The organism is Butyrivibrio proteoclasticus B316 (assembly GCF_000145035.1).
Taxonomy (GTDB): domain Bacteria; phylum Bacillota; class Clostridia; order Lachnospirales; family Lachnospiraceae; genus Butyrivibrio; species Butyrivibrio proteoclasticus.
The window spans coordinates 276,780-331,440 of sequence record NC_014389.1; the positions used below are offsets into that span (position 1 = coordinate 276,780).

Annotated in this window: 74 protein-coding genes and 1 pseudogene (2 of these 75 only partly in view); 5 read left to right on the top strand and 70 right to left on the bottom strand. The window is 38.8% G+C overall.

The window, feature by feature from the left end; genetic code table 11:
* From BPR_RS17895 to BPR_RS18050, 31 genes are all read right to left on the bottom strand, one after another.
* Positions 1–349, bottom strand: the 5' portion of a protein-coding gene (locus BPR_RS17895; protein ID WP_013282917.1) for a zeta toxin family protein. It extends 206 nt beyond the left edge of the window; the window shows 349 of its 555 coding nt (coding positions 1–349); its start codon is at positions 347–349; its stop codon lies beyond the left edge, outside the window.
* A complete protein-coding gene (locus BPR_RS17900) occupies positions 339–572 on the bottom strand; it encodes a hypothetical protein (protein ID WP_013282918.1) in 234 nt (77 codons plus the stop codon). Before BPR_RS17900 ends, BPR_RS17895 begins: the two co-directional genes overlap by 11 nt.
* 128 nt (positions 573–700) lie before the next feature.
* Positions 701–979 (bottom strand): DUF4160 domain-containing protein, encoded by a 279-nt coding sequence (locus BPR_RS17905; protein WP_042258579.1) that lies wholly within the window; start codon positions 977–979, stop codon positions 701–703.
* Positions 966–1,262, bottom strand: a complete 297-nt coding sequence (locus BPR_RS17910; RefSeq protein ID WP_013282919.1) for a hypothetical protein — start codon at positions 1,260–1,262, stop codon at positions 966–968. The genes BPR_RS17905 and BPR_RS17910 overlap by 14 nt, the downstream gene beginning before the upstream one ends.
* Positions 1,263–1,539: 277 nt before the next feature.
* Positions 1,540–2,328, bottom strand: a complete 789-nt coding sequence (locus tag BPR_RS17915; RefSeq protein WP_013282920.1) for a hypothetical protein — start codon at positions 2,326–2,328, stop codon at positions 1,540–1,542.
* Between the two features lie 308 nt (positions 2,329–2,636).
* Positions 2,637–3,194: a hypothetical protein gene (locus BPR_RS17920; protein WP_013282921.1), complete on the bottom strand. Its 558-nt coding sequence runs from the start codon at positions 3,192–3,194 to the stop codon at positions 2,637–2,639.
* A gap of 82 nt (positions 3,195–3,276) precedes the next feature.
* Positions 3,277–3,612, bottom strand: coding sequence for a hypothetical protein (locus BPR_RS17925; protein WP_013282922.1), 336 nt, complete (start codon positions 3,610–3,612; stop codon positions 3,277–3,279).
* Positions 3,613–3,617: 5 nt separating this feature from the next.
* Positions 3,618–4,010 (bottom strand): hypothetical protein, encoded by a 393-nt coding sequence (locus BPR_RS17930; protein WP_013282923.1) that lies wholly within the window; start codon positions 4,008–4,010, stop codon positions 3,618–3,620.
* Positions 4,007–5,191 (bottom strand): hypothetical protein, encoded by a 1,185-nt coding sequence (locus BPR_RS17935; RefSeq protein WP_013282924.1) that lies wholly within the window; start codon positions 5,189–5,191, stop codon positions 4,007–4,009. Before BPR_RS17935 ends, BPR_RS17930 begins: the two co-directional genes overlap by 4 nt.
* Positions 5,192–5,212: 21 nt before the next feature.
* Positions 5,213–5,404, bottom strand: coding sequence for a hypothetical protein (locus BPR_RS17940; protein ID WP_013282925.1), 192 nt, complete (start codon positions 5,402–5,404; stop codon positions 5,213–5,215).
* Positions 5,405–5,475: 71 nt separating this feature from the next.
* On the bottom strand, positions 5,476–6,606 hold the full coding sequence (locus BPR_RS17945) for a hypothetical protein (protein WP_013282926.1): 1,131 nt from the start codon (positions 6,604–6,606) through the stop codon (positions 5,476–5,478).
* A gap of 115 nt (positions 6,607–6,721) precedes the next feature.
* Positions 6,722–8,449, bottom strand: a complete 1,728-nt coding sequence (locus tag BPR_RS17950; RefSeq protein ID WP_013282927.1) for a hypothetical protein — start codon at positions 8,447–8,449, stop codon at positions 6,722–6,724.
* Positions 8,450–8,557: 108 nt separating this feature from the next.
* Positions 8,558–9,610 carry a DUF1351 domain-containing protein gene (locus BPR_RS17955; protein ID WP_013282928.1) on the bottom strand — a complete coding sequence of 351 codons (1,053 nt, stop codon included), beginning with the start codon at positions 9,608–9,610 and terminating at the stop codon, positions 8,558–8,560.
* A gap of 102 nt (positions 9,611–9,712) precedes the next feature.
* The gene (locus BPR_RS20170; protein WP_013282929.1) at positions 9,713–10,765 is read right to left on the bottom strand and encodes a GGDEF domain-containing protein; all 1,053 of its coding nucleotides are present in this window, start codon (positions 10,763–10,765) and stop codon (positions 9,713–9,715) included.
* Position 10,766: 1 nt separating this feature from the next.
* Positions 10,767–11,156 carry a hypothetical protein gene (locus BPR_RS17965; protein ID WP_013282930.1) on the bottom strand — a complete coding sequence of 130 codons (390 nt, stop codon included), beginning with the start codon at positions 11,154–11,156 and terminating at the stop codon, positions 10,767–10,769.
* A 20-nt stretch (positions 11,157–11,176) separates the two neighbouring features.
* On the bottom strand, positions 11,177–11,395 hold the full coding sequence (locus BPR_RS17970; protein ID WP_013282931.1) for a hypothetical protein: 219 nt from the start codon (positions 11,393–11,395) through the stop codon (positions 11,177–11,179).
* Positions 11,396–11,408: 13 nt separating this feature from the next.
* Positions 11,409–13,340: an ATP-dependent helicase gene (locus tag BPR_RS17975; protein ID WP_013282932.1), complete on the bottom strand. Its 1,932-nt coding sequence runs from the start codon at positions 13,338–13,340 to the stop codon at positions 11,409–11,411.
* Positions 13,324–13,515 carry a hypothetical protein gene (locus BPR_RS17980; protein WP_013282933.1) on the bottom strand — a complete coding sequence of 64 codons (192 nt, stop codon included), beginning with the start codon at positions 13,513–13,515 and terminating at the stop codon, positions 13,324–13,326. The genes BPR_RS17975 and BPR_RS17980 overlap by 17 nt, the downstream gene beginning before the upstream one ends.
* A gap of 192 nt (positions 13,516–13,707) precedes the next feature.
* Positions 13,708–13,959, bottom strand: coding sequence for a hypothetical protein (locus BPR_RS17985; RefSeq protein WP_013282934.1), 252 nt, complete (start codon positions 13,957–13,959; stop codon positions 13,708–13,710).
* A gap of 2 nt (positions 13,960–13,961) precedes the next feature.
* Entirely contained in the window at positions 13,962–14,132 is a 171-nt protein-coding gene (locus tag BPR_RS17990) for a ribbon-helix-helix domain-containing protein (protein ID WP_143754400.1), read from the bottom strand.
* Between the two features lie 436 nt (positions 14,133–14,568).
* Positions 14,569–14,730 carry a hypothetical protein gene (locus BPR_RS21395; RefSeq protein WP_013282937.1) on the bottom strand — a complete coding sequence of 54 codons (162 nt, stop codon included), beginning with the start codon at positions 14,728–14,730 and terminating at the stop codon, positions 14,569–14,571.
* A 50-nt stretch (positions 14,731–14,780) separates the two neighbouring features.
* A complete protein-coding gene (locus tag BPR_RS18005; RefSeq protein WP_013282938.1) occupies positions 14,781–15,641 on the bottom strand; it encodes an immunity protein YezG family protein in 861 nt (286 codons plus the stop codon).
* Between the two features lie 149 nt (positions 15,642–15,790).
* Complete coding sequence (locus BPR_RS18010) at positions 15,791–16,444, bottom strand: hypothetical protein (RefSeq protein WP_013282939.1); 654 nt, start codon at positions 16,442–16,444, stop codon at positions 15,791–15,793.
* The gene (locus BPR_RS18015) at positions 16,445–16,888 is read right to left on the bottom strand and encodes a hypothetical protein (protein ID WP_013282940.1); all 444 of its coding nucleotides are present in this window, start codon (positions 16,886–16,888) and stop codon (positions 16,445–16,447) included.
* Between the two features lie 23 nt (positions 16,889–16,911).
* Positions 16,912–17,157 (bottom strand): Imm74 family immunity protein, encoded by a 246-nt coding sequence (locus tag BPR_RS18020; protein ID WP_013282941.1) that lies wholly within the window; start codon positions 17,155–17,157, stop codon positions 16,912–16,914.
* A 21-nt stretch (positions 17,158–17,178) separates the two neighbouring features.
* The gene (locus BPR_RS18025) at positions 17,179–17,388 is read right to left on the bottom strand and encodes a hypothetical protein (protein ID WP_013282942.1); all 210 of its coding nucleotides are present in this window, start codon (positions 17,386–17,388) and stop codon (positions 17,179–17,181) included.
* Positions 17,369–17,719, bottom strand: a complete 351-nt coding sequence (locus tag BPR_RS20665) for a hypothetical protein (protein WP_042258586.1) — start codon at positions 17,717–17,719, stop codon at positions 17,369–17,371. The genes BPR_RS18025 and BPR_RS20665 overlap by 20 nt, the downstream gene beginning before the upstream one ends.
* 1 nt (position 17,720) lies before the next feature.
* On the bottom strand, positions 17,721–17,981 hold the full coding sequence (locus BPR_RS20670) for a hypothetical protein (RefSeq protein WP_042258588.1): 261 nt from the start codon (positions 17,979–17,981) through the stop codon (positions 17,721–17,723).
* A gap of 5 nt (positions 17,982–17,986) precedes the next feature.
* Positions 17,987–18,325 carry a hypothetical protein gene (locus BPR_RS18040; protein ID WP_013282944.1) on the bottom strand — a complete coding sequence of 113 codons (339 nt, stop codon included), beginning with the start codon at positions 18,323–18,325 and terminating at the stop codon, positions 17,987–17,989.
* A 19-nt stretch (positions 18,326–18,344) separates the two neighbouring features.
* Positions 18,345–19,016, bottom strand: a complete 672-nt coding sequence (locus BPR_RS18045) for a hypothetical protein (protein WP_013282945.1) — start codon at positions 19,014–19,016, stop codon at positions 18,345–18,347.
* A gap of 1 nt (position 19,017) precedes the next feature.
* Positions 19,018–19,599 carry a hypothetical protein gene (locus tag BPR_RS18050; RefSeq protein ID WP_013282946.1) on the bottom strand — a complete coding sequence of 194 codons (582 nt, stop codon included), beginning with the start codon at positions 19,597–19,599 and terminating at the stop codon, positions 19,018–19,020.
* A 483-nt stretch (positions 19,600–20,082) separates the two neighbouring features.
* On the opposite strand from BPR_RS18050, the gene BPR_RS18055 reads away from it, so the two are divergent.
* Complete coding sequence (locus tag BPR_RS18055; protein ID WP_013282947.1) at positions 20,083–21,435, top strand: IS4 family transposase; 1,353 nt, start codon at positions 20,083–20,085, stop codon at positions 21,433–21,435.
* A 200-nt stretch (positions 21,436–21,635) separates the two neighbouring features.
* Here the strand turns inward: BPR_RS18055 and BPR_RS18060 are convergent, their stop codons facing one another.
* The 6 genes from BPR_RS18060 to BPR_RS18080 all read right to left on the bottom strand — a co-directional run bounded on the left by BPR_RS18060 (position 21,636) and on the right by BPR_RS18080 (position 25,602).
* Entirely contained in the window at positions 21,636–22,403 is a 768-nt protein-coding gene (locus BPR_RS18060) for a CHC2 zinc finger domain-containing protein (RefSeq protein WP_013282948.1), read from the bottom strand.
* Positions 22,404–22,406: 3 nt separating this feature from the next.
* Positions 22,407–22,580 (bottom strand): hypothetical protein, encoded by a 174-nt coding sequence (locus BPR_RS20895; RefSeq protein ID WP_013282949.1) that lies wholly within the window; start codon positions 22,578–22,580, stop codon positions 22,407–22,409.
* A gap of 177 nt (positions 22,581–22,757) precedes the next feature.
* The gene (locus BPR_RS20175) at positions 22,758–23,468 is read right to left on the bottom strand and encodes a CAP domain-containing protein (protein ID WP_013282950.1); all 711 of its coding nucleotides are present in this window, start codon (positions 23,466–23,468) and stop codon (positions 22,758–22,760) included.
* Between the two features lie 238 nt (positions 23,469–23,706).
* Complete coding sequence (locus tag BPR_RS18070) at positions 23,707–24,957, bottom strand: RNA-guided endonuclease InsQ/TnpB family protein (protein ID WP_013282951.1); 1,251 nt, start codon at positions 24,955–24,957, stop codon at positions 23,707–23,709.
* A 121-nt stretch (positions 24,958–25,078) separates the two neighbouring features.
* On the bottom strand, positions 25,079–25,300 hold the full coding sequence (locus BPR_RS18075; RefSeq protein WP_013282952.1) for a hypothetical protein: 222 nt from the start codon (positions 25,298–25,300) through the stop codon (positions 25,079–25,081).
* Between the two features lie 20 nt (positions 25,301–25,320).
* The gene (locus tag BPR_RS18080) at positions 25,321–25,602 is read right to left on the bottom strand and encodes a hypothetical protein (RefSeq protein ID WP_013282953.1); all 282 of its coding nucleotides are present in this window, start codon (positions 25,600–25,602) and stop codon (positions 25,321–25,323) included.
* A 136-nt stretch (positions 25,603–25,738) separates the two neighbouring features.
* On the opposite strand from BPR_RS18080, the gene BPR_RS18085 reads away from it, so the two are divergent.
* On the top strand, positions 25,739–26,245 hold the full coding sequence (locus BPR_RS18085; RefSeq protein ID WP_013282954.1) for a hypothetical protein: 507 nt from the start codon (positions 25,739–25,741) through the stop codon (positions 26,243–26,245).
* Positions 26,246–26,248: 3 nt separating this feature from the next.
* Here BPR_RS18085 and BPR_RS18090 read toward each other — a convergent pair whose 3' ends face one another.
* Both BPR_RS18090 and BPR_RS20180 read right to left on the bottom strand, forming a co-directional pair.
* Entirely contained in the window at positions 26,249–26,506 is a 258-nt protein-coding gene (locus BPR_RS18090; protein ID WP_042258596.1) for a hypothetical protein, read from the bottom strand.
* A gap of 19 nt (positions 26,507–26,525) precedes the next feature.
* A complete protein-coding gene (locus tag BPR_RS20180) occupies positions 26,526–27,290 on the bottom strand; it encodes a class B sortase (protein ID WP_013282955.1) in 765 nt (254 codons plus the stop codon).
* A gap of 130 nt (positions 27,291–27,420) precedes the next feature.
* Here BPR_RS20180 and BPR_RS18100 point away from each other — a divergent pair, with 130 nt between their 5' ends.
* Positions 27,421–27,612 (top strand): hypothetical protein, encoded by a 192-nt coding sequence (locus BPR_RS18100; RefSeq protein WP_042258598.1) that lies wholly within the window; start codon positions 27,421–27,423, stop codon positions 27,610–27,612.
* A 200-nt stretch (positions 27,613–27,812) separates the two neighbouring features.
* Positions 27,813–28,112: pseudogene (locus BPR_RS20530) on the top strand (KilA-N domain-containing protein); the annotation flags it as partial.
* A 19-nt stretch (positions 28,113–28,131) separates the two neighbouring features.
* On the opposite strand, the gene BPR_RS20900 reads toward BPR_RS20530, so the two are convergent.
* From BPR_RS20900 to BPR_RS18205, 22 genes are all read right to left on the bottom strand, one after another.
* Positions 28,132–28,299, bottom strand: a complete 168-nt coding sequence (locus BPR_RS20900) for a hypothetical protein (RefSeq protein ID WP_154649898.1) — start codon at positions 28,297–28,299, stop codon at positions 28,132–28,134.
* 123 nt (positions 28,300–28,422) lie between these two features.
* Positions 28,423–28,635, bottom strand: coding sequence for a site-specific integrase (locus BPR_RS18105; protein WP_013282957.1), 213 nt, complete (start codon positions 28,633–28,635; stop codon positions 28,423–28,425).
* 86 nt (positions 28,636–28,721) lie between these two features.
* A complete protein-coding gene (locus BPR_RS18110; protein WP_013282958.1) occupies positions 28,722–28,931 on the bottom strand; it encodes a hypothetical protein in 210 nt (69 codons plus the stop codon).
* Between the two features lie 17 nt (positions 28,932–28,948).
* On the bottom strand, positions 28,949–30,181 hold the full coding sequence (locus BPR_RS18115) for a trigger factor (protein WP_081441833.1): 1,233 nt from the start codon (positions 30,179–30,181) through the stop codon (positions 28,949–28,951).
* A gap of 8 nt (positions 30,182–30,189) precedes the next feature.
* Positions 30,190–31,026 carry a class B sortase gene (locus BPR_RS18120; RefSeq protein WP_013282960.1) on the bottom strand — a complete coding sequence of 279 codons (837 nt, stop codon included), beginning with the start codon at positions 31,024–31,026 and terminating at the stop codon, positions 30,190–30,192.
* Positions 31,027–31,141: 115 nt separating this feature from the next.
* Complete coding sequence (locus tag BPR_RS18125; RefSeq protein ID WP_013282961.1) at positions 31,142–34,741, bottom strand: SpaA isopeptide-forming pilin-related protein; 3,600 nt, start codon at positions 34,739–34,741, stop codon at positions 31,142–31,144.
* Between the two features lie 161 nt (positions 34,742–34,902).
* Positions 34,903–35,403 carry a hypothetical protein gene (locus tag BPR_RS20675; protein ID WP_143754404.1) on the bottom strand — a complete coding sequence of 167 codons (501 nt, stop codon included), beginning with the start codon at positions 35,401–35,403 and terminating at the stop codon, positions 34,903–34,905.
* A gap of 72 nt (positions 35,404–35,475) precedes the next feature.
* Positions 35,476–36,090, bottom strand: coding sequence for a CAP domain-containing protein (locus BPR_RS20185; RefSeq protein ID WP_013282963.1), 615 nt, complete (start codon positions 36,088–36,090; stop codon positions 35,476–35,478).
* Between the two features lie 456 nt (positions 36,091–36,546).
* Positions 36,547–37,797 carry an RNA-guided endonuclease InsQ/TnpB family protein gene (locus tag BPR_RS18140; RefSeq protein ID WP_013282964.1) on the bottom strand — a complete coding sequence of 417 codons (1,251 nt, stop codon included), beginning with the start codon at positions 37,795–37,797 and terminating at the stop codon, positions 36,547–36,549.
* Positions 37,798–38,080: 283 nt separating this feature from the next.
* Positions 38,081–38,668: a hypothetical protein gene (locus BPR_RS18145; protein ID WP_013282965.1), complete on the bottom strand. Its 588-nt coding sequence runs from the start codon at positions 38,666–38,668 to the stop codon at positions 38,081–38,083.
* Positions 38,669–38,746: 78 nt separating this feature from the next.
* Complete coding sequence (locus BPR_RS18150; RefSeq protein ID WP_013282966.1) at positions 38,747–39,292, bottom strand: hypothetical protein; 546 nt, start codon at positions 39,290–39,292, stop codon at positions 38,747–38,749.
* A gap of 9 nt (positions 39,293–39,301) precedes the next feature.
* Positions 39,302–39,934: a guanylate kinase gene (locus BPR_RS20190; protein ID WP_013282967.1), complete on the bottom strand. Its 633-nt coding sequence runs from the start codon at positions 39,932–39,934 to the stop codon at positions 39,302–39,304.
* A 127-nt stretch (positions 39,935–40,061) separates the two neighbouring features.
* Positions 40,062–40,535, bottom strand: a complete 474-nt coding sequence (locus BPR_RS18160) for a hypothetical protein (protein ID WP_013282968.1) — start codon at positions 40,533–40,535, stop codon at positions 40,062–40,064.
* A gap of 15 nt (positions 40,536–40,550) precedes the next feature.
* The gene (locus tag BPR_RS18165; protein WP_013282969.1) at positions 40,551–41,693 is read right to left on the bottom strand and encodes a DUF4317 domain-containing protein; all 1,143 of its coding nucleotides are present in this window, start codon (positions 41,691–41,693) and stop codon (positions 40,551–40,553) included.
* Positions 41,694–42,004: 311 nt separating this feature from the next.
* Entirely contained in the window at positions 42,005–42,418 is a 414-nt protein-coding gene (locus BPR_RS18170; protein ID WP_013282971.1) for a DUF1064 domain-containing protein, read from the bottom strand.
* A 124-nt stretch (positions 42,419–42,542) separates the two neighbouring features.
* Positions 42,543–42,884, bottom strand: a complete 342-nt coding sequence (locus tag BPR_RS18175; protein WP_013282972.1) for a hypothetical protein — start codon at positions 42,882–42,884, stop codon at positions 42,543–42,545.
* A gap of 130 nt (positions 42,885–43,014) precedes the next feature.
* Positions 43,015–43,320 (bottom strand): PH domain-containing protein, encoded by a 306-nt coding sequence (locus BPR_RS18180; protein ID WP_013282973.1) that lies wholly within the window; start codon positions 43,318–43,320, stop codon positions 43,015–43,017.
* On the bottom strand, positions 43,274–43,795 hold the full coding sequence (locus tag BPR_RS18185; RefSeq protein WP_042258603.1) for a metal-dependent hydrolase: 522 nt from the start codon (positions 43,793–43,795) through the stop codon (positions 43,274–43,276). The genes BPR_RS18180 and BPR_RS18185 overlap by 47 nt, the downstream gene beginning before the upstream one ends.
* Complete coding sequence (locus BPR_RS18190; protein ID WP_013282975.1) at positions 43,796–43,981, bottom strand: hypothetical protein; 186 nt, start codon at positions 43,979–43,981, stop codon at positions 43,796–43,798.
* Positions 43,982–44,117: 136 nt separating this feature from the next.
* Positions 44,118–45,026 carry a hypothetical protein gene (locus tag BPR_RS18195; RefSeq protein WP_013282976.1) on the bottom strand — a complete coding sequence of 303 codons (909 nt, stop codon included), beginning with the start codon at positions 45,024–45,026 and terminating at the stop codon, positions 44,118–44,120.
* A gap of 15 nt (positions 45,027–45,041) precedes the next feature.
* Positions 45,042–45,446 (bottom strand): hypothetical protein, encoded by a 405-nt coding sequence (locus BPR_RS18200; RefSeq protein ID WP_013282977.1) that lies wholly within the window; start codon positions 45,444–45,446, stop codon positions 45,042–45,044.
* Between the two features lie 12 nt (positions 45,447–45,458).
* The gene (locus BPR_RS18205; protein ID WP_013282978.1) at positions 45,459–45,701 is read right to left on the bottom strand and encodes a hypothetical protein; all 243 of its coding nucleotides are present in this window, start codon (positions 45,699–45,701) and stop codon (positions 45,459–45,461) included.
* 671 nt (positions 45,702–46,372) lie between these two features.
* Between BPR_RS18205 and BPR_RS18210 the strand changes: the two genes are divergently transcribed.
* Entirely contained in the window at positions 46,373–46,651 is a 279-nt protein-coding gene (locus tag BPR_RS18210) for a hypothetical protein (RefSeq protein ID WP_013282979.1), read from the top strand.
* A gap of 53 nt (positions 46,652–46,704) precedes the next feature.
* Here the strand turns inward: BPR_RS18210 and BPR_RS18215 are convergent, their stop codons facing one another.
* From BPR_RS18215 to BPR_RS18255, 9 genes are all read right to left on the bottom strand, one after another.
* Positions 46,705–47,025 carry a hypothetical protein gene (locus BPR_RS18215; protein ID WP_013282980.1) on the bottom strand — a complete coding sequence of 107 codons (321 nt, stop codon included), beginning with the start codon at positions 47,023–47,025 and terminating at the stop codon, positions 46,705–46,707.
* Between the two features lie 17 nt (positions 47,026–47,042).
* Positions 47,043–47,963: a DUF5688 family protein gene (locus BPR_RS18220; RefSeq protein ID WP_013282981.1), complete on the bottom strand. Its 921-nt coding sequence runs from the start codon at positions 47,961–47,963 to the stop codon at positions 47,043–47,045.
* 641 nt (positions 47,964–48,604) lie between these two features.
* Positions 48,605–50,284, bottom strand: coding sequence for a DEAD/DEAH box helicase (locus BPR_RS18225; RefSeq protein WP_013282982.1), 1,680 nt, complete (start codon positions 50,282–50,284; stop codon positions 48,605–48,607).
* A complete protein-coding gene (locus BPR_RS18230) occupies positions 50,274–51,425 on the bottom strand; it encodes a hypothetical protein (protein ID WP_013282983.1) in 1,152 nt (383 codons plus the stop codon). Before BPR_RS18230 ends, BPR_RS18225 begins: the two co-directional genes overlap by 11 nt.
* Before the next feature lie 117 nt (positions 51,426–51,542).
* On the bottom strand, positions 51,543–52,865 hold the full coding sequence (locus BPR_RS18235) for a transposase (RefSeq protein WP_013282984.1): 1,323 nt from the start codon (positions 52,863–52,865) through the stop codon (positions 51,543–51,545).
* A 3-nt stretch (positions 52,866–52,868) separates the two neighbouring features.
* Positions 52,869–53,297, bottom strand: a complete 429-nt coding sequence (tnpA, locus tag BPR_RS18240; RefSeq protein ID WP_013282985.1) for an IS200/IS605 family transposase — start codon at positions 53,295–53,297, stop codon at positions 52,869–52,871.
* 62 nt (positions 53,298–53,359) lie between these two features.
* The gene (locus BPR_RS18245) at positions 53,360–54,313 is read right to left on the bottom strand and encodes a hypothetical protein (RefSeq protein ID WP_013282986.1); all 954 of its coding nucleotides are present in this window, start codon (positions 54,311–54,313) and stop codon (positions 53,360–53,362) included.
* Positions 54,314–54,364: 51 nt separating this feature from the next.
* A complete protein-coding gene (locus tag BPR_RS18250; RefSeq protein ID WP_042258606.1) occupies positions 54,365–54,577 on the bottom strand; it encodes a hypothetical protein in 213 nt (70 codons plus the stop codon).
* Positions 54,574–54,661, bottom strand: the 3' end of a protein-coding gene (locus BPR_RS18255) for a hypothetical protein (RefSeq protein WP_013282987.1). It continues 815 nt past the right edge of the window; only the last 88 of its 903 coding nucleotides appear in the window; the start codon falls outside the window, past its right edge; its stop codon occupies positions 54,574–54,576. The genes BPR_RS18250 and BPR_RS18255 overlap by 4 nt, the downstream gene beginning before the upstream one ends.

The following is a 54,661-nucleotide window of genomic DNA, read 5'->3' on the forward strand; positions in this document are numbered from 1 at the left end:
CGCCCTGCAATACTCTTGATTTTACCCTGGCTACATTTATATCCGGATCAATGGTCAAAACAAAAATGCACTTAATAAAATAGCCTTCTTCTTTTGCTTTCTTAAGTATGTCCAACTTATAGCTTGAAGATAAAACTGTTTCAAACGTAAAGTCCTTTTTGTTTTTGATTGCCTCGTATCTCTTCCCGTCAACAAACCTGACAGCTTCGACGTTTGTCATCCCCGTAGAAGCAACGACATCATCGGCATTGGTATATTCACCAATGATATCGAAATAGTGGGTGATTGTGCTTTTACCAGAACCATTGGGACCGGCAAGTACAAGTATCATCGGTTTTTTATCGCACATATTCCCTGTCTCCATTTGGATACTCGATATACGCCTGCCTTTTTTCGAGATCATATTTAGCAATCGGCTTCTGGCATACTTCTGCCTTTTCTAGCGCACTTTTTACAGCAGCCCTAGCTCTTTTATCCATTTCCTTATCGCGTTCTGTAATGGAGTTTCCAACATTGTCAGGAGATATTATTTTTACTTTTATATCTCCAAATTTCATCTCTGTTCTATCCATAAATTATTCTCCTTGCCTTGATTATAACACATCAAGCATCTAATTTTTTATTTGAATAGCAGTAATCACTTAGGGCAAAAAGACTCCGGATTGCTCCGAAGTCTTATACTTTTTATTTGCGGATGTTATTATTTGTAATACGTTGCTTTTTCTCCAAAGAAGTACTCCCATTCTTGAGTATACTCATCGATATACTGAGCCATAATCTTTAGGATTCTGTTCAGTCTCTGTTCAGAAATATCAGAAGTACGATAAGCAACTTGCATCGTCCCATCTGATAAAATCCATACCTTAGTCTTATCAGGCCCGGGACTTAATGCTACATGAAAATGCAATGGCTCCAATGGTTTTCCTTCATCACTCCAATAGTAAATCAGCTGTTGAAGGATCCTCCTAAACCTCGGCAACAGAATCCTCTTTTGAGAATTCCAATGCAAGGGGAGCTGTCTTGGCAGCATGCTTCATTAACTCTTCCATTTCTGATTCATTAAAACCATTTACTTCCGAAAACGTATTGCCAGGGTATTTAAGCTTGGCAGAATTAAAGCCGCTCTCTTTACCGTTCGGTTTCTCAAAATAAAGAATAATGTAGTCTTCTCCGTTGTTATGTTTCAAATCCGAATATGTTATTTCAAGGCCGTCATTAAATGACATCAGTGGATTGTGCTCCATAACTATTCCTCCATCCATAGCGAACTCTCCTTTCCTTGTAAATTTACAAATAGAGAAGGAGCATCCGCTTCTCCAACCTCTGTTTGATAGCCTAGTGACCAAATAGGGCTTGGAGAATATTTAATTTCTCCTATTATTATCTGGCATTAGCTAATGAGATAATAATGGGCCATATAAATCAAGATAAAACTCTTTAGACATCTTCATTATATCAGACACCTTTAAATAAGCAATTGAACACAAAAAGACTCCGGAGTGAACCGGAGTCTTCTGTAATTGTCTTATTATATTGTCTTTACTTGAGCTTGTTAGCTATGCGTCCTTCACTCTTACCATACTGATTGTAATGCTGCTTAAGAAGGTCTCCGTTAGTGCCGAAGGCACTCTGTAGATCAGCATAGTTTACGTAGTAATAATAAGCATTGAACTCTGCTGTATTGCCCTTATAGGACTTAAGGCTCTCTGCTGCTGAGTTGTTTGCTGTGGCAGCAGGTGCTGCAGCTGCAGATGCATATGGGTTTGCATCGCCTTTATTATATACTTTGTCAACATAGGTTCTGTATGGAAGTGTAGCTAGAGCTTTATGAGTTGGTTTCTTCAGGATATTCGTGATAGAATTCGCTCTCTTCATATAATAATTATAATCCGTAGTTGTGGCGTTATAATAATTTGATGCATTTGGATCTATTGAATATCCGTTAGCAACAACGGTATCGATGAAATCCTGAACTGTTCCATACTTTCCTGTATACACATAAACGTTGTCTTCCCATACGAGAGCCGGCTGAGACATTACACCTTCGGACTTTCCCATGATTTTATCGTCATCACAGATTGGCCCCCAGCATCCTACGTGCTTTCTGTAGTAATAATAATCGCCAGTAAGTACCGCTTTCTTATAAAGGTCAACAGCCTCTGATCCGTATACCTCGTTGATTCTTGCGTAGAGATCCTGCATTCCCTTGTCGTATCCGCTGTTTCTCCACTCCTCTGCATGTGCGTCCATGAAGAATACGCCGCTGATGCCTGCAAGCAAACAGATCACTGCAAGCATAGACAAAATCTGTTTTGTTATGTGTTTCATTTTTTCTTTCCTTTCTGTATAACAAACATTAAAATTTACAAGTTTATTGTGTGATTTTCTAATCAAAATAAAAATCGGCCATCGGCCGAGGAAAATGGTAATATTTTGTGGCATGAATAGCAATATGATTTGGATAAAAATATGTGAATTCCAGCACTTTATTTCACGAAAAGATAATTCAAATTGAAATAATTATTATGTTAAAACCTGACATAAATAAGTTTCTTAGACACCTTCATTATATCAAATAACGTCAAGTAGGCAACCAAAAAGCCCTGGACTTTAAATCCAGAGCTTTTGCGTTGTGATCATAATACATTCATCAGACTTCTTACTAAAACTTCCAGGGTATCGCGGTCTGCATTTCTAAGAGCTTCAACAAGCTTCTTGTCATCAGTAAGAGTAGAATTGTTTGCAAATCCAAGGTTCTGGACCAGCTTTTGTGCGCCATCCTGCCAGAACTCTCTTAAAGCGTACAGAATCCCTCTAAGATTATCATCAGCTTTGATATCCTCAGAACAGAGAGCTTCTTCACATACTTCCTTTGCAACATCCCTTGCTATTTCCGGACCATCTCCAAGCATGCATTTCGCAAGAAATGTCATTTTTTCAGCTGGTTTTTCCGGCAAACGCGCCATGAAGCTTTCAATAGTCTCTGTATTTGCATCAACGTTCTTAAACTGGGCATTACTTAAATCCGGCTGAGTTGACTCAACACCTGTGACTGTTTCAACGGTCTGAAGATCATTTAATAAAAGCTCAGCAAGTTTTTTCTTGGTCTGCTCTGACATATTCCAGATGATGATAGTTGTTTTGTTTTCTTTGGCATCCTGGAAGAGTCTTATCTCTTCTTTGATATTTCTCATTTTAACCTCCTGATTTAACTGACATATATTCTAATGTTCTTATCATGTATCATTCAAAATAAAATAAAGCGCCGACAGCGCCTTATTCTTTTATGCTATATATAAATGTTTTGCCATAGGTTTCGTTATAAGATACTTTCCATACGCCCGGCTCTGCATCTTTTATAATATATGTAGCAAACTTTCCGCTTTCATGGCACGTAGCCTCAGCTTCTTCTCCAGAAGGAGAGATAAAAGCCAAGGGGAAAGTCTGGTCTTCAAACTCACAGCTGATCACAAGATCTCCGCCAGCATGTTCGGGGCTTAACTTATACGCCTTTTCAGAGGGATGAATGCTTTTAATTCCTGTCAGGCATGCAAAAATTATAAATGCCACAGCGAATATATACCTGATTTTGTTATTTTGATGTTCTGTCATGCTGTTCACTCCTGTCCATCTATAGGCGTGAAGCATATCACCATTTCTGTATCGTCTCCACTATTTATTGCGCAGTGCCATTTACTGCTTGGGGCAATATATTTTATGCTATTCCGACCAATAAATTCCTGATAATCAACATCGTTTTTCACATAATAACTGCTGCCAATGGAAACTGCAGAAACGTCCATCTCCGGAATATAGTAAAGAATTTCAACAACATCACTTCCTTTGAGCATCACGTTGTCATAATCATAAATCTGAATCTTTTCGGATACTGGAAGCTTTTCTCTGTACTGTCCCTCTGCTATGATCAACATTCCAAGAAGAGTAAAATATCCTATCCCGAAAGCGATCACTGTCCTTTTTCGGCCCTTAAACCATTCCCTGACGTTCATACCGATGCCTCTTTTTCTGATTCAGCTTTTGGCATTTCTTCATCAAGCCCCACAGCTGTAGCAATCTTAAGTCTCATTTCAGGATTCTTTATCTGCATGATGTTGCCAAGAGTAAGTCTTACTCCGTCAGCGATAAGTTTTGTAAGAGTCTGATACTCTTCTGGAAGCCTGAATACCGCATTAGGTTCCTTATTAAGGTACACTCTTGCCTCTTCGCTCTTTAAACAAAGTGATGGAGCATGCCTTAAGACTCTCCAGTCCACATTAAGATCTGCAAGCATTTCTTTATTTTCGAGTTCTTCAGGAAAACTCAAAAATATCTCCGTCATAAGAATCTTTGATATTCCATCCTCTTTGCAATATTCCCAGTAACTTTCTATTGCTTCTTTTGTAAGGTATGAAGGTGTCTTGATGGAGCCTTCAGGATGCATTTCGGCAATCTTCTTGCAGATATCTCCATTAAGCCAGGATACCTGTTCGCCCTTCCAGTAGTCAGCTGTCTTGTTATCGCCCATCTTTCTGTAATACTGCTCATTTCTAAAAGGAATCTGCAGTCTGTAGATGAAATCCGGTGGGAAATCTCTGTCGAGCTCAAGAAGTGCTTCAAGGTCTTTGAGCGTACGCTTTTCTACAGGACGAGCAAGGAATGACTCTGGTTCAAGCTCATCTTCATGCCCAAGATCAGCTGATGCAAAATCATACTCCCATGATGTAGGATTGATCACAAGATTCTGATTTGGGGTATTTTTTCTTTTTGGTTTTCCTGCGACCTTCGCCTTGGCAGTCTGTTCTGCGCGTCCCTTTGACTGTTTCTTTCTTTCTGCAGTTACAAATCTTATAAGCCCTGGGTCTTTTCTAAGAACATCTCTTATAAATACATCATCCTGACCATTCAAAAGAGACATGAAGTCATTTAGATCTTCTTTCCTGATCTTATGTCCCCATGTCGCAAATGAAAGCGCACATGCATTTATGATTTCAGAGGGCACATCTTTGAGGGCTCTGAAATCTTTGTCGACAGCCATTTTGGCAAATCTTCTGTTCTTTACATTTTCAGGAAGCTCGCTCCATGCATTTCTGCTGTCCATGGCAGCAAGTGCCATCAGTGGAGTTACTTCCTCAAATTCATTAAGGGATTTCCCCTTTCTTATCTCTTTTAAGACATCAAGCTCTGTCTGCATAAATCCTTATTCTCCTTTTAATCATATAAATACGATGAGTATTCTGTATAAAAGCCATGTTACGCCTACAGCAACAAGACATACGATATGCTTTTTCTTACTGTCCTCATCTGATAACAATCCCTTTTTATGCTTTGTTGTTGTGACCTGACTGTATGATACAGCCACAATCAAAACTATCATGAACATAAAATTTACTAACGTTCTTGCCATTTTTAATTCCTCCACATGATATTATGGAGAGATTTATCCAGACATTTTTCGCCTATATTTTTCTGCACAGTTTATTTGTGTTTCTTAGGTTTCCATTTTATGGTAAAGGCTAAAACAAACAATACCATTCCAACTGTACACATCAAAATAACAAAGACAAGGACTGGGATATTTGAACCGATATTGTTTTTTGTTGAGGTGTTTGTTACTTCTTTTTTATTTTCTTCATCCTCAGTGCTCGTTTTGTCTCCACTTATCGTTATTTTTCTATAAGATATCTGATAATCTCCGTCTTTATCAACTTCCATGGATACAAAACCGTCTTCATCTACCGGAAGTGACAGCTTTGTTTCGCCGGTCTTATCCATCAGGTCAAGAGCCATTCCTTCTTCCCTTCCTGTATACAGGGTAAGTGTGGCAGGTGCTGGAAGTGTATCGGTAAGATCAAACTTTAGGGTCTCATCATTAAATTCTACTTTCAGGTCAAGCGCTTGCTCCGGATAGTACACAACACTTTTGAAATACCATGAGTAGTCAGCTCTGTCTTCTTTATCATTCATGAATATGATAAGAAGCGGCTCTCCCATAAGGGCAGAAAACTTTATCATCTCCCCATCTATAGTCTGGTCTTTGGTAGATGAGGGCAGATATATAAATGCATTATCCATTACATTATCATTATAAAAACCGATGATTGTTTTCTCAGCCTCATCGCTCCTTAGCTCGCTGAGCTGATGTTTTTCTATCGTATCATCATCGCTTGTCGTGACTTTTAGCTCTGTCTGCTCGTCTCTTTTGATCTTAAATCCGCTATCTTTAACGTCTTCTGGAAGTTTATAATCCTTATCAAGTATTCCGCGCGTTTTCCACGCGTCAATATACTCAAGAAAATACCCGTCTTCAAGGACCTGGTGCAGCTGGTCATACGACAGCTGTTTGCTGATGATAAGAACGTAGAGGCCGTATAAGCCTCTTTCCAATCCTCTTTCATAATCAGAAAGCGCCTGGGCATAAAACTCGTTCCAGTCTTTATCATTAAAATACGCTATAGGCTCCGAGCTTTCTATTTCCGCCAAAACAGCTTCACTAGTTTCTTCTGTTGAAGCTTCTGGCTTAGTAATAAGCTCTGTAGCATGTGCGTATAAAGGCGTGGTTATTATCAGACACAAAGCTGCGCTCATGGCGCCTAACATTTTCCTCATGATGTTCTCCTTTATGAAATGGGGATAATTTCCTGCCTATATTTTATTACATATGTATATCTGCTATTTTTCTGCACAAAAAACGGCCGCTTTTATAAGCGACCGTTTAAATATATCAGTGAGCCATGTCTTCGTATTCCCTGTCTCTATTATCCAGATCTATGTCCTGCATAAAGAGCTGTTCTGCTACATGATTGATGACTCCAATGACCTTGTCTGATTCCTCATTTCGATGTTCGGCGTTCTCTGCATTTCTTGCAATTAGCTGAAGATATGACGCATCCTGTGTTGCAGCATATGTTTCTACTGCCTGGCAAATAGCCTCTATTGATAAGTTTTCAGGAGCCTCAAGGATAAGATATGGGTCATGCGTTACCGCGATTGCAGTAGCGCTTAAATTCTTTTCCTTATCAGGGAGCTTTGCATATAAAGCTGGATGCCTTTCTATGATATTCTCTTTAGCGGCTTCGTGCACCTGTTCAATCGGAGCTATTCCTACAAGTTTTGAATCTGCTTTAAACTCCTGAACAAACTGTGCGAATTCCGGCATCTGCGACCAGTGAAGTTCTTTTGGTTCTTCTGCCTTTTCTACATCTTCCTGTCCCTTCATCTGGTTTGCCATATCAAGGAAAGGATTGTCGTTTACAACTGGTGTAGTTGGGGCTACTGGTGCTTCTGGCTGAACCTCATCAGCCTTTTCTACATCTTCCTGCTCTGTCTTTGTAACTTCAGGCTCTTTTCTCTGAACTCCAGCAATCTCCATAAACTTGTTTGAAGCCTTGGAACCATATTCTGAGATCTTATCAAAGAACTCTTCTACTTTCTTTTCAGCGTCATCACCGCTGTGCTGCCTGATGTCGTTTAATGTAAACTCAACAAGCTTCTGGCTGATCTGTCCAGCTGAGATGAATCTTAAAGTCTCTGGATTTGACTCGATTGCTGTTGGAAGGTACTTAAATAGTCCCTCAAGTGCAGGATTCTTTGTATCTGCCTTTATAATAGCAGGAACGCTCTTTGCAAGGGAAAGCATTTCAATACCTGGCTGTTTTTCCTGCTTTTCGCTCATAACAATAAGAGCTTTTGTAGCAACATCTTTTGTAAAATCATTCTGATCGATGTTGTATACATTAAGGGGATTCTTATCAAGAAGCTGAATAATTGCTTCACTCTTTTTAAGGCTTCCTTCTTCCATGAGCTTTGAAAGCTCCTCATAGAATTTATCATGGTAGACCTTAGCTTTCTCTTCCTTTGTAAGTTCTGACTTTTCTTCCGGATTTTCCCTGGTTTCTTCCTTAGGCTCAGCTTCTTTTGAAGGAGCCTCTTTGGACGTCTCTTTTTCTCTTGTTTCTGTAGTTTTTTCTTTGTCTTTTTCTTCCTTAAAAGGATTACCTGCTTTATCCTTTTCCGGCTCACCACCTGCTGCCTTTTGTTCTTCTGGCTTAAAGGCCGAAGCATCATACAAAGCTTCTGCAGCATAAATATCCTGCATTGCATTTGCGTACATCTTCGTTGCCTGATATCTTCTTATGAGATAAAAAGGATTAAGGCTCTTTATAGCTCTTACTACAGCTGCCACAGCTTTCATAAAGATGTTCTTCTGGTGTCTGTCTGCATACTCATATCCTTCAAGAGTATCTGCTTCGTACCAGAGTCTGTTCTTAAGCTGCTTTGCCTGAGCTTTATTAAGAGTCTTTTCTGTCACCTGGCCTGTTTTTGGATTCGGAACAGGGCCTGTGTATCTTCCGGTTTCATATAACTGACGGTCAATATCAATCATCTGTGCATGATATTCATCTATAAGCTGTTGAGATGTTCCGCCGGCGGCATTGTATTTCTCTGCCATCGTTTTGCCTTTCTGCGCTTTGCGCTGCCTTAACATGTTACTTATCTATAATGTAAAATTATGGGCAAAATAAAAACAGCCCTGCAAAATGCAGAGCTGTAATTAACTTTACGCTACCTGAGATGTGCTTGTTACCTCGTAGTTAACATTATGTTCCTTACATAATGCCTTGAGAGTACTAAGAACAAATTTAAGCTCAGAACCTGCACCAGAAAGTGAAATCACTCCTTCATATCTGGGCTCATTCTGAGAAGCAAACGGGTTTGTCTGGAAAGGATTGGATACAGTAGGATTAGAAATAGGCATCTGCGCCACATTGTCCTGATTTCTGGCTTCCACTGTATTATTCTCAGTCTCATTTATGGCACTTGCCATTTCTGAAGCCTCTTTAGCGGCTGCTGCTTCCATAGCCTGTGCCTGACGCTTTTTCTCTTCATCGATAGCTTCCTGTCTGATCTTTTCCTCAGCTTCCGCTATCTCTGCTGCGCGCTCATGGATACGGGTTCCAAGCTTTCCAGCCATATCTTTTGGATCCATACCTGAAGATAAAAGCTCGTCCACATACTTTGCAAAATCCTCACACTTAAGCTGCTGCTTGATCTTGAGATTCTCGGCATCAACAGTAGACTTAAGAATAGCATCAAGCATATCCGTGTTGTCCTGTAAAAGCTTAAGCGCTGCGATCTGGGCATCGTAGTCTGCATTGATGACCTTTTGAGTGGTAGTAAGATTCTTCATTGTCGAAGGCTCAACTATTCTCTCTGCAAACTCAGGTCTAAGTCCTGCTTTTTTGATCTCTTTTTCAGCGTGAGATCTGCATTTCTTATCCCTTTCTTCCTTCTTTTTGTCATCATACTTCACGGTAACGCCCTCAATCTCGAGCTTTGCATCTGTAAGGATCTGCTCAATGGCCTTACATCTCTGATCGAACTCTTTGATAGGGGCCTCAGCCTGTGATTTGAGTGCCCTTCTTTTCTTCTCAATGTCGTTTACAAATCCTGCAAGCATCTTCGCATCTGCCTTAGCAGTCTTGTATGATTCCTCAGTGATAGCAATTGATGTGTAAGTCTTTGCAATCTCCTTCGCCTGTGCCTCAAGCTCATCAAAATTGATGCTGATAACAGGGGCTATCACCTGCTCTTTGATCATAAGTTCATTCATTTTATTATCCTCCTATTAACTGACATTAAATTTTATAAAAGGATAATGGCAAATATTGAATAAAATAAAAGAGGCTTTTACAGCCTCTTTACTTAATTAATATTAACAGCTTTCCGTTATCTGGTTTCTTCCGTGTTCTTTTGAATAATAAAGGTTTTCATCAGCTTTTTTCAGAGCTTCATCAAGTGTCATGGGGCTGTTTACTATATAAAGGCCTCCACTGAATGTAAAATGTTCATCCGTAAAATCAAAGCTCTGTTTTCTAAACTCGGAAAGGAGCCCTTCCAATATTTCCTTCTCATTTTCCTGATTATCAAATATCAGCGTAAATTCCTCGCCGCCATATCTCCCGACTATTGTATTTGCAGACTGCACCGTTTTAAGTATCTTTCCAAGACGTTTTAATACTTCATCACCACCGTCATGACCATAAGTATCATTAACGCTCTTAAAATGATCGATATCTATCATGGCAACAGCAAGTCGCCTCACACCAGCAATGTGTTTCATTTTTTCACTTCCGTTTGACATAAGCCATCCTCTGCTGTAAACGCCGGTCAGGTTGTCAAAATGAAGCTCCTGCTTATAAAAATTACTCCTTTCCTTCGCTTCCTTACCGCTTAGCTTTAATTTATTCTGATATCTTGCAATATTTCTTAAAAGTCCATAAGAGAAAATCATTACCATCACTGCTATGATATCTGTAGCAAATGGAATAAGAGAAGCTGTCAGAAATGCTAATACTCCATTTGCACAAAGGGCGCCTGTTAAGAGGAAGAACAAAAGACTTCTCTTATCATCAAGAAGAACTGCTATAAAGAGGCCTGCAACTGCAAGAAGTTGAATGCCCGGAAAGTTCCACAAAAACATGATTGGGAGAGCCCATACAAATATAAACGCATTAAAGAGTTTTTCAAATTCCTTCGCACCCGCTCCCGGTTCTTTTGTTGTTGTACGTATCATGCATAAAATGAGCAGGATAACACATATCCCCGGAAGCAGCAGGTTTGAATATCTGAATATCTCCGGAACACATAACAGTTTTGTGATAAGGGCATCGCAAAAAGCAAGGATACTGAATCCTATTCCTAAAGCGCAGTACCATCTGACGATATGCAAATAAGCTTTACTAAGTTTTGTATAGTTTATTTCCATCTTAACCAAGCTCCTTGATATTACCTGTGATCCATTTTGCCTTAACCTTATCAAGCGTAATGCATAGCCCGACATGGACAGGGCCTTCCTCGTTTATAAACTCAGACTCTTCCCACGAATCAGCTTTTTCTGCAACACACTCATAATATGTCTTTGCAATAAATTCGATTGCAACAGGGTCTTCGATATCTTCCATCCTGGCAAGTTTTCTTGCCTTGTCGTATTCGCCAAGATGAACGGCACATACTGCCTTTTCATCGTCAGTACCAGGAAGTTCAAAGGCACTAAGTGAAGGTTTTATTCCCTTCTTCATGATCTTGTCTGCATTTTCTCTTTCTGTTATATACCAGAGGATATCTGGCCTTGCATGATATACGGTCTTATACTGCATTTTCTACCTCGCTTCTAAAATCAAATAGCTTTTGTCTGTTTTACATGCGTCTTTCTAAAACAGATATTATTATCATCTGTAGTTCCATCAATATAGTAATAATTTGGCTTTTTGTAACCGTATTTTTCGCTAAATTCCTCAGAAAAACCAAGGATACCTTCGTAGCTGCTGTCATCAAATAAAACAACCCTGACCTTCTTTCCTATAAGGGAATCCAGTTTTAGATCTCTTCTATTCATAAACAAATCCTTTTTAAACTTCTTTCTTATATTCATCTGGGATCTCATCAAGATATCTTGAAGGATCATTTATCTTTATCTGGCCATAGAGGTATCTTTGCTTTGAGTATGTCATAAACAGCACTTTCTTCGCTCTTGTCATTCCAACATAGCAAAGGCGTCTGTCTTCCTGTACATCAAGAGTATTGCCCATATATGGTGGATCATCAGGGAAGCACCCTTCCTCACATCCAATGATAAATACATACTCAAACTCAAGACCTTTGGACCTGTGCATGGTCATGAGAGACACCACGTTATCATCCTTTGCCATATCCTGGTCAGTTAAAAGCGCTATATCTGCAAGAAATGTAGACAATAATTCTTCTTTTGACATATCCTCATGCTCTTTTATATATTCGTTAGCTTTATTTGCAAGTTCGCTTATATTTAGCATGCGCTTTTTAACTTCATCTTCATCATCAGATTTACTCTTTCCCTGCATAAGATAGGTTGGATAATCTGTTACTTCGCTGATCTTTAAGATGAGCTCATCTAAAGGGAGTTCTTTAGCGCTTTCCTGGAGCGTTTTTATAGCCTCCCTAAAAGAGATAAAACCTTTTACTTTATCAAACTCAGGCGCAGTCATCGCCACATTAAAGCTGTTGTCATCGGCTTTTTCTGCAATCTCATCAAGCATTTTTATCTTAGCCTGGCCAATACCTCTTTTGGGTACATTTATGACTCTTTCAAGAGCAATCCTGTCGCCAGAGCCTTCTACATCAAGGAGCTTTAAATATGCGACCATATCCTTTATCTCAGATCTCTGATAAAAGGAAAGTCCGCCAAATATCCTATACGGGATATGCAGATGCATAAGGGCATCTTCTATCGAGCGCGAAAAAGCATTCTTTCTATATAGAACTGCGAACTCTTTTGGCTGTCTTCCTTTATCGAGTGCCTTCATTATTTTGTTTGCTACAAAATTTGCTTCGTCTCTGTCATCATCTGCAGCATGTACAGGAATTGGAATACCATTATCCTGCATGGAACAGAGTTTCTTTTTAAGCTGATCCGGATTATTTTCTATAACAGCTGCTGCCGCGTTAACAATAACGTGGGTTGATCTGTAGTTCTGGCCAATTGTTACTGTATAAGCTGATGGATAATGATTTTTAAAGTTTAAGATATTTGATATATCCGCTCCTCTGAAACCATAAATAGACTGATAATCATCTCCTACAACACAGATATTCTTATACTTATCCGCAAGGAGTCGCACCAGTTCAAACTGGGAATGACTGGTATCCTGATACTCGTCAACCATCAGGTATCTGTAATGATCCTGATACCAGTTAAGGGCTGCAGGATTACTTCTAAACAGCTGTACCGGTTTCATGATAAGGTCATCAAAATCTACCATGTTGTCATTCTTAAGCCCCGCCTGATAAGCATAGTACACCTGCTTAAACTGGTCGTACACAGAGCCCTGCTCGTATACTTCTATATCTGAAGGTTCAAGAAGTTTATCCTTAGCTCTGCTTATCATATCTGCAAACTGCGATACCAGCTCTTTCTCAAAGCCCTTATTTTTCACTATCTTCTTTATTCTCTTTACAGAATCCTCTGCATCGCATACCTGGATGTTTTTACGGTATCCGAGCAGTATCCCGCTTTTTCGCATTATTGTCAGTCCAAACGAATGGAATGTTGTAAGCGTAGGCGGAAGGACTTTATCATCAAGAAGGGCCAGTGCTCTTTCCTTCATCTCTTTGGCTGCTTTATTAGTGAAAGTGATAGCGAGGATATTTCTCGTGTCAATACCGGCGTCTATCATATATGCAATTCTGTATGTGATTGTTCTTGTCTTGCCAGACCCCGCTCCCGCCAGAATGATGACAGGGCCTTCAATGCATGTTGCTGCCTTTTTCTGGTCTTCGTTAAGCTCATTAAGATTTACTGACATCTAACTGCCTTCCTATATTTATCTTGTTAAAGAAGATATGGACGTCTGAATAATTAGGCTCAAGGTTGCCCATAAGTATGAGGTCTTTGGTATCTTCAAAGAACCTCTGCGTATAAACTTCAGTTCTTTTATAATTCCTTCTGCCAAAAGCCTTGTTAATAAGTGCTCCTTCCATTTCTCCATAAATTAAACTACATTTACTTAACTATAATATGTCCCCTTTAGATAATATTTAATATCACTTTCCTTTTCCTTTTCTGCACAATAAAAGACGCCCGGGTTTGCTCCCAATGCTATTAAGTTAAAAACAAAATGACATCAAAATACCCCTAACCGATGATTTTTAAAATCAGGTAGGGGTATTTTTTTATTTTTTCATATATCGTTTTTCAATCTTTAGTATTCTTCTGTACAAAGCATCTGCCATATCAGCTTCAGATCCGCTATCTAAAATAACGATTCCGCCTCTGTCATTTGTATCATAAACATACCAGACACCGTTTTCTTCATATATACCAAGGATATCCGGAGAAGGAATCTTTACTCCAAATACAATTTGAAGACTTCCGGTAAAATGCTTTTCTGATGTCAATTTATCTTTTAGTTCATTAACTGTCATGATTACACCTTGCCTGTCTGTATAAATTGCGCATAGTACATAGCAATTGCACGTTCCACGGCTTTGGTTTTTGTAAGCCCACTTTTATTACTAAGTTCGTTTAGTTGGTCCATAATAGCTTTATCTAACCTGCAGGATAAATTCTCTGATTCTTTAATTTTTCTTTTACTCATAAGATTACCTTCTTTCAAATATTTCGTTTCTGACATTAGATACCCATTCGATATTTTTGTGTTAGGGACACAAAATCGTCTCTCTTGTTCAAAACGCTTGATTCTAATGTTTGATAAAACACATCCTGTGAACATTCATATTCATCAGGACACGGGACATAATCAAACATTTTTCGGAATTCTTTGTTTAAAGGTTGGCATTTTTTACTGAATGTTATAGAATCCATTTTTATAACTCCTTTTTTTAATAATCTGTCTCATTCCAATACAAATGTCCTTCGTTTTTATTTACCCATTTTTGAAAAGTATCATCTAATACTTTATCAAAACCTATCTGCTTTAAATCATATGATCTGGCCCCGGTTTCCAATAAGACCTTATCGCCATTCACATCCCTAACTAAAAAACTGTCATTAAGATATTTAAAACATAATTCTCACTTATATATTCTACTACACTCGCTCTTATCAATAATTTTACTGTATCTCTCAAGACCTTTTATAAAGCCTTCTGTTTCTTCGTCTGATAGCAGTTTTATTCTTTTTCCACCATTCAATGAGGCACATTCATATATTTTCCCGTTGTAAATAGCAAGCATATACTTTTTCTCCTGTTAAAGCTGACTCTTTGTATAGTTCCGGCAATGAATTATACCTTTTTTCTCATTATCAAGGTTCCACATTTATCGCAGGGGACTTCGTATTTTGCACCATAAGGGATCTTACGCTGGTTAAAGTACCAGGACTCTCCGCATGGACATATTATTTGTACGTAATCTCCAAAATCTCCGTATGTACCAAGAGCCATGTAATAACTATCAAGAGTCATTCCAGAACCACCAAATGCCGGATTAACACTTAATAACCCATCTTTTTCGCAAATAATAGCAAGAATGCCGTTTATTTCTTCAACATCAATAACATCATCCCACGTAAGGTTGTAATTGTCCGGTGAATCAAGCTGTAATATCCATTTTTTAGATTCATTTTTTTGGAATCCAAGCGTTTGAAGTAATTCAGGCTTTGTATTATCTGTAGGCATAAGATAGTATGTCACTACATGTTCTTCATTTACATCCTTATAAACAGCTATTTCAGTTTTCCATGTGTTTAAATAAATAATTTTTACTAATTTGTTTCTTATTTGTTTTAAATATTTTTCTCGCCAGTTTTCTTCGTATGTTATTAAATCCTCTGAGTGTTCATCATATTCAAATTCTACTTCTATCTTTCCGGTATTATCAATAATCATTGTAAAGATAGACCACCCCTGATCTTTTCGATCAGCAGATAATATCTTGTCGATATCCATAAACAATTTTATTAATTCTGTTTTTGATATCCCTGGAAGAGCAAAACAGTCCACATAATCATGTTTATTGTTTTTAACAAAAAACTTTATGCTATAACTTCCCTCGGTATATCCGGCAAAGAAAACTATTTTTAACCATTCCTTTGGTAAATAAATTGAAATTTTTTCAAAAATTTTTTGATATATTTTATTTTTCATAGTTACCTCATTCCGTTCATCCATACCCCATAAGCATAATTTTCATCCTTTCAATGAGTATTTTATGAACTACTACCACCGACTTTGTCGGAAGTTAATATAATTTATATCACCAAGACCTTTTTGAGTTGTACGCCCTGCATTATTATCTATTCAGGAGTAATGACTAACCTACCATCGTGAATAACACACTGTCTATCTTTTTCGTGTCCATCGACATCAATGTATGTTTCATTGATTTCTATGATATCTTCTTTAGGAGTAATACCTGCAATACGGCGCTTTCTTTCAATTCTCTTTGTTTCTTTCTGTATCAGTTCATCAAGAGAGTGATACGTTCTACGTTGCAGGTATGGTGCCGGATTATCTCCGGGTGCAGATGTCTCCTGATGCACAAATAACCATGGGCTTTCATCTTCGATTTTAAAGATTCCGCAAAGTGGAGCCGCATTAAAATAATCTTCTGGACTGGCAAGCTGCTTACATTTATAACCAACTGCTTCTCCATTTTCATGTACCCAAAGCTGAAAATCCAGAATCTTAGCAAATTCATCATTAGTAAGGGTAGCCTGTAAAATGTATGATTTAAGTCTGTTCATTATTTTGCCAGCAGAATCATTATATGAGCTGCCGACATATGCCTTTTCGTACCAACGGGTAGTGATATAGAAAAGTCTTTCTCCTGTTTGAGCGGGAGCCATACCCAAAGGATGATCTTCATATTGCAGCTCTGCAGCGACGTTATATTTATCAGATATAGTTTTTGCAAAGTTAATTAACTGTTCTGTATCTTTAATATCCATCTATACCTCTTTCTTTGTATATATCATGCCATATATAAACGAGCTGATTGCTTTACAAAAGCACTGTATTCGTTTTATTTCATGTGAATAGGGGCAATCATTCAAATCGGTGGCGATTGTTATGCCGCCTGAAATCTTTTTATTATCAATGGACAGCCAATATGAATGCCTGATATCATCAGATAATATTTTCTGTTCATGCTCTATACATATGTTCTTTGAGAGATATTTGCTAACATATGGCAAAACCTCATTAAGTGATTCAATGCTCAAAACCGAGCCATAAGCAACGCCGTGTCCTTGCGCATCAATCTCCCAGATACCTGTACTATCCTTAATCTCACTTGCATGAGATACAAGAGAAAATCCGTTAAGCAAAGAGCAGTATAGCGATGCTTTTGTTCCATAAAAATCGATATTGTGCTGGATGAGTATATCACTCATATTCTTATAAATTCCTTTCTGCTTTATTGAAAAATAATAGTAAAATCAGAATCAGCCGCCTTTTCTGTAACGGCATCAATAATCATCTGTTTTTCTTCTTTTGTAACAGGGTTTTCTTCAGGATAATCCCACTTTTTGATGTCACCTTTATACGCAAGGAAGCCATCTGCCATCATTTCGCCAGAGATTTGAATACGCCTACCATCAATCTCAATATTTACATATGAACTGGTGCCGGTTATCCTGACATCTTTGTTTTTATTCTGCATACCAGACCGCCTTCCTTTGCTTTATATTAGTAAATCGCTACTGTCATCCAGTTCGTCATATCCAAAGCGCTCTGGTAACATATTTCGTTTCTGACTAATAGACTCTTTAACTGCTTCTATTATCATTTTATTTGTTGCATTTGGAGGAAGTTCCCTTAATGGCACGTCATCTCCAAATTCTTTTTTAAATAATTGCATGGCATTTACTAATTCATCGTTCATTTCTATCATGTTCTGCCTCCATATCCCTGATCCAAGATTTTACCACCTGCTCAAATTTATCTAATCCGATTTCAACCGGATCGCCTATTTCGGCGTCATCAATAACACATTCTATTCTGACGTTTCCATTTTTTATATTAAGTAGACAGATGTTCCCGGCAAATTCTACCTTTTCAGGATTATTCTTTGCCTTTTCGATTACATCTAAGATATTACCTTTAAAATTTGCAACTTCAGAGGAAAGAAATTCTGATAACACTGTTAATGACGGATCAGAAAATTCAGGTACATACATTATTTGGTTATTTCCGAACTTTATCTCTTTAATTGTATATTCCATATCACCTCATCCTTATTTTGTCAGACGAAAGACTTTTGACTTTGAAAATATTCCATCCAAAGAATCCGCATCTGCTCCAAATCCAGGAATCTCTATAGTCGTTTCCCACATAAATATTTCCGATAGGCGGTTTAACCAAGCCTTCCGGATGATTTTCGGATATCCCTGCATTTCGATGTAAAATCTCTTTTAAAGATTCCAAATCTTCACCTTTATAAATATATCCGTTGGGTTTTATCAAAGCTTTCTGATACTCATTCATTGCGATTACTCCCTATTATTCTCAGGATGATAAAGTGACACATACCCTGTCTTCTCAAGAATGTTGTCAGGCACATCAGCTTTGTGTTCGCTATCCCAGATATCAATATCTGTGCCATATGATTTAGGCAGGTTGTCAGCAAGAGTGTTGACTCCCGCCTGGAATTTTGGATTGTTGCTAAGGAGCCCATTTATCTTGGTATCCCATGTATAAGCAATGATAAGCTTTCCTTTATACTTGAAATATTGCGCTCCGGGCACGTTTCCCATAGCCATAAGCGAAAGCATTACTGCTCGATGTACTTCTTTGTCATTTACTACTTTGTATTTACTAAATAATCCCATATTTTGCTTGTTTCCTTTCTTATCTTAATGCACCATCTGCTTGATGCTCTATTTCCAAGTGATTTATAAAGCGCATATATTGTTTTTTAACGTTTTCATCATTACTTAACATAAGAAATGTAAAATCTCTGTCTCGAAGCGGAAGAAATTCCATTAAGCTTGGATAGCTGTTATATCCCCATGTCCAATGAGTTGCTTTTTCATCAATTTCATTCATCTTTTTTGCGAAAAAGTTCCAGTCTATGTATTCTGAAAAGAAATTGGCCGCCTGCCTTTGGTTTTCGATTTCATTTACTATCCACCATTCAGACGGAAATTCTTCAAAGGTAGAGGTCGCGATAGTGATCAGCTTGTGATAAACCATCCCATAAGTTCCAATAGTAAAACCATGACTTCTTGAAGAATTGTTTGCGTGGTATATCCGTTTGTTTTGCAAATAAAACTTTGCAATATTCGCTATTTCAACATGTATACCTTTATCTTTAATTTCTTCTTCAGTTGTTTTGATCACATAGGTTGGATATCCAACAGTTCTGATATATCCGACAAATATAAGATTTCCGTCCATGTCCATAAAAAGAGTACATTTATGGTTTGCAAATTCCTCGTCTCTTATAGAATTGGAACGATTAAAAGCATATTCAGGATATTCTTCTGTAATATCCTTAAATTCTAATGTAATATCCTGCATATCATTTGCACTCCTTCTTAATAACGCTCATGATCTCTCTGAACTTATCCGGCGTCACACCATGCTTTGCCATTGCATTAAGGACTGACCTTGTGACCATTTTATATTTAATTTTATCTGTAAGATCAATATTTAAGTCTTTGATGGTCTTAATCTGGGCTTCAATTATCTTTTCTTCTTCCGTTTTAGGTTTATTGTCAATCACTTTGTTATCTGCCTTCTTTTTAAAAATGTCAAAAAGGCTCTTTTTATGTTTTTCTGTATTATCCAAAAACTCCTGTTCAGATACTTCTTTACCATCTTCGTAGAATTTAACGGAATCCGGTTCGTAGATAAAACGGTAGAGAAGATCATATGCATCTTCTTCTGAGGGAAAATCTATGTCATGCTGTCCGCCAATGCGATATATCACCTTTGCTACATATTTATCAGGATATGTATAACAGGCAACCATCATAATATTTCCGCGTGGGCTGATATATGTGGATTGATATGTAAACTTCGCCCTTGGCACATCAGCAGGACCTTCTTTATGAATCCAGCCATCTATTTTTACGACTTTATCAAAATCTTCTTTTTTCATTATCTATTACCTTTCTAAAAATATCTCTCCATATAAAGTATGAGATATTTATTTGCTAAAATAGCAATAACCTACTTATATTATGGAAAATTTATCTTGCATGCATGAATTTTGATGTATGTACAGGGTATTTTTTATATGTACTGCATTTTAATGCATGTGCTTGACAGTTATAATTGTTAAAAGTAAGATAAAAACAGAACATCACAAGCTGTTTGTCCGACTACATTATTACGACGGATTATAATATTCGTCCGGTTAACAGTAAAAATTGGAGAATAGGAATGCAGTATGAACCTATGAGACTCTGATATGTGCCAGTAACTTGCAGTACCCATATCTTAATAGTGTTCAGCTATTGACGGACACCCATTTCTTCGGTGTCCGGTGATACCCACGGAGAAAAACAGTATTTAACAGTCGGTAATCAGTATCAGTATATCTTTATGGATATGCTCTGTTTTTGTACGCAAGAGGTATATAATGGGTGTTGATAACACTAAGCCGGATATCAGAGAACTGTTAAACATCGTCATCTCTGATGTCTCAGGGCGCATAACTGAATATTGCGAGCATCCTGGCAGGGATTTTACAAGAACACGTAAGCTTCCTGCTGATATTCTCATGCATTTGATGCTGAATATGGCAGGCAATTCCTTAAATAAGGAAATATATGACCATTTTCCTGATAAGAAACAGCGTATGTCAGCTTCAGCATATGAACAGCAGCGAGAAAAACTTAAGCCTGATGCGTTTAAAGCCATGCTTAGTGTTTTAAACAACAGTTTCACAGATGCAAAAACTATGAACGGCCTGCGTGTTTATGGTATCGACGGTTCGGATTTCTGCACACCGCTTAATAAAGACAGTAAATGGTATATCCCCAATCATTATATTCGCAAAGACGGGCAAGAAGCCAAAGGCACATGCCTTCTGCACGGAAATTTCTTATACGACCTGCTTAACAAACAGTATATGGATGTCAATGAAACTCGCGATGAGCGTGAAGGCGCTGTTGGTCTTATTGACGGAATATCTGACACTGGTCATTCTCTTGTTATTATGGACAGAGGGTATTCTGGCTTTAACATGATTGAGCATTGCAACAGATATGGCGGTTATTACGTCATCAGACATCCTCTTACCAATACCATCAAAGAAATCAGTGAGCTTCCAGATGAATCCTGTGACAAATATATAGAAGTCAAAGTCTCTACAAACAGTCAGCAGTGGTGTGATATCTACGGATATCGTAAGCTTGGTGTCCGTAAGAATAAGAAAATTTCTAAGCTGTATTCGGATAATACTAAGGCTACGCAGTGGGACTTTGAGGTAAAATGCATTGTTAAGTTCCGTGTAGTCAAATTCAAAATAAACGATCCTGATACCGGTAAACAGGTTTGGGAAGTTCTTGTTACGAATCTGCCACGGGATAAATTTGACTTAAAAACCATGAAACGCATCTACTGGCTCAGATGGAATATCGAGACTTCGTTCAAGGAGCTGAAATATGCACTCGGAGCTATAAACTTCCACAGCAAGAAGGACAAGTTTATCCTTCAGGAGCTGTATGCGCACCTCATTATGTTTAATGCGACAGCGCGTGTGGCAGCGCACATTCCTGTCGAGTATTCCGAAAAAGGATATACCTATGCTGTAGATTTTAAGATGGTAGTCTATATATTTCGCAAGTATTTCAGGCCATTCAGCAAAGATCCACCTGAAGATATGTACGCTGACATGAAACAATATCGACACATGTTAAAGGACGGCAAACATAATATCAGGTTACTAAAACCAAAGTCAGCGGTTTATTTCACATATAGAGTTGCTTAAGCAGACAAATACGTCTGCTTATAAGTCGTGCAGAAAGTTTATCTTTTTGAGTAAAAGAAAAGTGCCGGACAGGATTTTATTCCTGTGAACCGACACTTTTAGTTTTTAATCTGTTTAACTTAATGAACCCCAGATGAATCCAATACCATTTTGAAATTAAAATTTCTTAACTTAATGGTATTGGGTTTGCTCTGGGCGTCTTATACAGCAAATTTGAACTTTGAAAGTGATCTTGTTTGGATCCTTGTTATGGTCTTTTTCTTGTATTCCTTAACAAATCCAAGGTCATATCCATATTTCTTGCAAACCTTCTGATATCTGTATGCAAGTGGGATAAGTCCCTCAATCTCCATTTCAGTAGCTTCCTGTTCCTTAACAGATGAAAATGTTTCTGTAAGATAATATGTAAGAAGGTCAATCAGCCTGTAAAACAGTTTGCCAATAACCATCTCATTAAACAAATCTTTATCTTCTCTATAAAGGTCAACGAGGTTTACTGTTTCGGGGATATACGTGGCGTATCCTTCCAGATCCCTAATCCAAGAACCATTTTCAGGTCTTACGTCTTCCAGCCCATTTATATGCTGGATTGTTACTCGAGATGAAAGTCCCAAAAGCTTAAGCTGCTTATCTGTTAATGGCAGCGGCTCTTTCTCATCCTGCTGGTACGAAATATCATCCCATGAAGGGATGTTTGCATATCTTGCGATCATATGCGTTGCTTCCTGATAGGACATCATCTTTACGTTCTGTACCAGTTTGATATTATCTCCGTGGTCACCGCATGCATAACAGGTGTATCTTCCATTTTTAATGAAACAACTACCATAATGCTGATCATTATGCGCCGGATTTGGACACAGGATGCTAAGGAGAGACCCCTGGCGTCTGTATTCAATTCCTAGCATTTCACAGCAGTCCTCGATAGGGACTTCCTTGATCTCCTCCTTCCATTCTGCGTATTCCATAAATCACATCTCCTTCATATAGTCGCGAATCTGATTCTTGCCAAAATCATTTTTGGCTTTATATCTTCTATCTTCAAAAATGCGTCCGCTTTTCACAGAGGTAAAATCAATACATGCGCGAGACATTCCTGCAGCTCCTTTAATGAGCTCCATCTTTTGTTTTTTCTCTTTAGTCATAAGTTTATCCCTCCTAATATCTGACATCAATTTTTCTTTAGATATTATGTAAAAAGATAAAATAAATATGTGCGCCGCTTTGCTACCCAGGTCTTGAAAGGCTTTCGCTTTTAAAATAAGGGATTTCCTTTCTTTTAAAATATATTTTTATAATTCTTGAATATATATATTTGCCAATCAGTAACCAAATTCCTGTGCCCAGAAGATCATGTCATCTTCTGTATAGTAGATCGCCATTCCTATGGTCTGGTATTCAGCATTCATGATATTATCCCTATGCGTTGGCGATTCCATCCATGCATTAAATACGGACTCTGCATTGAAATACTGTTTTGCAAGATTTTCTGCATACTGAACATCCGGATCTACTGTCCAAAATTCAGTACCATCAGGTCTTGTGTGCGACCAGCTCTCTGAAGCTTCCTTTGCTCTTACGCTGGCAGCAGATGTAAGGGCATCGCTCCATGATAATGCGGGCATTCCCTGCTCAGCTCTCTTATCATTTATAAGCTTTAAGACTTCCATACAGTTATTGTCAGATCCGGTTGTATCCCCGGGTGTATTATCCATGTATTCACTTTTAGCTTCGCTCTTATCTTCTCCTAGCGAGAAATATGTTGCTTCTGATGCATCCTGCGTATAATCTTCATTTGCACCATCTTCATTTGAGGCAAAACTGTCATCAACAAGTTCTTCTGTATTTACTAATATGTCATCCCCGCGTGCGTACTCTTTTTCATTCTCCTCTTTGGCCATTTCTGTTTTATATAAAGCTGCTTCATCTAGCTCTTTTATTTCGCCTGCGGCAGCAGTTATACTTCTTAATACCGCACCAACGATAACGGCGATTAACAGAAAGGCTATAATACGACCACGCCTGCCTTTCATAAAAATCATTCCTCCTTGTCTTCTTTGAGGCACGATTTTTATTATGGGAAAATTGAATATAAAAAAATACAGCTGCATCTGCAACTGTATTTTATACTATTTTACTCGTTCTTAAGTCGCTTTTCAGCGAACTTATAAACTTCTTCATTTCAAGTTTTGAACAGATGTGAACTACCACGCACCTAAAAGATACGTGGCTTCTAAGAGCCTTACGGTTCTATTTAAGAAGTGTGATTGCTTACGCAATCCTTATTCTTACAGGCGTGTCCACTTCGCCTCTACTGTATAGAGCCTCAAGGCTCACAACGCTACTTTTACGCAGAATATTAAGTGCTCCATTTACATCAGCATTCAGAGTTTTACCGGATGATGTTCTGTACTGTCCTCTGTAGATACGTTTGCCGCTGAACATATACTCCTTCGGATTGTCATTATTATAGACAGGGATCACATCCTTATCCCAGAATGATGCTTTAGAAGTATATGACTCTTCCTGTTTTATGAAAGTTATGCCATTCAGTTCGCAAAGATATTCAAGCTTGTCACGAAGCTTTCCGTACGGGATGTTTACAAAGGTCTGATTATTTCTTTTACCGATGTTGCTGTCGCGCTGAAATGTTTCGTTGTATCCAACGACAAGTGTGCCGATGTCATTAGAGATACAATAATCTATGACTTTACGTGCAGCTTTGTTCATGTAGTCATTTACTTTGTTGTTACGGTCACGGACAATGGCTTTCTGGCGGTTTGTGGCCTCTTTGCCAAAATGCTGTTTATCCTTGATGGACTGGAGACGTGCGTTTTCTTTGTTGAACCACTGGTTGATGGATTTAAGCCTTTTCCCGTCAATGATGAAAGACCTTCCCGTGTTTGATACTGCGGTCACGAGATTGTTTATCCCAAGGTCTAGTGCAAGTGAATTGTTTTTGTTTAAATTCCTTTGAGTGCATTCAACTTCATAAGTGTACTGGATCTCAAAGAACCTTGCCTTTGCTTTGGGGATGACGCGTATCTCTTTGATCTTTTTATCAATAAGCATGGGAGGTATGGTTATCTCAACAGCCTTATGTGTTTTCTTAAAGCTGTTAGAGAATGGGAGTATCAGCCTGTTGCCGTTATGTCTTACGAATCCTATGACAAGTGTGGTAAAGCCGTCCTTGGGAAGATAATGTGGCAGTTTGCAGTCTTTGAAAGAATACTTGCCCTGCTTTGCCAGCTTTAACAATCCAAAGAACGACTTGAAGCTGCCATCTACTTCCTTGAGTATCTGTTGTGCCATGTTGGAGTTCAGTGTCCTGTAGTTGGGGCTTGTTTTAAGAAGGGTGTAGTTCTTCTCATATTTAAGGAACTCGCCTTCAGTAAAGTAATACTGACGGACGTTATAGATAGCCTCATTAGTAAGGTTTTTGGCTGCGTGGCAAAGTTCCCTGACAGACTTGTAATCGTCCTTTGACAGATGCTTGACCTGCTGTTTTACAGTAAGATACATGCAGTGTTCTCCTTTCTGAAGACTCGGAAATGTTATCCTGTATGTATACTATATCACTTGTTTTACTGTTTCATTATATTATTAGTAAAATATATATTTACTTTTTCTAAACTGACGCCATTCATCCCACGGTCTGAAGACCGATGGGTTTTCTGGCTGATGTATTATAAAACAGGACTCTTTCCATCTTGCTTTCCAGAACTTCATTATAATTATTTGAAATTCTAATAACAGTTTCTATCAGCTTATCTGCAGCCTCGTGAAGCTCTCTGTCTTCCTTAGCCTTTACTACAAGATATTTGTCCAGCTCAGTTCTTTCTCGCTCCCTTTTGTTCTTATCCATGAATACCTATTTCATCCTCCTTACATGGCAAAAATCACTTTATTTGCCTTCTCTGCTACTGTCGCTGCATTGTCTTCAGCTAAAAGATTTTTATATCCATCTTCGCTGAACTGATATACGGGATATCCCAAAGAAACAAGTTCCCTGGTTCTTTTTTCGACATCTGCAGGAATCTCAACTTTCCTGATCCCGCCAATAAAGAAAACGATGTATTTCATGCGCTCAATACGCCATGAAGCCACATACTTGTCAAAGCTCTTTGTATCTGTAAAAGATACCTGATCCTGAAATGCAAATTTCATGATTGTTCTCCTTTCTTATAACCGACATTAATTTATTCAGCTATATAATGGTTTTTATAAAAAGAAATAACATTCTTGTGCGGAAAAATGAGCCTAAATATTTGTCTGATATAATACATAGTCAGGAGATTTATAAATGGATACGCAAAGACTTTTACAAAAGATAAATATTAAGGATGCGAACGGAATGGATACTAGGGATGATACCCTGCAGCTTATTTCTGATGCGATAGATAAGATGACTCCTCAGGATGTTATCGAGTATAAGGAACATTCTATTAATGCAGACCAGCTATTTGAAAAATATTATCCAAAGCTTTCGCCGATCCCAGCATCTGCGATACAGCAGATCATATCAAAAATTCCGGATATTATTGCAGATTACGAGAAGGCAGCAGATGAGCGGGGAGAATATTTATATCAGCTTTTGTTTGCGGGTATTGCTGCAGAGATATTTAACCAAAACGATAAATCCCCCGTATTTGATGGAGATGTAGATTCATTTTCAGTCATACCGGATGATTATACTGCCTGGAAGGAAAAGATAATAGCACTTCTTAAGGAATTTACGCAGAGTGCTAATGGAGCTATTTTATTAGAAATCACATTATTTCTTGGAATTATTCCAAATAAAAAGAGCTAGGGTTTATGAAACCCTGGCTCTTTTCTTTAAATAGTCCAAATAATTTTCAAATCCAACAAAAGTAGTTCCTTTGCAATACTGCTTTGCTATTCCTCGTCTTTGCGAGATCACAAGGATCTTACTAACAGCTTCTTTCTCCTTACCTCTTGGGGCAGAATACTTAAAAGTTGTAAGAAGTAAATAGCATTCTGCATTGGAAAGTTTCGCATCCGCTGTTTTAAGATCAAAGCGGTATCCGGTAACAATCTGCAAATCTCCCATTTTGCCACCTTTCTGCAGTTCAAAGTGTCTGCACCAAGCTTCCATGTACAAAGAGACGCTGTCCTGAATGAGCAATTCCCTGGCAGGTAACCAGAGTAAGAATTCTTCCATCAGTATTTACATCTGACTTCTGAGTGCTTTTATCAAGCGCCTTCTCTACATACGCATTATGCTGGCCTTTATCGAATGTAACAAACATGCTTGATTTCTCTGTAGCACTGTATGTTGAGAAGATCTGGTAAGTATAGGTATGATCCTTGGTTACTACCCATATATAATCTTCTATGTTAACATTTTTTAAAGTTCCAAACATTGTGCGATCTTTCATGTTATGTCCAAAAATAATGGTATTTTCATCTGAAAAATCACTATTGTTTGAGGCATTCATGAAGATTTCGCCATGAGATGATCTCTTCCCTTCAGCAGTATGCTTAAGAAAGTACTCGTTATCCTCTCCCTGATATACAGGATATGAGAGGTTTATGCTTGGGATATATATCCAAGCAACTGCATCAGTCTTTGTAAAATCAACATCTTTTACTGATGCAGGAACATCAATCACCTCTCTTTCACCTGCCTTTGCATCTAGTGAGATTTGGCTTACAGCAAGCTTAACTGAATTTGTGATGCCATAAGTTACCTGTCTTGCAGAAAAAATGCTGCCCTGCACTTCCTGCGCGTTTTTGACCGTTGTCTCTACCACCTGTGTGCCCATTGCCAAATACGCACGTAAAGCAAGTGCCAATACGACGCTTAAAGCGAAACATTTAATCATTCTTTTCATATTATTCTCCTTCTGTTTAACCAACATTAAATGATATTCGTAATATGGTTTGCGCAGAAAAAAATAAAATCTCTGAAAAGTCAATAGACTAGACGCTAATTTAAAATGAGGGTACGGGTACTGGCCTATTATGCTATTTAATTATGAAATCGTTGATATAGGTGGTTGTAGATATCAGGTAGGAGTTGGGGTTATTATCAATACCAAGACACAGGTTTCCTTTTTAAAGCCCGGCACTACTTATTTTGCTAATATTTGCATTGAAAATAATGAAGTTGTCGCCAATACAGGCCTTCGTGATGACGAAATTTTTTCTATCTAAGAATGGATTGATAAAACCGCATTGAGATCTGGGAAAGGCATCAAAAGTTCCCCTACCGTCACAAGAGCAGCTCCTAGAGCTTGCCAAAAATGCTGTAAAAGAATTAAACAGACTATCTAAAAAGAAAACATACAATGCATATGTACCAAGAAGAGAATTTGCCAAGATAATGGACGATGGGGGCTCAAAGAAGAAAAGCTGAGAGTGATGATCCCACAGCGGTAATTCAAAATTGGATGAGAAATAGAGACGTGATTAAATTTCTTGGACTTTTGGGAGGGAGTTCATAATCCGGATTTTAAACCCCTCGAATTCGAGGGGTTTAGAAATCAGGCAGATATGGTGGAACGTTTGCACATTCAGACATAGCTTTTGAGTTCGCATCATGGATTTCTCCAGAGTTTAAGTTATATATCATCAAGGATTGCCAGCGCTTAAAGGTTGATAAAAACAGTCGTCTTTCTCTAGGATGGAATTTACATAGGGAGATATCCGAGATATTTTTTGTAAACATCTCTATTATTCTTGCTTCTCAGGATTGTCTTCTATGAATTCCATGAAGAAATCAAACATTTTAATTTTGCGTTTTTTAGCCTCTGGGGTCAAACCATGACATGTTCGCAAAGGTTTGTCCTTGATGCTATCAAGATATGATTTTACTGGGTTTTCAAGAGCGCCTTTTTCCATAACATAGTTCTCCTTTCAACTATTTCTTTAGTTCCCTCATCTATAATCGCCTGCTCAAATGTATTTATCCAGTTTACGTTTGTTTACTGACTCAATTATATCACATGTATACCCATACCTAGTTTACAGAATCTGTATATGGCCAAGCAGAGCCTTCTCTTGCATCTCAGAAGTAATTCCTATGTATCTTTGTGTAGTCACTACGGAGCTGTGCTGTAAGAACTGCTGTGCAAGGACTATGTTGAAGTCATTGTTTTTATATATCTCCATTGTAAAGATTTTCGGGTATTTTATCCTAGTATTAGCCTCCACATTAAAATTCTTATATGGAACCATTGCAAATAAAGCGTCCTATTCCAGGTTTCTCATCAGGTTAATACGCCTTCATTTTATATGTTTCCGATATCGGTTTAACTTCAAAATTAACTCTTGGCTTTCTTTGGCCATTTCTTTTCTTCAAGAAGAATAATCGCTTCATCATATTCTTTATATGAAAGATTATCTTCTATCGCCAGTCGTTTAACCAGTTCTTTGGCTTCTTTGAGATCACACTTTTCTATGGCCGCCTTAAGAGTTATTTCACCGCACGAAATCTCGTGTCTCATGTATTCTATCTTTTCTACTGATACCATACGGTACCTCCTAGAACTTAGTTTGATGTTTGACTAGAAGCTGCTGCACCTGATACTTCTTCTGGCTGTGTTTCCTCAGTCTTTTCTTCGAAAGAAAGCTCGTTCGATGCTTCTTCCAAGGCTTCATCTAAGCTGTTTTCATCCTGTGATATTTCACCGGGTGCATCAGATGAATCATCCTTAAATATATCTCCCGCATATAAATTTACAAGATAATCCATTACTGCATCTGCCAATGCATCTCTTTCATAGGACTCAAACGAATTATCAGAAATAAAATCCTTAAGCGTATCGTATTCCGATGTTTGCGATGCCCAGTCTGTTGCCGCAAGACTATATGCATCTATATCATCAACCGAAATACTCTCTTTTTCGGCAATTGCCTTATAAATCAAATATAGCTTTGCATTCCTTTCAGCACAGTATGCAATGTAATCCTCTGTAGTTCCAACGTAGCCTTCTTTTTCCATTGTTGGAGACACGAGATCATATAATGTTACTTCTTCTTCACTTGTATCAGAATAATATTCTACAAGATCTGTAAGCTGCTTATAGAGAATATCATAATATTCGTTCTTAAGGTGTTCCTGTATATTATTTACCTTACAATTATTATAGAGAGTATTTGAGATTTCTGTCTTGAGTTCATTTTTGTATATATCTTTATTATCCCTGTTCAAGGCATCAATCAGATACTTTTTTAATGATTCAAGATCAGTAACACCGTCAATTCCTAATCCTCCAGCTATATCGTCTGTAATTTCCCCATATTCATACACGGTTACTACTTCAACCACATATGGGGTCTTTTCTCCTGAACTGTCGGTTGATTCAAATTCTTTAGTTTCCCCTTTTGAAAGTCCGATGACAGCTTCTTCGAGTTCTGCTGGTACTGAGTCATTCCCTAAAACAATTGTTGCTGTGAGTGTAGATGCCTCATCTATGCTCCCATCGGCATTTTTCTTAGTAAGACTAATATCAACAGTACTGTCGCTTGAAACCGCCTTATCGATGGGTACTACATAATTATAATCCTTAGCGATATGTTCCAGCTCTTCCTTTACATCGTCTTCTGTAGCTTCTTTTAATGTTGTTGTGATCTCCATGTTTCTGTAGTCATTTAAAAATACGTCGTTGACTGCAACTCTGTTTTCTGACGCCGTTCCGCATGCCGCAGTAGACACGATGACCCCTGCGATAAGTATACCTGTTAATGCATTTTTCGTTTTACGCCTTAAATTCATCTTCATTCTCTCCTTTAGTAAATAGCATGTAAAATTCCATGCACTACAAACCTGTCGTTATCGCCGGAACATGTTGATAATGTTACTATTGGAAGCCCACTGCTTAAATCAGAGTTCACATTCCATTTGCTTTTTGAGCCGCTAAGGCATTCATTAACAAACCGGTGATATTCATCCATTCCGTCGAAAAATCTATAGCATGGATCATCAGCGTGTATCACTCTGGCAGAAAAGATCTCGTATTGTCTCATATGGCCATCTGGCAGGTAAATATAAAAATACGGATCTTCCTTTGCAGCTTCAGGGTTATCTCTAATTTTTTTAAGCCCGCCAAACATTGAGTTATTCTTCATATTATGGCCATAAACCAAGGTATGCATGTCATTAAAACTTCTGTTGTTTGTATAATCCATAAAGATAGCTCCGGCGGAATTTGCAGTTCCCTGATATGTAGTCTTTAGGTATTTATCATTATCAGGGCCCTGAACAACCGGATAATTTATACTGCAAAAAGGCACGGTTATCCATGCCGTCACATCAGAATTTTCATTTATCAGCGAAAGAAAGTCTACCTTCTTCAAATTGCCTTCTGTTGCATCGTGCATCTTTTCGTCAAGAGAATCTTTTGCTCCTGGATTCTCCTGTGCAAGAACCTTTATATACGAGCCTATGTCACTTGTTTCTTTTGCGTAATCATCTGCCACTTGTTCATATTCGTTATCAGCTATTTCGTACTCTTTTTGGTAATGAATAAGAAACATAAGGGCGGCAATAAGCGAAATGGCGGGTATTAGGGCAATCAGCAACGCTTTGGCAATATTAGCCCGTTTTCCGTTATGCTGTGTATCCATAAAATACCTCCTGCGTATTTTACTTTTTCACAATATCATTCAATATTTCTTTAACATTTTTCTGCACATAAATAAAAAATGAGGCGCCTAAAAGACGCCTCAGAATTTTTTGCTATTAAGATATTTTCTTTCTTGTATAGAAAATGCCGATTCCAACAAGGCTGATAAATGAAATAGCCATGAGCATCATAAGAAGTCCGATTGGAGTCTGGTCTCCTGTTTTGGGAGCCTTGGCGCCCATAACCATTGCCTTTGCATCATACATGATGATTGTCTGTGCGCTACCATCTGCCGTAAACTGGATATCCTGTGCTTTTACATATCCTGCTGGGACAGTAATCTCTTTAAGGGTATATGTTGTCCCCTTTGTAAGTGTTGAGATTGTATATGCATTATTTGTGGTAGTAAACTCAGCAACTTTTGTATCACCATTGTAGATGGCAAGAACCGCCCCATTTACAGGTGTTGTTGTTCCTGTCTCATACTTTAAGATTGTAACAGTACCTGGAGTTTCAGTCTTTTTCTCAGTCTTCTCAGGCTCTTTGATTTTCTTGTCAACAAGTGTAACAGTCTTTGTTTCATCATCCTTTACTTCTATTGTTACGCTCTGCTTTGTAGCCTTCTCATATCCCTCTGGAACTACTGTTTCTTCTACAGAATATGTTCCGGGAAGAAGAGAGAGCTCCTTGTCCGCATCAGAAGATGTTTCAAAGATTATTTCTTCAATAGCATTTCCATTGAGAACTTTTCCTGTAACTTTAAGCTTAGCACCGGCAACCCTGTTATTTCCCTCGTCAACTTTCTTAATGATAAGCTTGTGTTTCTTGTAAGGATCTGTGAGGCTCATGCTCTTTGTTTTTCCGTTTTCTACGGTAAACTCTACATCTTTTATTTTCTCGTATCCCTCTGGTGCTGATACCTCAACAAGCTTATATTTCTCACCTACAACAAGGTTATCAATAGTATGGATGGCTGTTGTTGACTCCCACTTATCTACTTCTGTTCCTTTTGAGTCAACCACCTTAAGAACCGCTCCTGGAAGAGGTGTTTTTCCATCGTTACCGTATTTGATGATAGCGACACTTCCGTACTTGGCAAGAGGATCTACCATACTATAAACATGCTTGCTGGCATCAACGTCATCAGCTTTAACTGTGATAACGATATCTTCAGCTTTTGAATATCCGCTTGGAACCTTGGTCTCCTTGATCGTATATGTTCCTGGAAGAACCTCAAACTCTACCTTACCTGTAGAAGGAGTTGTCATTGTAAGAGTAACGTCTTTTCCAAGATAGTCTTTACCAGTAAGTTCAAGGACTGCTCCTGTAACAGGAGAAGCTGAAGTTGAATCGTCTACTTTGTTGACAATGATCTTGTGTTTTGAATAACCATCATTCATTTTTACAAGCTGATATGAACCTTCAGCCTTAAATGTTATTGCATCGGTAACGTCATAATTTGAAGGCGCTGCTGTTTCTGAAAGAGTGTAATTCTTCCCAAGTTCAAGACCCTTAACAACATGTGTATTTGTATCTGTCGTCCATGTATCAACTGTATTGCCAGCCTCATCCTTGAGAGCAAGTGTCGCTCCAGAAAGAAGGCCATTTGAAGCAAGATCAATCTTATTGATTCTTACACTTGCCTTTCCAGATACCATTACCTGCTGAGTAGAAGCATCCGGAATATAAGCAGTAAGGTCATTTGAAACCACAGTACCATTTACTGCAGTATAGTCCGTATATGTCTTTGATAGGATTTCTCCTGCTGCCGCAAGTGTCTTGGTTTCATCACTTGTATTAAGTCCTCCGAGAGAAAATCCCTCTGAAGGAAGCACTCCTGAAAGCACATTCCAGATAGCAAGCTGTGTTGCGTTATAGAATTCAGCATTGCTGTAACCCTTGCTATCCTGGATGCCTGCTCCGTCATTTGGGTATCCAAAGAACAGGATTGTGTTAAGCGCATTCTGCACATCTGAGTTGTAATTTGAAAGATTTCTCTCAACTACTCTTGTGCTATCAAGACCTGAAAGACGAGCTCCGACAGTATCAAGGTATGTACTCCAGCTGCTGCCATTTGAAACAGTACTAGCTGCGTAAAATCCCATCTGACCAGGGATATCAAGATTCCAGTTTACACAGTATGCTGCGAACTCCTTGTTCTTTCCCTCATCAGCAATGCGATAAGCATTAGCTGTGCCAAGGCCTGAAATATGATACATTGAATCGAGTCCTGCATTTACATAGGCTTGTGTTGTTGTCAGTCTGTGAAATACAGAATTTTCTGTTGCAGAGCTACCAATCCATGAGCTTGCAAGTCTTGCGTCATCGTCAGCTGCTCCTTTATACCATCTTCCTGTCCACTCTGAATCAGCACTAAGTGCAGCCTTTGTCTTTAAAGTAGTCAAGTTCTCCATATGGTAGAGCATCTTTGTCTGTGTCGCAATTGTATTCACACTTGTAAGATCAAGTGTTGTAAGTCCTGAGTTGTAAAAAGCCTCTGTAGCATCTGCTGTGTTTGCTGTAAATGTAAAGTTTGAAGGAAGAACTGTAAGCTTTGCATCTCCCTTGAACATCTGCTTGATCGTAGCGGGAAGCACGATTGCATCTGCTGATGTTATTGTCACAAGTTCCTTACATCCGCCAAACATTGAAGTGGCATTATCCACGATAGATACTCCGCTTCCAAGCTCGATTGATGTAACCTTCTTAAGGTTTGCAAATACGGAACCCTTAAGAGTGATTGTTTTACCAGTGCCTGGCACGATTTTAACCTTTGTGAACTGGTCAAGCTTTGAGGCAAAAGCTGTAGTAAGGTTTTCGCTAAGCTGTGCCGTTGTATTTTCGGACTTTAAACTGATAGTAAGAGTTTTTGTTCCTGCATCAATATCAAAGTCAAACTTTTCAAGTCCGGTTGAAACATCAGGAGTAAGAGATGTTCCAAGAAGCGCATTTACATTTGCGTTGTTACCATTTGTAGCAGAAAAAGATGTTGCGATATTCTGAGCTGTCTGAGAAGCGGAAGCTGAGCCGAACACAAATGGAGAGAAATGCTCAACATTCATTGTCACATTATCTTCGCTTATCTTTACATCAACTTTCTTTGTATTAGTGCCCTCGCTGTCATCCATATGATAAACAACAAGCTCATCTGCGGAAATATCAAGTGATTTTAATATTCCATTTAAAGTTATCTGTGCAGAATTATTTTCTGCTGGCTCCCATACAGATGCGCCATTATAAACAGCGATATCATATACAGCTGCAATATCAAACCCCGCATCTTTTTTCTGCATTACAGCCTCGATATTCTGATATGCAAAACGGTCAGGGGTAAGCTTTGTAACTGTAAGTTCAGAGCCTTCTGGCATCTGTGCATTTACGCTGATCTTAACAGCGCCTTCTGAAGCAGTAAGGCTGTCCGCCTTCTTAACCTCAGTTTTAGGTGTTTCTGCATTCTTAGCATCATCCTTTTTCTGCTCGGATGTTTCCTTTACAGCAGTCTCCTCCTTAACGGCATTCTTCTGGGAATCTGCCTTACCCTCGGCAGCCTCAGATGTTTCCGCCTTATCAGAAGCCTGTTCAGATGAAGATGCTACGGCTGCAGTCTCTGTTGATTCCATTACTCTATTAGCTGCATATGCTGTAGTGCTCATTCCTGATACAGAAAGCACAACTGCAGACGCAAGAGCAACAAATCTCAGGCTTTTACATTTCATAACATGTTCTCCTTTAGATCTGTATTTAATATAGTTACCTTCGAGCTTTCTGCGGCGAACAAAAAGCATCCCTCCTATTATGGATTAATCAGGCAAAATAAAAACCCGGGTGCAATTAAGCACTCGGGTCTATATTTAATTCATACTTCTTCTCCACAAAATCAAAATAATCTTACTAATCTGATCATTGTCTTGAGGACAAAAAGTCCTACAAGAATTGCTGCTGCCATCAAAAGGCAAAAACCAAGGTCTCCGGTCTCTGGCACTTCTATGTAATCACCAAGTACTTCGCCTTCTTCCTCTTCCTCAATAACCACGGGAGCTACAACCACCTCTTCTTCAACTACTTCTTCGTAGTATGTTTCAACTGTTTCGGGCTGATACTCGGGCTCTGGAGTTGGCTCAGGCTGAGGTACGGGAATAGGTTCGGGCTCGGGCTCAGGCACTGGTTCTGGCTCTGGTTCTGGAATAGGCTCCGGCTCGGGAGTCGGTTCCTCTGGTATTTCAGGCACCTCCGGCTCAGGATCTGCAGGAGTCTCGACAACAATCTCAAGATCATCATCAATCTCTGCGCCCTTTGCTTCACTTGAGAATGACATTGTCATTCCCATTGCCATTACTGTTACCATTGTCATTACCATAACTGCCATTTTCTTCATCATAGTTTCTCCTTCTGCTCTCTTTATATAAAAGAGGCCTCACATCTTTAATCTTTACAAATTATTTTCCTTACATTAGTTAACGACAGTGATGACAAAATAAAATTTGCCATCATTACCTTTTGCCACGCCGGCTCCAATACACGTAACTCCATCCTTTAACAGGACTTCATTATGACCTGGTGATTTCTTCCAGGCTGATACTGCGCGTTCTGATGAGGACTGTCCACGGGCAAGGTTTTCACCCAGCTTGGAATAAGTCTTATTCCAATTATTTCCGAAAGCGGTCTGCCATTTCTCGCCATTTGGGCGGGTATGACTGAAAACTCCGGAAGATGCCATTTCTTTTGCTCGAAGCTGAGCTTCTGCTTGAACAGCACTATCAACAGTAAGTGCCGGTAGTCCATTCTGAAGTCGGTATTCATTTACGCATCTTACAAGCGAAGCTGCAGATACATCTTTGGCGCCCGCATAGGGGAGTCTGCCTTCCTGAATACCATTGTTCCAATAGTGTTCAGCTAGTACTGATGGGGTATCGCCGACAGCTGCTACTACATCAGGGTTAGCATTTGCATAGTAGTCAGGATCAAATCTTGATCCATCCGGTAATGAAAAATCAGCATGCGCTGTGATCGCAATTGTGCTGCAGAGCAGTAAAAGCGCAATCAGATGCAGTAGTTTTTTCTTCATCTTGTTCTCCTTCCTGTAATAACTATCATTAAAATACATAAAGGATAATGGTTTTTATTAAATAAAATAAAAACGGTCTGCACAAAATATGCAAACCGTTCATGGCTTATTAAATTTTTATCTCTTTAAATCCCGAGAATAAGCGCTGCATGTCTATAAAAATATCATTAGCGCCACTATGACCTTTAACAGCTATATCCGCGAAATATGTAGAACGGGCTTCGCCAATAAATTTGACTCTTACCCCATCTTTGGTCACTTCACGGAGCTCCTTATTGATATCTTCCAGTACGTAGTCCCCAGCTTTTATATCTCTGACAGAAACCGTTTTAAGGTACTCTCCAAATCTGTTGTGAACTACTCCGACTTATAGAAGTCGGAGCTTCTAAAGACGGGCGGGAAATCCGCCATTTTTCTTATTTAAGAAGTTTGATATTTAAGTTTCCACCTAACAGGTTAGGCAATCCTTATTCTTATAGGCGTGTCCACGTCGCCTCTACCGTATAGGATGCTAAGATCCACAACGCTACTTTTACGCATTATATTTAATGCTCCGTTAACATCGGCATTAAATTTAAAACCATTGGCGGTTTTATACATTCCACGATGTATTCTACTACCACTGAACTGATACTCTTTTGGATTATCGTTATTGTAAACAGGAATACAGTCTTTATCCCAAAATGATGCCTTTGATGTATAGCTTTCTTCCTGTTCAACATAGGTAATACCATTAAGTTCACAAAGACATGACAATTTATCCCTTAATAAGCCATAAGGGATATTAACAAAGCTCTGATTATTCTGTTTGCCAATATGTGAATTCCTTTGAAACGTAACATTATAGCCGGCCACAAGTGTTCCGATATCGTTAGTAATACAATAATCTATCACCTTACGTGCAGCTTTACTCATATAGTCATTTACTTTATTGTTACGATTACGATTAATGGCTTTCTGACGATTTGTAGTCTTTTTGCCAAAATGCTGTTTGTCCTTAATAGACTGCAGACGAGCATTCTCTTTATTAAACCACTGATTTATGGATTTAAGCTTTCTTCCGTCAATGATGAACGATTTCCCAGTATTTGATACTGCGGTTACAAGATTATTTATACCAAAATCGAGAGCCAGTGCATTATTTTTATTGAGATTTCTTTGAATACACTCAGTTTCGTAAGTGTACTGGATTTCAAAGAACCTGGCATGTGCTTTTGGTATAATGCGTATCTCTTTAACCTTTTTATCAAGCAGGACCGGCGGTATTGTAATTTCAACCGGCTTGTGGGTTTTCTTAAAGCTGTTTGAAAACGGAAGTATCAGCTTGTTATCGTTAAGTCTCACAAAGCCTATAACCAGTGTGGCATATCCATCTTTTGAAAGATAATTTGGCAATTTGCAATCCTTAAAAGCGTATTTACCCTGTTTTGCAAGCTTAAGCAAGCCAAAGAATGACTTGAAACTGCCGTCTACTTCTTTGAGGATCTGCTGTGCCATATTAGAATTTAAGGCTTTATAATTAGGGCTATTCTTTAAGAGAACATAGTTTTTCTCATACTTTAGGAATTTACCCTCAGTAAAGTAATACTGTCTAACATTATAGATGGCTTCATTTGTAAGATTTTTCGCTGAATGACACAGTTCTCTTATTGAACAGTAATCATCTTTCGATAGATGTTTTACTTGCTGTTTAACAGTAAGATACATTCTATAATTTCCTTTCATAAGACTCAGATTACTCCTGTATATGCATTATATCTTATTTTTACTAAAAATACATGTTTGTAGTAAAAATATGTAAAAAAAAAGAATGGTAGAAAGCTACTATTCTCTTATAATGTTCTTGGTTTAACGCATTCATCCCCTACCTACGCTACGCTTAGAGGTAGGGGTTTTCTGCGAAATTTTTGATAAACTGCCAAAGTGTGCTTTTCATAGATCTTTTCAAGCTCTTCTTTTGTCACTTCATAAAACATATTACTCTCCAATCCTAGCCGCAAAGGCCTCTTTCTTTAATAGCATCTTCAAGCTCTTTGCAGATATACTTATAGTTTCCTGCATCAATGCTCTCTTCAAGAGCCTGCTCATACCAGAAATCCATATCTGTGGCCACCGTTCCATCCTTTCTTATAAGAGCATAGGCATCACCATTCGAGTAATAAGAATTACCCTCGCTATCGATAAGCTGAAGCGGCAGGATGCATTTTTCATCCAGATATCTCTTAGATATCGGTCTGTTTATCATCATTCCACCATTATCAAGCTGATAAGAATTATGAGCTCCACTGAATGTAAAGAACTTTTCCATCATCTTCGCGAGATTTTTATCTACTTTTATCGCTCTTACTGAGCTATTGTCATTTATATATGCCCTGATAAGCGATGCTGCGGCTTCCTCTTTATCAAAATGATGGCCCCAGAAGTTTTCACCCAGGCCAAATCCCTCTGCTCCATTTTCATAAAGTCTAAGGTTGTCAAATACAACAGTATCTTCGCCATTATCTTCAAGATTTACTCTATAGGCATCTGCTTCGATCCTGTATTCGTTGCCTTTTGCAAGGCATGTCATTATCTCCATGTTTTTCTCCTATTTTGTTTATCTACTCCGAGAATAAAATGAAAGGGGCACGCCTTTTAGCATGCCCTTTGCTCCATTTTATTTATCCTCGACCACGCGCCACCATCTTTTGAATGCTTCCTTGACTTCATCAGTGTCTTTAAAGCATGACGGAGACCAGAATGTCTGCTTATTTAAGTCAATGTTATCTCGTCCTTTGTATTTATCTCCATAATCGCCGTACGTCACATATAAAGATATATTTGACTTCTCAACTATGGATCTTACAACAGAACTTGTGACAAAACTTTCCTTATCTCCGCCACATGATGAACCTTCAAGAGCATCAATTGTTCGGCGCAGCCAGTGTGAGAATAAGCCATTATATATTGATTCAATATAAAACTCATCCCATCCTGTGATCTCCTGGTGCTCCATTAGAAATGGCCTTGCAGGAAGTTCCATAAGCCTCATCATTTCAAGATGCATGGATGTCTGATAATAATCATCACCACGCTCTTTATAAGACTTATAGAGTTCTTCGATAAGCTCGGCGCTCTTTTCGTTATTCTCAGCCTCTATGGATTTAAAAAGTCCATTCATTACTGAAATAAGTGCATCTTTGGTTTCAGAATTATTTAACATCGCACCTCCTTATGCTCTTGCAACAATCTCGTCCATCTGGAAGATACTGATAAAGTTTGTTACGTTATCTGAGTTGGTGTTGTTATCAACCCAGACAAAGTTCTCCCCAAGCTCTTTTCTGATCTCAGAAAGGGCTTCTTCTCCAAACTTTTCTTCATCATCCCTAAGACGTCTATTCCACTCAGTCTCATCGAAAGAGCCTCTTTTCATTGCTCTTTCTTTCCTTACTTCATCTGAGGCATAGATATAAAAGACTTTGCAGTTTTCTTTGCCGCAGGCATCGATATAAGCCTTGGCGCCTTCGCAGTCAACGATTGCTATATAGTCCTGGCTTTCAAAGTTCTGAACGCTGGTCCATGGGGTTCCGTAGTACCAGTCATCAGCTTTGCCCTGCACGAGAGTATGATAGCATCTCCATTCGAGCATTTCTCCGCTTGAAGCCATTCTCTTAAACAGCTCTTTTGTAATGAAATGGTAATCTTTGCCATTAACCTCTCCTACTCTCATAGGTCTTGTTGTACAGGTGATGATAGGAAGACATCTATCCTTGATATCGATTCCCTTTACAGGCTTACCATCTATGATCCTGTTTAGCGCACGGTCCTTACCGCTGGCACTCTTGCCAATAAGAATATAAATCATATGTCTCTCCTTTCTTTTCCGACATTAAACGTTATCAAGGAGTATTATGTTAAGTTCTGCAAAAAATAAAACACATTGGATTTGGATATAAAAATACCCTGACGAGCTTATCTCATCAGGGCCTTGTTTAAATATTGGAAATTTCTTTATTTTTATCCTCTATTTTACCAACAACGCCTCCCCATATCATAAAACCTCCTATGAGCATCATAAGAAAATTTCCAATGAATGCGTGTTTAGGCTGATGCTCCGACCATTCACCGTTATGCTTACTTACCTTGATAACATCTCCCTCGTTTGGGAGGTTATCCTCGAACCTTCTGTTAACAACAATCCTTGTTTGTTCCGGATGTTCTGTGGACAGCCCAAGTGTTTCTATGTCGCATACAGCGTCATAAGTAATCAACTTATCTATTCCGCCATCATTGCCGTTTCTTACAGTCTCTCTATTTTCTGAAATTTTGACAATTTTTACCACTTTTGCCTGATCTTCTTTTACAGAAGACTGCCTTGAAAATCCAATAAGACTTAATAAAAGAAGCAGTGCGCCGATAGCAAAGCATATGTATCTACTTGATTTACCGTGTAATTGTACATTCATAACCCACACCTCCCATTATAGCTGAGAAGCAGGAGCGTTTATCTGGATGCCATTAAGGCGCACATCGCCCTCAAGAGCAACAACGATGCAATTACGGCCATCGATCTTCCTTTGCTGAACAAGATTTGTGCGATCAGGCTTTATCTTGATCTCAACATCAGATGACTTTACCGCAAACTTATCAAGCTCAATAAGGTTACCCGTTTTGAACTCTGTATCGTCATTTCCGCCAGCTCTTTCGTAGATGTGTTCAAAGTCATCGAGCTTTTCTTCCTTAACGCCTGCAGATACTAAGATCTCCTTTATCTCTTCTTTATGGAGAGTCTTGATCTCACCGTTATACTGGGCGGTCTCTTCCATCTCCTTAAGGTTTTCGTGGAGAGTCTTGATTACCTCAAAATCTGCCTTATCGTCAGTTACCTCTGCAATGATGCTCTCGAAGATATGCTGCTGATCCACAGATGATGTAGGAGCGGGTATGCCAAGGAGCTTTTCGATAAGCTCGGGATGGCTGTCCTCTGGCTTCTTTGTAAAATACAGCATGCTGTGAAGATCTGTATCCCTGTCATTAAATGCAGGATAAAGGAAACCATGGACAGGAGCCTGGACAATCTGGACCTGTCTTGAAGAAACCATACGTCCGCTGTCGCTATCAAGAGTAAGGCCTGCCTTTGTTGAGTGCACAGGACAAATAGCAACAAGCATGAACTCATATGTTGTAGTCTCATCCTCAAGAATGGCTCCATCTGAAGCCTTCATTGGGACATCATATACGCCATGGCCTGCCACAATAAGGTAGTTTTCATCAAAAATATAGTTCTCGATGATAGTATCGAAAAGCTCGTCTCTCTTTTCTTCGCTCTTAAATACTTCTGTATAAGCTTCTGTCATGAAGCCTTCTGCTTTAATAGACGCTTCATTTGAGCCAAATTCAAGGTTAAGGAGCTTTTTATCAATTGTTCCTGAAAGAGCTGCCTTAAGGATATCTATGTACTTAAACTGCTCCTCATCTCCAAGTGAGGAATAGCTTTCTGTATTAGATATGAGTTTTTCCTTGTTCCCATTTACAAAACATGTACAAATACGGTCAATGCTAGGCATAAACTCTGTTGTTATCTTAAGGGTCTTTTTAAGTTCCATAACGTTTGACTTATTCATTTTTGGTCCATCTCCATTTCTCAAAATAAATGGCGGTCATACCAACCGCCATAAACCTTCGTTTACCTTCTGCTCATCGGATCCCATTTAAAATTTGGACATCCGTCTGGCACGCTGTTGCTATAATCATTTCTCAATGTACAGGAAGCTGTCCGGCATTCAGAGCATTTAAAGCCTCTGTGATAGACGTACCTTCTCTTACAGGCCAGTGAACAGAACGGATGCTTGGAATTCTTTGAATTGAAAGTGCGACCGCACCCTATGCAGATCTTGGAAATGTTATGAGCCATACTTATTCCTCCGGCAATCACCTAGAGTTCCTGTATTTGTATTCCATGGACATAAAGCATGAGTTTTCTTTTGATAGTGTAATCTTTAGTCCTAAAGCCCTTTGTATCTTCTACGACAAGATTTCCTTCTTTATCTCTGTAAACGAAATCTGCAACGTATATGCATTCTCTTTCAATAACTCTTCCCTTTTTGATACCGCCTCTTTTCCCAACGGTATCCGGCTCTCTCTGAGCCGGGATAAGTATGAACCTCTCCTGCGTTTTAAGTTCTGATATCTCTCCAGCTTTTTCCAGCAAGAGTAATTCCTGGTATCTCCTTGCCTCTCTCTTTGAATCGAACTTTACTCCGCCAACTTCAATCTTTTCGTTCCGGTACTTGTTACCTGTAATTCTTCCCCTATATGGGTAATACGGATTAGATCGTCGAGTTGCCATAATCTAATTCCTTTCCCTTTATTTTTATTTAAACAGGCCTTTCTGATGTCTTTATGGCGCCCGCCACAAAGTTGCAGCTTTCACTGGCGATCCCACACCTGCGGAATCCCTGAGGGCATGTTTGTTAACGCGTGAGTGTATAACCAAATTTTGTACCGTTTGAAAATACAATATTATATTCTCCGGTATCTTCGTTATAATTCCATTTTTCAATCTCACCTGTGATAACAAGCTCTGAAAGTCTCTTGTTGATCTTTTTGACAGCTGCGCTCTTGGAAAGCTTTCCTTCCTCGAAACCTACGCGTGCTTCTGTGCTGATAACTGGTTCTGCACCGCCATCATATGCCTTTATTCCCTGGCTATGTGAATTAAAAAGGATCGTTCCTGTAACTACTGCTAATACAAGAGCGGCAGCAGCCTGATGAACGACCTTCTTAGGTATCGTTATCATTTCGTTCTTGCCCATTAGTGTCTCCTCAACGTTTTTAAACTAAAATTCCAACACTTATATAATGGGTAAATTCAAAAAAGATAACTGCATTATAAATGACTTGCGAGAAAACCCCTTCCGATAACATCGGTCTTGGTAGTTCATTTCATTCAAAGAGTCCTCCACCTTTTCCTGGCAGAGTCGAAGCTTTTACTCCAAGTATAAGTTCAGTATCGCTTGCGACATGATCATCATATGGCTCCCAGAGTCCCTGACTTATAACGATTTCTCTTGTGCAGACATGCGCTGTTTCGGGAACGATCATTTTTTTAAAATCCTCATCTTTGAGTTTTTTTTCATACGCTCTTTTAACAGCTATACTGGTCTCAAACGGTCCTGCGCATAAAAATTCATCGCCAGATTCTTTATTCGTGACAAACATTGCATACTCTGTGTTCACGATCCTGTTCATTCTTAACTCCCTCCATCTCGTCGCATGCTTTGACAAATCTCTTATAAAGCCTTTTAAAAGGTGAAGACATGTCGCATTTACATGCGCCGTAATATTTTTTACTTATTGGATATAACCATCTTATACCCTGCTTAGTATATGAGTCCACAAACAGATGCAGAATATACCCAAATAAGAACCCTCCGACAAGTAAGGGATCAAAAGATGATAATACTGCAACGATACTGGTAAACATTAGACATCCCAAGAATGTATGCGGAAGCCTTGACCTGTGATCATAAGTTCCCTGGAATGGGCGCAGTATGAATAAAGGCTTGCCAATAGTCGATGTTTTATTGTCTATATCAGGAATAAGAGAGCCAATAACTGCCCCCTCGATCATTACCATTGCTTCATTTCCTGTGCACCCACCTGCTGCCGCAAGGAGTCCCGTCATGGCAACTCCTGCTGCAAGATGTGCCTTTCCACTCGCCATTTATAATACCTCTTTTACTTCTAATCCGTGAGTCTGGTCTGCAGAAATATGGAGACACATAAAACATGCAAATGTAAGAATCACGCTTCCGCAAATTCCAGCAACGCAAAAACCGGCCCATATTCCGACAACGGCCAGAATGGCCCTGCTGAAAAACTCAACAAACTTTAATACAACTTCTTCCATATTTTATCCCTCCGTATTTCCAATCAATTTATCAAGATGATTGTACACGATAAAACCCACGAAATATTTTTCTGCACAAAATAGGAGCGCTAAAAATCAGCGCTCTTTAGCTCTTGTTTCACGACGGACATGTACTTTACCCAATATCTTTAGTGATGTACTCAGCGATATTGAGTTCTTCGATTTTTAAACCGCACTGCTCTCCCGGCGTATACTCTATACCTATCACCTCAGCCAGACACATCTGGTCGGCACGATTAAGATAAAATAGATAATCTCCAATTGCCGGCATATCGGAAACTTCTCCGAAGTACATTTCTTCGGTAATACTATAAGGAATGGTCCCTATGATCACTTTGGAATCGCATTGAAGTTTTATCTGCTTTTCATTGATGATAAGGCTAAGAACCTGTCCTTTTCTTTCATAAACAACGTCATAAATCTGCCCCGTATCAGACACGCTTGATGTATCGATAATAAGTTCTCTCACCTCAAGAACACTATGGTCGATGTTCTTGGCATATTCGATATCCTGAAGCGGTTCCTGCTCTTGTTTTTGTAGGTCTCCGCTATATTGCACCTGGGTGTCTATATTTTCTTTTTCTTCGCCATCTCCAATTCCGTATTGTGCAAGGAATTTATTTTTTCTGGTTCCGGGCACTGCTGCCTTAATATTTTCTTTTGTTATTTTTTCAATAAATATATGGCAATTTTGCATGTAAAAGGTTCTGCTTGCCCTGTTATCCGAGTATTTTGCATATGCTCGTTCACTTTCAGAATATACAAGGAGGACCTCATCTCCTATCCTGACGTCTGGCTGCGAAGGTATTGTGTATGACGCAAAAAGATCTCCATCAGAACGATCACCCCATAACAGGAGTGTCCCATCTGCATTTATACTATTGCAAATGCAGCATTCTGATACGAGATCTTCCGGTATTTTGTTTTCCATCTGAATATCAGAAGCACTTTCTTTGTCTCCGCATCCAAACACGGATAAAAGCACTGCTGAAATCAGACAGATACACAATATTTTCTTTTTCAATTTTTCTTACCTGCTTTAGCCAGCTATCCTTCCAATGTTATCAGCTCTTTGTTCATAACGCATTTCCTGAAGCTGATCCTGATAAAGGCTGCATTGTCTTGACACCGTCTTGCTGATATTGTCAATATTTTTATAATACTGAGTTAGTATTGTTTTCTTGCTGAGCGCGAGTTGATAATCGCAGTCCGGAGCTTTTGATACCGGATATGAACGACATACTATATCCATCTTGCATATAAGTGGATTAAGATACGCCTGTACATTAGCACACCACCCAAGTATTCCCTGCATGGTTGCAAGATCACTTGAAGTAAGTGCTGATCCCTTACATGAAAAGCAGTCATCATACGTATCGTGAAGATAATCAAGCAGATCACTAGGAGTTACACTCTGAATATTGTTATAATTTACCTGTATCATTCTAATGTCTCCTTAAACTGCTTCTTTTTCCTGGTCAAGCTCTTGAAGCATGCTTTCTCCTAATTTCTTATAGCAGTCTTCACAAAGGCAAGCAGTTTTTTCAGGAGAATGTGCTGATAACCCAAAGTTTTTACCAGATGCCGCATTAGTCAATCTCTTTGCTCGAGAACCGAACGTGATAGACACTGGTTTCATTGAATAAACCCCGCAATAATCACATCTCTTTATATTCATACCTACTCTTCCCTGTTTCATTTTATTTCCTCCTGTTTTCTAACTGATGTTGTTAGTATACATGTCTGATCTTTAGTTTCATTTTTCTGCACAGTAATTTTGCCTCTGCATGAAAAAAAATCCGGCTTGCAGTTTTGCAAACCGGAAATCTATGGGGTGTGTGAAAGGATGGACTGGTATATCTTTCACTCCTCAGCCCACGGCATCCCTAAAGGATACAGGAGATGTATACTTAATGCCAGCATTAAAAGTATGATGAACTTTTGTAACTTGATATCTATTATGGAACATTTCTTTTAAAGATTTTCACGCTAGAAAACGATAAGGGTACACATGACACGTTGGGGAAACAGTCTTATATTTATAGCATAGCCACAATAAGATAAACCAAGGAGAATAAGATGAATAATAGTTATCCGAATTTTTTAGATGCGCTTTATAAATATCGTGCGAGAAAACCCCTTCCGATGAAATCGGATGTGGGATGCATCACCTTTTCACGAACAGCTGTTCGTGATAGAATAAGTCAATCGGAACCTTGAAAACTGTATATATGAGGTTGCACCACGAATCTAACAAACCAAGAGCCTGTGGTGTGTAAAATATACAAGGTGTTTAGTTCCCAAGCGCCACAAGCGCATATATAACACTTAAAGTATGCCGAAGGGATTTCCCGACGGAGTAGTGGCGCCATGGACGTGCCTTGCTATACAACTTTGGTATTGCAGAAACCATTTCCGATAACATTGGTGGTGGTAGTTCATATTGCAAAACAGAATGGGAAGATCATATTTGAGAGTTCCTGCAGATTAAATACAGATACCAGGGAAATAGTCGGAGTTAAAAAGGATGTTATCCCTGCTGACTTTGATGAAGAATTTGTGCAGTTATCCTTAAATGGAGTAACATGCCCTGCCGGCAAAAGAAGTGATATCAATCCAGAAGAAACCGACAGCTTCTGGTATGAATAAATGATATAGCAAATGCCAGATAGTAAGCTACCTGGCATTTTTATCATTTCAACTTACTTTACAAGATATTCTCTTGCTTCTTTCCCAAATGAAGTGAAGCTGTCTGGAGCGTTAATAAAATCTCCATTTACTTCACCGCCCTCGTCATCTCCATATACCGGGAATACGAGGATCTCGTCAAGCGAGCTCATATCTTTTGAAAACATGAACTGGATCTCTCCGAAGATATAACTATCATCTTCTTCAAGGCAATCATTCTTTGGAACTTTCCCTGCGTCTTCAAAAATCTTTTTAAGATCTTCCTTTGATACTTTTGCAAGGGCCATGTTGCAGCTGTTCATTTCTGTAATAGTGTCATAAAACTCAATCTTCATCTTTCTCTCCTTGTTATTTAACCCGCAAGTTCTTCAAGTCTGCCATCCCTGATAACATAAGGCCTGTCAGACAAGTATTCTGTTGAAGGAAGTACAGTCTTGTTTACATCCATGATCATAGCTTTCAGATCGTCTACTTTTCTCTCTTCGAGCATACTAATTGGCAAAACGATAACCTCATTAAGACTGCTTGGGATTATAAAGAAATCTTCGCCAAGTCTTTCCCTAATAGCATCTGCCACGCCATTATACAATATGGCCACTGCTCCCTGTTCGCAGTTTACAGTGTTGATAACCAAAAATTTTTCCAGTCCCCTTAAGTCAACCGGCATCCAGCACCCTTTCTGCCTAAGTATGTCGTTCATGCTTACGATTCTTGGTGGATTGATCACCGGGCTGTTTTTAATCGCTGTTTCAAACAATTCTTTTTCAGTGACGCCAATATGCTCTAGCTGGGCTTTTGTGATAGGGATAGAGCCTTCTGCTTCAGGAACAAGATATCTTACCATTACAGAAAGCTCATCATTGAGCTTCTTGTGAACAAAACCAGGGTTTTTATTGACGTTGTGGTTATATATAAAAGCAGCAATGCCCTCTAAAAAATCGTCCCTGTTCTCGAATTTCTCTATCGCGCGCGCCACGCTTGAAGAGTTCTTATATTGCTCTGATTCAAATGCATTCCTGAATATTTCAATGCCTTCGACAAAGTAATCTTCCTCTGTTGTCCGACCATTTTCTATTGCAAGAACATGATCCTTTGTAATAGATATAGTAGGGGCAATGCGGTCATCTTTATTCTTCTTGCAGGTGATAGCTAGTGCCTCAGGGCCCATATTGAGCTTATATCCAGGTCTTATATCTGGATAATAACCTTCTTCTGCAAGCCTTTCTGCAAACTTTTTAGCCAGTTCTTCAACTTTTTTTACCATTTTATCCATGTTATTCTCCTTATATTTAGCTCTCATTAAAATGTCCATCAAATTCATTATGTCAAATATTAAGTACAATAAAACGGACCTCGTGCTACAACATTAAAAAGGATCCTTACGTCAGTCAAAGAGGTATTTTATGGAAAGCATGACGATATATTCACAGAAAACGGATTTCCACTTATGGGAGAGCCGACTATCGAAGATATAGAAAAAATAGAAGGAGATAAGATCTGCTTAAGCCATGACCTGGCAAGGGTAAAGCCATCTATTCTGTTAAGGATGAGGATGGAAACCGACACCTCGTAGAAGAGGATATACCCAAAGTAAGTCCAAAGGACAGAAGCCAGATTCAAATGTGAACTTGCGCACGCAAAACAGGAAGCTGAGCTTGAAAGATAGGCGCAGCTTCCTGATATCGGCAAACATTTTTATTTTGTCGACAAGGCATCTCACCAGGTACGTGAAGTCGAAATTGTTGAATATATCCCCTGGATTTCTTCTGGCCCAATAGTAAAAGATACTACAACTGGGGACTTTTATTTAGGGGTAAAAAGAGACGAGCTGTTTGAACTTTCAGAATACGATAAGGCTCTTGGCAGGCTCAATTAGAGTCCCTGCCAAAGCAGTTTTTATGACTGTAATAGAGCTTAATATGCCATTGAATCGCGTATTCCTTGCTTTATTTTCTTCACATCAATCTTATCAACGCTTCCTGGCTCGAGAATATATTCTAGCATATCTTCCTCATCAATCTTCTGCCAGTCAAGGAATATCTTAAGCGCAGGGGTTAAATCCTTCATCTTTTTAAGCTCATTAACAGTATTAGGGATCTGTCTTTTGCATTTGCTTGTCTGTATACGGAAATATTCCTCTGCTGCTCTCTTTGACCTTGTGTACTTAACTTCTGCTATGGTTTTTGCGATAAGCTCTCTGTATGTTGCAAGGTGGTCTACTGCATAGATGTCTTCTTCACTTATCTCGTTTACTTTCTTCCAAAGCGCATCAAAAGCAACCTGATCCTCAGCTTCAAGTTCGTCCTCTATAAACTTTCGCATAAGTATCTGCTCTTTTTTTGTCAGCTCATGCTTTATTTCGTCAAGAAGTCTTTCTGCCCTCTCTTTCTTCGTTGGATGGGCTCTTTTTATTCTCCTCTTTCCTTCAGGGGCGAGATGGAACAGGGATTTTCTGTGAAGGTTGTCAACTATGTCAAAGACAACGCATCTGTTCTTCGAGCCTGTTGAAAGGGCCCTTCCAAACTGCTGAATATATATCTGCGATGATGTGGTACATCTGTACATAACGATGCCTGTAAGATCTTCTACATGATAGCCCATGTTGAGCATGTCAACACAGGCAATAAGGTCTATTGTTTTTCTGTGGTGCTTTAGGTTTAGATTATTTATATTATTCTGAGTCGTTTTGTTTTCCGATGTCACTACAAGTGTATTTACCGTATAGCCCGGAAATGCCTCTTTAAACCACTCTTCTACCTTTGTATATCTTTCAAGGAGTTTCTTTATATTTGGGAAAAAGACAATGTACTTCATGTAAGACTTTGCACTGACATATTTATCCGTGGTCTTTTTCATTATCTTGGGGATATTATGGACGTTACTTACTTCAAAGAGCCTGGATTTTAAGACTTCATCAACGACAATGTTATTCTTATCCTGTCCGGTAAGCCTTGCTGCCTGCTTAAAACTCGTCTCGATGTCATATGTACAGTAGATATAGATTGGCATTTTGATGATGCCGTCCTGTATAGCATCATGGAGCGTGTATTGGAAGACGCAGATACCCCTGAAGAACTCTGCAATGACGTCGAATGCATCCATCCTTTCAGGGGTTGCTGTTGCTCCTATTATGTGGGAATTTTTCTGATAATACATAAGCCAAAGGGCTCTCGTTTTGGTAAGCTCGCCTCCAAGACGGTGTGCCTCATCCATGATTATGAGGCTGTACAGAGGAAGTTCTTTTATCTGCTTTTTATCCATTCGCGCAAGCTTTGTATAAGTCATGAACCTGATGTTGTGGTAATCAAGTTCATATCCAAGTTCATCATATATAGCTTTCTTTTCCTCAGCTTCCGATTCATCTTCATCTTCAATTTCCCATGTCTCATCTATTGCATGCATGGCAGTTTTTTTGATGATCTCTGCAGGATAAAGGTAAAGAACGGTGTCATATTCCTGGGCAATTTCAGAAAGAAGCCAAGTTTTACCAAATCCTGTACAGCGAGGGACAGCACATCTGTTAAAAAGAGATAGTTTGTTTTTTAGATCTTCTTTGGTTCTGTTTCTTACGGCTTCAAGAATATCAGTGCTCATTCATGTCTCCTTTTTCAAAATGGTTTGCGTAGTGTGAACGTATTTCTTCCTTCGTGAACGCATATTCATTATTGCAGCATGGGCATTTGAATGCATAATATGAAATACCATCTATTTCAAATAAAACTTTCTTGCCTGATGTAGAGTATACTTTAGATGTATTGTTGGGAATTATGAGAGCTTCCCTTATCCCCCATCCGAGTTTTAACCGGTCTTTTATAACTCCTTTTTTCTGTCCCCAATGCTCCGCCATTTCGACTTTGCTTTTATATACATTTCCAAGGTGGTCAGTGCAAGTATAAATGTCTTTTGTGGTCAATGCTTTTTCTAAAGACCACCCGTCATATATAATTCTATGGCGATATGTTTTATCACTCACGCCCCAGTGCTGGCACATTTTGATTTCAGATTCAAATACGTTTCCTAAATGATCAGTGCATGTTTTTCTTCTTGCATAATCGCCCTTTGATAAAATTCTTTCTAGTGGCCAATCACTTCTTTTACGTGACTCGTATTGTGATAGTGTTATTCCGTGATGTTTGCACATTTCTGTTATGGATTCAAATTCATTTCCAAGATGGTCTGTACAACGCACTTTTACCGAGACTTTAGGTGTTAAGGCTTCTTTTAAGCTGACGCATTTTTTAATATCCCTTGTAAAGGCATGTCTTTCCACTCCATGAAAGGCACACATTTCATCCAAAGTCGAGAATTTATTTCCCAAGTGGTCAAACCATTCCCTTTTCAATGTCTGTTTTTCTTTTTTTGTCCTGCAGAATATTTTGCCATCTGAATCTTTTTTGTAATATATTGCTGCCTTGCAGAGAGCTTCTTCGATAGTTTTTCCCGCACGTAGTCTTTGATAATATGTGTTTTCGCTTACGCCATGAAATGCACACATTTCTTTTTGGGTGTTAAAAACATTTCCAAGATGGTCTATGTATTTTTCTTTATTGTGTGGATTTAGGGCTTCTTCTAACGATTTGCCACTTTTTAGCCGGTTTAGGTATAAAGAATAGCTAACGCCATGATACCTGCACATGTCCGTTGCTGTTTCAAATTTACGTCCAAAATGATCTTTAAATACTTTATGAACAGGCTTAATCATCAGCGCATCTTGCAAAGACCATCCATTCTCCATTCTTTTGTGAAGCCTCACACGACTAAAGCCGCGTGCTTCCTATTGCCACAATCTACGTTGTGGTTGCCTTTTAGGGCATCGGACTACGTTTCTGCCCATACGGCTAAAACTCAGTACTTAGGCAACTAATATGTTGTCTAAGACCGCATTTAAGCTAATAAGGTCAGCTAACGTGCAGGTGCTTCTCTTAGAGCACTGAGGGACTTTAGCCTCAATGTCCAACCTGTCCGTCACCGAACAGGATTTAAAAATTTCTCGTATATAATAGCGGGCTGCTATATTATACGAAGCATTAAGATCGCAGTTGTATGTTTTGCCATTTTGGAATCTACACAAACTGTATGTGGGCATATCTGCGTCCTTACCTCGAAGAACTCTGCCACTGCCATCGAAAGCTAGTCGTGATGTCCCCCATGCGCAAATATGAGATATCCTCATACTAAGTCTGTGAGCCTTGTCTGTTACCATAGATTGCACGTACTTTGCCTTCCACATATGGAGCTTTTGTTTCTTAGAGCCACGCTTTTTACCTGCAAGGTCCAAGTGTTCAAAAACTATGGTGTCAGCATTGTACATTACGGCTGTATCTATGATAAAGTTAGCTGTTTTAACAGCTATATCATCGTTAATACCTTTAGCTTTAGCCCACAGCCTCGGCATCTTACGGTTGCCATATTGCTGGGCTTTCTTTATACGGTTTACAGCATGGTTCAAACGGTCTGTTTCCCTTGGCAGTCTAAGGAAACGTCTGCCGTAGATAGTGCCTTTTGAATCCATGATGCAACACGTACATGCTGAATTTAAACCAAGGTCAACGCCAACTACAAGGCTGTTTGTATCTGTAAGAGTAGCCTTTTCTTCAAACGGGAAGTCTAAAAACCATTCTTTACCCCGTTTCTGAAGCGTAGGAGCGCACATCTTACGACCATTACACCTATGATAGATATAATCCATGTCTGATTTACGAAGATTAATGGATAGCCAATTCCATGTATTGTTATGGTATATCTTAATCTGTGCAGAATAATCGTCTGCGAGATTATACATTCCTATGCGATATAGGGATGGATACACGTACCCACAGTTATTAAGAGTAGGTTTCTTACCATTAGGATTTAACTTCCAGTTAGCAAGGTTAGATTTATAAGATGATACTTTGCCTATAGCTTCAGATATTGCTGCTCTGCGTATATATGACGGCATCTTATAGAATCTGGAATCGAAATCGTATTTAGGAGAAGAGTTCTCTTTGGTTTTATGACAAAGCGACTCTACATGCATCATTTGAGCCTGATTACCTTTTATGACAGAAACTAAGTCCCATTCAGCTAGGCATACATCCATAAGAAAATTGACAGCATCCCTGTATATAGTTACGGTCTCAGAAAATATATGATTGTATTGTTTTATTTTAACGGAATACGTGGAGTATATCTTCATGTGTTACTTTTCTTTCTGACTGCTTATATAATTAGTGACCTGCTCTTTAGTGCGCTCACTTACAGTTGCTACAAAATATGATGGATTCCATAAATGTCCACCCCAAAGCTTAGTTTTGATTTCTGGATGCGTAAGAAACAGCCATCTTGCAGTATTGCCTTTGAATACTTTAATTGCATCTGAAATCCTACATTGAGGCTTACATTCTATAAGCATATGTATATGGTCAGGCATTGTTTCCATAGCAAGGATTTTAATGCCTAAATCTTCGGCTGTACGGTAAAGATGTTCTTTAACATCTGACTCTATATTGCCAATAATAACCTTCTTACGATACTTGGTACACCATACTATATGGTACTGCAAGCAGTATACATATCCTCTACCATGCGTCACATCTGAATTTATTGTAAATATGCTATATTTATCCATGTCTGCATAATACCATACGTAATTAGCAGAGTCAAGAAAAGGCGGCTAACTCATGACTAAAGTCACGAGTGTGCGCCGCCAATGTTATCAAATGTTCCTTGTGCTATTTGATAATGTTTGAGCATGGCGCTTTTTGAGGCAAATATATTTCCTAAATGGTCTGTATATTCAGCGATTCTATCTTCTGCCAACAGTTTCTTCAGGTTTCCTCCTGATTTTATGCAGGCGCTAATTGCTTTGGGGCTTTTCCCGTAATATCTTGCCATGGCAACCATTGACTTAAACTCGTTACCCAAATGATCCTTGCACGGCTTTGAACCCGCATTTCCATGGTCTACAGGCAGCATTAGTGCTTCTTCAAGAGGCATTTTGTTTCTTAACCGATATTCAAGGCATTTAAGAGGTATCTTATATGCTTTTGCCATTTCTTTGATGGATAGATATTCGTTACCAAGATGATCTTTTACTTTTAATTCTTCTCTGGGAGCGCCGACGGGTGTTGTGAGAGCTTTTTCTAAAGACCACTTTTGTTCATTTAATCTATCAGATAAAATGTCGGGATCTATACCATAAGCTCTTGCCATGGCAGAACGAGATTTATATGTTTTTCCAAGATGGTCTGTACAGAAATATGTTTTTAATGGTCTTGTCAATGCATCTTCAAGACTGTCCCCACGTTCTATGCGGTCTAAAAAAGTCCATTGATTGATTCCATATGCCATACACATAGCTGTCTGTGATGGATATGAATTACCCAAATGATCGAAAACAGTAGTATCTTTTTTGCTTGTCAGAGCATCCTTTAGGCTCATGCCATTCTGAATATTTTTCTTATATGTACAGAACGCAATATGGTGTGCTTTGCACATTTCACTTTGGTTTGCATACACTTGCCCTAAGTGATCCGTACATTGCGATTTGCAGCCAGCCGGAGTTAGCAACGCTTTTTTTAAAGGCCAATTATTCTTTAATCTGTTTTGCAGAGTATCTGACCGCAGATTATAATGCGCAGCCATTTTGCCAAAGCTTTCATATTCATTTCCAAGGTGATCTTTGCATGCATGAACTCATCCTCTTAGTCTGTATAGAAAAGCAATACATTTATCTATCGCCTTATTTTTCAGGCTTTTCTTTTTAGGAATAGTTAAAGCTTTTTCAAAACTATACTCCCGGCGAGGGTAGATGTGCATTTTTGATGCGTCAATACCATAATATTTACACATTTCCTTTACGCTAGAATAGTTATTTCCAAGATGAACAGTAACTTTGGTATTAGTCACAGCCTTACCTCCTTGTTTTTAACATGCATAAGTGTATGTGACCTCATTTCAGCTTCAGTAAAGACATGTTCTTCTTTGCATATA

Excerpts from the sequence above, each read along its gene's own strand:
- BPR_RS17900 (WP_013282918.1), bottom strand. The coding sequence starts at position 572 with ATGGATAGAACAGAGATGAAATTTGGAGATATAAAAGTAAAAATAATA.
- BPR_RS17910 (WP_013282919.1), bottom strand. The coding sequence starts at position 1,262 with ATGGATGGAGGAATAGTTATGGAGCACAATCCACTGATGTCATTTAAT.
- BPR_RS17915 (WP_013282920.1), bottom strand. The coding sequence starts at position 2,328 with ATGAAACACATAACAAAACAGATTTTGTCTATGCTTGCAGTGATCTGT.
- BPR_RS17920 (WP_013282921.1), bottom strand. The coding sequence starts at position 3,194 with ATGAGAAATATCAAAGAAGAGATAAGACTCTTCCAGGATGCCAAAGAA.
- BPR_RS17925 (WP_013282922.1), bottom strand. The coding sequence starts at position 3,612 with ATGACAGAACATCAAAATAACAAAATCAGGTATATATTCGCTGTGGCA.
- BPR_RS17930 (WP_013282923.1), bottom strand. The coding sequence starts at position 4,010 with ATGAACGTCAGGGAATGGTTTAAGGGCCGAAAAAGGACAGTGATCGCT.
- BPR_RS17935 (WP_013282924.1), bottom strand. The coding sequence starts at position 5,191 with ATGCAGACAGAGCTTGATGTCTTAAAAGAGATAAGAAAGGGGAAATCC.
- BPR_RS17940 (WP_013282925.1), bottom strand. The coding sequence starts at position 5,404 with ATGGCAAGAACGTTAGTAAATTTTATGTTCATGATAGTTTTGATTGTG.
- BPR_RS17945 (WP_013282926.1), bottom strand. The coding sequence starts at position 6,606 with ATGAGGAAAATGTTAGGCGCCATGAGCGCAGCTTTGTGTCTGATAATA.
- BPR_RS17950 (WP_013282927.1), bottom strand. The coding sequence starts at position 8,449 with ATGGCAGAGAAATACAATGCCGCCGGCGGAACATCTCAACAGCTTATA.
- BPR_RS17955 (WP_013282928.1), bottom strand. The coding sequence starts at position 9,610 with ATGAATGAACTTATGATCAAAGAGCAGGTGATAGCCCCTGTTATCAGC.
- BPR_RS20170 (WP_013282929.1), bottom strand. The coding sequence starts at position 10,765 with ATGGAAATAAACTATACAAAACTTAGTAAAGCTTATTTGCATATCGTC.
- BPR_RS17965 (WP_013282930.1), bottom strand. The coding sequence starts at position 11,156 with ATGCAGTATAAGACCGTATATCATGCAAGGCCAGATATCCTCTGGTAT.
- BPR_RS17970 (WP_013282931.1), bottom strand. The coding sequence starts at position 11,395 with ATGAATAGAAGAGATCTAAAACTGGATTCCCTTATAGGAAAGAAGGTC.
- BPR_RS17975 (WP_013282932.1), bottom strand. The coding sequence starts at position 13,340 with ATGTCAGTAAATCTTAATGAGCTTAACGAAGACCAGAAAAAGGCAGCA.
- BPR_RS17980 (WP_013282933.1), bottom strand. The coding sequence starts at position 13,515 with ATGGAAGGAGCACTTATTAACAAGGCTTTTGGCAGAAGGAATTATAAA.
- BPR_RS17985 (WP_013282934.1), bottom strand. The coding sequence starts at position 13,959 with ATGACAGTTAATGAACTAAAAGATAAATTGACATCAGAAAAGCATTTT.
- BPR_RS17990 (WP_143754400.1), bottom strand. The coding sequence starts at position 14,132 with ATGAGTAAAAGAAAAATTAAAGAATCAGAGAATTTATCCTGCAGGTTA.
- BPR_RS21395 (WP_013282937.1), bottom strand. The coding sequence starts at position 14,730 with ATGCTTGCTATTTACAACGGGAAAATATATGAATGTGCCTCATTGAAT.
- BPR_RS18005 (WP_013282938.1), bottom strand. The coding sequence starts at position 15,641 with ATGAAAAATAAAATATATCAAAAAATTTTTGAAAAAATTTCAATTTAT.
- BPR_RS18010 (WP_013282939.1), bottom strand. The coding sequence starts at position 16,444 with ATGGATATTAAAGATACAGAACAGTTAATTAACTTTGCAAAAACTATA.
- BPR_RS18015 (WP_013282940.1), bottom strand. The coding sequence starts at position 16,888 with ATGAGTGATATACTCATCCAGCACAATATCGATTTTTATGGAACAAAA.
- BPR_RS18020 (WP_013282941.1), bottom strand. The coding sequence starts at position 17,157 with ATGCAGAATAAAAACAAAGATGTCAGGATAACCGGCACCAGTTCATAT.
- BPR_RS18025 (WP_013282942.1), bottom strand. The coding sequence starts at position 17,388 with ATGATAGAAATGAACGATGAATTAGTAAATGCCATGCAATTATTTAAA.
- BPR_RS20665 (WP_042258586.1), bottom strand. The coding sequence starts at position 17,719 with ATGGAATATACAATTAAAGAGATAAAGTTCGGAAATAACCAAATAATG.
- BPR_RS20670 (WP_042258588.1), bottom strand. The coding sequence starts at position 17,981 with ATGAATGAGTATCAGAAAGCTTTGATAAAACCCAACGGATATATTTAT.
- BPR_RS18040 (WP_013282944.1), bottom strand. The coding sequence starts at position 18,325 with ATGGGATTATTTAGTAAATACAAAGTAGTAAATGACAAAGAAGTACAT.
- BPR_RS18045 (WP_013282945.1), bottom strand. The coding sequence starts at position 19,016 with ATGCAGGATATTACATTAGAATTTAAGGATATTACAGAAGAATATCCT.
- BPR_RS18050 (WP_013282946.1), bottom strand. The coding sequence starts at position 19,599 with ATGAAAAAAGAAGATTTTGATAAAGTCGTAAAAATAGATGGCTGGATT.
- BPR_RS18055 (WP_013282947.1), top strand. The coding sequence starts at position 20,083 with ATGGGTGTTGATAACACTAAGCCGGATATCAGAGAACTGTTAAACATC.
- BPR_RS18060 (WP_013282948.1), bottom strand. The coding sequence starts at position 22,403 with ATGGAATACGCAGAATGGAAGGAGGAGATCAAGGAAGTCCCTATCGAG.
- BPR_RS20895 (WP_013282949.1), bottom strand. The coding sequence starts at position 22,580 with ATGACTAAAGAGAAAAAACAAAAGATGGAGCTCATTAAAGGAGCTGCA.
- BPR_RS20175 (WP_013282950.1), bottom strand. The coding sequence starts at position 23,468 with ATGAAAGGCAGGCGTGGTCGTATTATAGCCTTTCTGTTAATCGCCGTT.
- BPR_RS18070 (WP_013282951.1), bottom strand. The coding sequence starts at position 24,957 with ATGTATCTTACTGTAAAACAGCAGGTCAAGCATCTGTCAAAGGACGAT.
- BPR_RS18075 (WP_013282952.1), bottom strand. The coding sequence starts at position 25,300 with ATGGATAAGAACAAAAGGGAGCGAGAAAGAACTGAGCTGGACAAATAT.
- BPR_RS18080 (WP_013282953.1), bottom strand. The coding sequence starts at position 25,602 with ATGAAATTTGCATTTCAGGATCAGGTATCTTTTACAGATACAAAGAGC.
- BPR_RS18085 (WP_013282954.1), top strand. The coding sequence starts at position 25,739 with ATGGATACGCAAAGACTTTTACAAAAGATAAATATTAAGGATGCGAAC.
- BPR_RS18090 (WP_042258596.1), bottom strand. The coding sequence starts at position 26,506 with ATGGGAGATTTGCAGATTGTTACCGGATACCGCTTTGATCTTAAAACA.
- BPR_RS20180 (WP_013282955.1), bottom strand. The coding sequence starts at position 27,290 with ATGAAAAGAATGATTAAATGTTTCGCTTTAAGCGTCGTATTGGCACTT.
- BPR_RS18100 (WP_042258598.1), top strand. The coding sequence starts at position 27,421 with ATGCTATTTAATTATGAAATCGTTGATATAGGTGGTTGTAGATATCAG.
- BPR_RS20900 (WP_154649898.1), bottom strand. The coding sequence starts at position 28,299 with ATGGAAAAAGGCGCTCTTGAAAACCCAGTAAAATCATATCTTGATAGC.
- BPR_RS18105 (WP_013282957.1), bottom strand. The coding sequence starts at position 28,635 with ATGGTTCCATATAAGAATTTTAATGTGGAGGCTAATACTAGGATAAAA.
- BPR_RS18110 (WP_013282958.1), bottom strand. The coding sequence starts at position 28,931 with ATGGTATCAGTAGAAAAGATAGAATACATGAGACACGAGATTTCGTGC.
- BPR_RS18115 (WP_081441833.1), bottom strand. The coding sequence starts at position 30,181 with ATGAAGATGAATTTAAGGCGTAAAACGAAAAATGCATTAACAGGTATA.
- BPR_RS18120 (WP_013282960.1), bottom strand. The coding sequence starts at position 31,026 with ATGGATACACAGCATAACGGAAAACGGGCTAATATTGCCAAAGCGTTG.
- BPR_RS18125 (WP_013282961.1), bottom strand. The coding sequence starts at position 34,741 with ATGAAATGTAAAAGCCTGAGATTTGTTGCTCTTGCGTCTGCAGTTGTG.
- BPR_RS20675 (WP_143754404.1), bottom strand. The coding sequence starts at position 35,403 with ATGATGAAGAAAATGGCAGTTATGGTAATGACAATGGTAACAGTAATG.
- BPR_RS20185 (WP_013282963.1), bottom strand. The coding sequence starts at position 36,090 with ATGAAGAAAAAACTACTGCATCTGATTGCGCTTTTACTGCTCTGCAGC.
- BPR_RS18140 (WP_013282964.1), bottom strand. The coding sequence starts at position 37,797 with ATGTATCTTACTGTTAAACAGCAAGTAAAACATCTATCGAAAGATGAT.
- BPR_RS18145 (WP_013282965.1), bottom strand. The coding sequence starts at position 38,668 with ATGGAGATAATGACATGCCTTGCAAAAGGCAACGAATACAGGATCGAA.
- BPR_RS18150 (WP_013282966.1), bottom strand. The coding sequence starts at position 39,292 with ATGTTAAATAATTCTGAAACCAAAGATGCACTTATTTCAGTAATGAAT.
- BPR_RS20190 (WP_013282967.1), bottom strand. The coding sequence starts at position 39,934 with ATGATTTATATTCTTATTGGCAAGAGTGCCAGCGGTAAGGACCGTGCG.
- BPR_RS18160 (WP_013282968.1), bottom strand. The coding sequence starts at position 40,535 with ATGAATGTACAATTACACGGTAAATCAAGTAGATACATATGCTTTGCT.
- BPR_RS18165 (WP_013282969.1), bottom strand. The coding sequence starts at position 41,693 with ATGAATAAGTCAAACGTTATGGAACTTAAAAAGACCCTTAAGATAACA.
- BPR_RS18170 (WP_013282971.1), bottom strand. The coding sequence starts at position 42,418 with ATGGCAACTCGACGATCTAATCCGTATTACCCATATAGGGGAAGAATT.
- BPR_RS18175 (WP_013282972.1), bottom strand. The coding sequence starts at position 42,884 with ATGGGCAAGAACGAAATGATAACGATACCTAAGAAGGTCGTTCATCAG.
- BPR_RS18180 (WP_013282973.1), bottom strand. The coding sequence starts at position 43,320 with ATGAACAGGATCGTGAACACAGAGTATGCAATGTTTGTCACGAATAAA.
- BPR_RS18185 (WP_042258603.1), bottom strand. The coding sequence starts at position 43,795 with ATGGCGAGTGGAAAGGCACATCTTGCAGCAGGAGTTGCCATGACGGGA.
- BPR_RS18190 (WP_013282975.1), bottom strand. The coding sequence starts at position 43,981 with ATGGAAGAAGTTGTATTAAAGTTTGTTGAGTTTTTCAGCAGGGCCATT.
- BPR_RS18200 (WP_013282977.1), bottom strand. The coding sequence starts at position 45,446 with ATGATACAGGTAAATTATAACAATATTCAGAGTGTAACTCCTAGTGAT.
- BPR_RS18205 (WP_013282978.1), bottom strand. The coding sequence starts at position 45,701 with ATGAAACAGGGAAGAGTAGGTATGAATATAAAGAGATGTGATTATTGC.
- BPR_RS18210 (WP_013282979.1), top strand. The coding sequence starts at position 46,373 with ATGGACGTGCCTTGCTATACAACTTTGGTATTGCAGAAACCATTTCCG.
- BPR_RS18215 (WP_013282980.1), bottom strand. The coding sequence starts at position 47,025 with ATGAAGATTGAGTTTTATGACACTATTACAGAAATGAACAGCTGCAAC.
- BPR_RS18220 (WP_013282981.1), bottom strand. The coding sequence starts at position 47,963 with ATGGATAAAATGGTAAAAAAAGTTGAAGAACTGGCTAAAAAGTTTGCA.
- BPR_RS18225 (WP_013282982.1), bottom strand. The coding sequence starts at position 50,284 with ATGAGCACTGATATTCTTGAAGCCGTAAGAAACAGAACCAAAGAAGAT.
- BPR_RS18230 (WP_013282983.1), bottom strand. The coding sequence starts at position 51,425 with ATGGAGAATGGATGGTCTTTGCAAGATGCGCTGATGATTAAGCCTGTT.
- BPR_RS18235 (WP_013282984.1), bottom strand. The coding sequence starts at position 52,865 with ATGAAGATATACTCCACGTATTCCGTTAAAATAAAACAATACAATCAT.
- tnpA (WP_013282985.1), bottom strand. The coding sequence starts at position 53,297 with ATGGATAAATATAGCATATTTACAATAAATTCAGATGTGACGCATGGT.
- BPR_RS18245 (WP_013282986.1), bottom strand. The coding sequence starts at position 54,313 with ATGGCTGCGCATTATAATCTGCGGTCAGATACTCTGCAAAACAGATTA.